The sequence below is a fragment of the Paenibacillus sp. FSL L8-0340 genome, assembly GCF_038593145.1.
GTDB lineage: Bacteria > Bacillota > Bacilli > Paenibacillales > Paenibacillaceae > Paenibacillus_AQ.
Window position 1 is genome coordinate 5,238,195 of record NZ_CP151967.1, and the last position, 57,671, is coordinate 5,295,865.

Below are 57,671 nucleotides of genomic sequence, written 5' to 3' on the forward strand. Positions count from 1 at the left end.
GACTGTTAACGAGGTTTTGGCCCAATCGTTCCCTGACACCAGAGTGCAGGAGCTGCTGGAGCAGTTGCTGCGTCTGAAACAGCAATGATGGCGCAATCCTGGCTTCCTGAATGACCCGCTGCCTCATCCCAGAGGCGGCGGTTTTTTTTTGCGTGAAAAGAACCCATTCCGCCCGCGGCGCATACAACGTACAAAAAGAACTGTGAGGTGCTCTCATGCTCTTTTCGCTTATGCAGCTGATCGGCGGTGTCATTCTTTCCCTCGGCTGGCTTCCGCAAATCATCCAAATTCTCAAGACAAAATCGGTTGCGGACTTAAACCTGAAATCCTACTTATTGATGCTGCTGGGGATTGGTTTAATGGAGGCTTATGCTGTCAGCTTGGTGTTGACGGGCGTGGGACTTGCTTTTTTTATCACAAACACCATGTCTTTAACCGTAGTATCGGTTGTCGTTATTCTGATCCTGCGGTTTCAGCCCCGGCTCAGAAAATAATCCGCACTGCCGTACCCTTGCCCACCTCAGAGGAAATTTCCACCTCATGCCCCAGCTTGCTGCAGATCTGCTTCACCAAATAGAGGCCCATCCCCGTGGATTCCTGAAAGCTGCGGCCGTTCACACCAGTAAAATGAGCATCGAAGACGCGCGGTAAATCCCCCGGCGGGATGCCGACTCCTTCGTCGCGGACTTCTAGTACCGCCCTGCCCTTCTCCTGAAGATATCCGCGAAAATGAACTACACGCCCCTCCTCTACCGTATAGCGCAAGGCATTGGTTATCAGCTGTGTCAGTACAAACGTCAGCCATTTCTCGTCAGAGGTGATGGTTATGCCGCTGTCCATCGCTATCGCCGGAAACACCCGTTTGCGGATGAACAGCCGTTTTTGTTCTGAAGTCACACCGCGCACGACGTCCGCCAGCTCCAGCTGCTCTACATAGAAATCATGCTCGAACGTATCCAGTCTTGCGGTATAGAGCACCGTATCCAGCCCTTTTTTCAGCCGGTCCAGCTCATCGCCAATGGCCGTAAACGGGGGACCGTCTCTATCCTGAATAATCAAGTGGATCACCGAGAGCGGAGTCTTCATAGCGTGCACCCACTGGTTGATGAAATGAATATGCTCCTCCAGCTTGTGGCGGTAGCTGTGCAAATCATTCTGGTAGAGCCGGAACTGCTGTGCCAGGAGCTTGCGCAGGCTTTCCGCGAGCGGAGAGCCCTGCGCGGGCCCTCCCGATTCATCCAGCGATGAAGGCAGGCTCTCCAGCCGCTCATAGAATGACCGGTTGGAGAAATAACGGTACGCCAGATAGGCCAGCAGCAAAAAGGTGCTGAGCAGCCCGGCGTACAGACTGACATTCACACCGCTTCCTCCGTCCAGCCGGTACACCAGAGTAATGATCATCAGCTGGGCAAGGTAGATCACGATTAACGGCGTCTGTTCCCGCAAAAATAGCTTCACGTCACTTCCCCCCAGTTGTCGCTTAACCGGTATCCTTGCCCGCGTACGGTCTGCAGCCCGTCTTGAATACCCATCGCTGCCAGCTTTTTGCGCACACGGGTGACATAGACATTCAGCGTATTATCATCAACAAACGCCTGGTCATCCCAGATTTTCTCCAGCAGCCGGTCGCGGGTGACGATGGTGCCTGTTTTTTTCATCAGCTCGTCGAGAATTTTCGCTTCCGTATGGCTGAGGTCGACTTTGGCATTGCCGCGCGACAGCACCAGACGTTCCACATCCAGTGTCAGCCCTGACACCGCCAGACTGCGCTCGTTCGCTCCCACAGCATAGGAGCCGTAGGCACGGCGCAGATGGCTTTTGATTTTGGCCATGGCTATTTCATAATCAAACGGCTTCGTAATGTAATCATCCGCTCCGTTCTCCAGCGCCATCACCTGATCCATTTTGCCGTCGCGTGCAGAGATGAAGAGAATCGGACAGGTCGAGATTCCGCGGATCTGGCGGCACCAGTAATAACCGTCAAACTTAGGCAGATTAACATCCAGCAGTACGAGATGCGGTGCATATTGCTCAAACTCGGTCCGTACCGCTTCAAAATCGTTCACCGCCTGTGTTTCATAGCCGAACCTATGTAAATATTCCTGGAGCAGCGCCACCAGCCCCCGGTCATCCTCAATGATAAATATTTTGAACATATCAGGCCTCCGGTTTACGCCCTAGTGAAGCTAAGGGGTTTGCCCAATAATATATACAGTCACTGCAGGCTAGTCAAATATAGGTTATAATTTTCAGTCAAAGGAGCTGATGAGTGGCATGATAGATTATGGTCAGGATCTTTTCAAAGGATCGGCAGGTTATTACGCGAAGTATCGCCCGCTCTATCCTTCCGGGCTCGTGAGATTCCTTGTGAACCGCTTTGGGCTGGACGGGGAAGGCGAACTGCTGGATTTGGGCTGTGGAACCGGGCAGCTTGCCTTACGTTTTGCCGATTGGGTTCAGCGCGTGACCGGACTCGATTACGAACAGGAAATGATCCATGAGGCGGTGCGGATCAGCAAGGAAATGAGAGCGCTTAATACGGAATGGGTTGCGGGAAAAGCGGAAGAATATTTGGCTCTGTCCACCATTCCCGTCTACCGTCTAGTCACTATAGCCAAAGCTTTTCACTGGATGGACAGGGACCTGGTGCTCGGACTGCTCTACAACCGGGTTGCTCCGGGAGGCGGAGTCGCTATTGTGGATCAATACAAGCCCGATCAAGCGCCCCTGCCTTGGCAGAAAGAAGTTGACCGGATCGTACGCAAATGGTATGGCGAGGAGCGGAAGGCTGGCAATACAACCTATTCTCATCCGGTCAAAAGTCACACGGATATCGTAGCCGGATCCAGCTTCCGCCTTGAAACTCACCGGCTGCCAATGTATGAATATCAGTGGACTATAGAAGCCATACTGGGGAATCTGTATTCCACCTCCTTTGGCTCGAAGCGGTTTCTCGGCGACCAGGCACCTCTATTCGAGAGAGAGCTGAAAGAGAGATTATTGCTTCTGGACCCCAAAGGAGTCTTTACTGAAGGAATACATACTAATATTATTCTGGCCGTAAAATAACACAAAGGACTCAGCTAAACAAACAGCCGCCTTCCCGGTAATCCGGTGAAGACGGCTGTTTCTCTAATCACGCTGTACCCGCAAGGTAAAAAAGCGGCAATTCTGATTCTTGTCTCTGGCGATCCTATCTGCCATCCAGCAGATTGCCAAGGCCGCCTAGGATGCTTCCTTCTTCCTTGCGGCCGGTGTTGCCGGCAGCCGATAGAATGCGGTCCGCCATCCGGCTGAACGGCAGCGACTGTACCCATACCTTGCCCGGCCCGCGCAAGGTAGCAAAGAACAATCCTTCCCCGCCAAACAACGCGGTCTTCACACCTTTGACAAATTCGATATCATAATCTACAGACGAAGTCATGGCCACAAGACAGCCGGTGTCGATCTTGATTGTCTCTCCAGGCTGCAGCGTCCGTTCCAGCACATAGCCCCCGGAATGCACGAAGGAGAGGCCGTCGCCCTCCAGCTTTTGCATAATAAATCCCTCACCGCCGAAGAAGCCTGCGCCCAGCTTGCGCTGGAATTCAATGCCCACCGACACGCCTTTGGCAGCGCAGAGAAAGGAGTCCTTCTGACAGATGATTTTGCCGTGGTATTGCTGGAGATCAAGCGGGATGATTTTGCCCGGATACGGGGCGGCAAAGGTGACACTCTTCCGGCCATAGGCCCCGCTGTGCGTGAAGATCGTCATAAACAAGCTTTCTCCGGTCAGCAGGCGTTTACCTGCACCCATCAGCTTGCCTACCAGACCATTTGTCCGTCCAGATCCTGATCCGTCGCCAAAGATCGTCTCCATCGTTATCTCCGGGTCCATCATCATGAAGCTTCCCGCTTCTGCGATCACACTCTCCCCCGGATCAAGCTGCACCTCCACACACTGTATTTCCTCGCCCATAATGACATAATCAATTTCGTGAGCACTCATCCTTGTTATCCCCCTAAAGTTTCGTTTTTGAATGAGATATATACGCGCTCCCTCCTGCAGCGGTTTCAGCATTATGTTAAATATTGCAGGGCATGGACAGCAGACGGTCGCGCGTCTCCATATAAGCATGGTCCCAGCCCATTTTTGCGTAAAACCTCATGGCGTCCAGCCCTTTAAAATAGTGGGCACCTGTTAAGCGCTCCTCAAAATGGGCAACCGGTGTCCCCAGCTCTTCATAATGCCTGAGGAAAACCTGTGACATATCCACACCAGGTATCATTGCATGCATTGAGGCCACATCAATCATGAAATCCCCATAAATGCTGTTGCTGTCGATAATTCCGGTAATCCGGCGGCCGTCTGTGAGTATGTTCCACTCATGGCAATCATTATGGACAAAATGGCGGTGTGGCGCATTATATTTGCTGTATGCAAGCAACCGGGAGTAGCACTCGTCAAACACATCCTTTTCCAGACAGCTGCTGGTGAACAGCTCATACCAATTCTCCCAGAAGCCTTCCTGCTGCTCCTGCCCGTAAAAAGAGCGGATGAACCCCTCCCAGCTGGCATAGATGCTATTGCCTTCCTTGTTCAAGAAACCATACCCTGAAGAGCTGCTGTCCAGCTTCACCCCGTTCATCCCGGTAATGACTTGAACCAGCTCGGGAAGCAGTGCTGCCCTCTGCTCTGCTTGCAAGTCTGCCAGATTATGCCCTGCCACGCGCTCCGAGATACAATAACTGTAAGCCTTATGTAGCCCCAGCCCCAATACTCTCGGAAAAGGTACTCCCTGTGAGGCGAGCAGATTTGCAACATAGGACTCGGTTTGGAAGTCATCCTCCATTGCACTGAACCTAATAACATACTCGCGTTCCTCAGCCTTGAATGAAAAGACAGTGCTGAGATTCCCGCCTTCCATTGCCCTGATATTCTCGGCCTCCATTCCCCGGTCATTTCTGACAATCCTTCCGATTTCCTTTGCAGTGACGTTTGGTTTAACTCCGTTCATTACTCATCATCTCCCTTTAAATTGGTAAAATAAAGCCCGGTCTGCCTCCTCCAGGGCACAGCAAAAAGCCGTGAATGTTCATCCACGGCTGTACGCAAACGTTGACCGGCAATAGAGAGACCTCTATCGGGTAATGGATACGGCAGCTTGAGACTAGACTATAGTTCAACATAAGAAACATGGGCTGAGCCATGCGGACTAATCCCTCATTACTCCGGGAATACCTGTGCCTGGTCAGTTCATGCGTTATTCAGTTAATGGATTAACCGATTTCTTTTGTCAGGAATATAATCATCATCAAAGCACTGATCCCACCGTTCTTTTATTTGTTTCCATTATATAACACAATGCCCCGGCATCAACTTTTTTAATTGTTTTTTACCGGAAGGTGGTTCACTTCGCCATACAAACAAGAGGCCAGCCGGGTAAGTTCCCGTTGGCCTCTCATAATGATCCCCATGACATGGGGCTAACTTTGCCCTATTCACATTACCGTACCATCCTGCGGTTTCACGCGTGCAGGCTGGATCTTCGGCGCCTTGCTCAGCTTCGGTCTGCCCAAGGACGTGGTAAAGGTGATCACATAACCGGCTACAACCACGGCCATCACCGTATACAAGGTTTCCTTGAGAGGCATATAGAAGAGTGACAACGCCAAAACAATAACATCCATCAGGATGAATACCGTACCTACTTTAATTCCTTTCCATTCACTGATCAGCAGGGACAAAATATCGTCTCCACCGCTCGCCCCGCCGCCGCGCAGGACCATTCCCGCTCCTAGACCTGTCAGTACACCGGACAACAACGCCGCAAGCGGCAAGTTATCCTGCAAGTCGATGACCCATCCGGAATAGCGTTCCATCAGTCCATAGAATGCCGTGAAGGCCCCTACCGAGATGAAGGTGTTCACCACGAACGATTTCCCTTTGAATATCAATGCGATCAAGAGTACTGGAATGTCTAAGATTAGCGTAGATAGTGATGGTGAAATTCCTAATACGTATTTGCCGAGCAGTGCCAGGCCTACAAACCCGCCCTCGGTCAAATGATTCTGATAATTGATGTGATAATAAGTAAATGCAAGTAAAAATGTTCCGGATAAAATAATAATGAGCCGTAGCGGCAACCTCATGCCACTGTCTTGTTTCTTCATACAGGTCTCCCCTTATCGTAAATGGCGGCTTAGACGTCCCGCCAGCCTCTACGAGGGGTAAAACCAGAAGAGTTCTTCCTTCGCATACAATACTCCCTTCCCACGCAGAGGCGGCTTCGTCAATTAACAACGGTTCGCGCACATTCTACAGGGAAGCTAAGTATAAGACAGATCATAACGTTTCCAAATCGTCCTTTGGGGAATCGTCCTTCGGGGACACATGGTATCCTGATCCTTTCTTTAGTTTGATATGTTCTGTTTAGATTATACCACGCAAAGGAGTCACTCTAAACAGTTTTCCAATAAAAAGCATGAATTAGCCCTGATTTCGCAGCAGACGGTTCACCGTCTCCCGCCGGACGCCGATCAATTGCCCAATTTCTTCCTGTGTCAGCAGGTCTGTCAGCTGTGCTCCATATGAGTACTCATTCAGCCAGCGGGTCAGCAGCTCCATCCGCTCCCCCGGCGATCCGACAGTAAGGTGGTCAATGCGTGTCTGCATAAAACGAACCTTCTCCTGGAGCAGCAGAGCGATTTCCATCACTTTATCCGGCTCCTCACGCAGCTCGCGGTACCATTCCGCAGCCGGAATGACCTCCACCTCGCTCCTCATCATCGCCACCGCCGTTCCATGCGCCTCCTTTGGCGAAATGAGGGAATGATGGGGAACGGTCTCACCGGGATACAACAGGTTGAACAGCACCATGTTCCCGTTCTCATGCAGCCTTGTCACCTTAAACAGCCCGCTCTTTACCTTGTACAGATTTTGGCAGCTGTCTCCCTGGCGGAACAAAGCCTCCCCTTTGTGCAGAATCATCTCGCTCGCTCCTTTATCTTCTCGTTATATATATTAGTAATTATACAGAAATACGCCTGCAAAATGCAGTTCGTTCAGGCAAAAAAATACTGCGGGACTCAGAGTTGAATTCTGAATCCCGCAGTACGATTGGTTTACTGTCTTAATTAGCCTTAATCGGCTTCTTCCAAAGTCCCAGCGTCAGGCCGGAGATAACAGCTCCGATAAGAACAGCCAGAATGAACAGCAGCGCGTTGCTGGACAGCGCGGCCACAAAAATTCCGCCGTGCGGAGCCGGGACGTTGATGTTCCACAGCTGTGTAAGTCCGCCAGCTACAGCTGAACCAATAATACAGCTGGTCAGGACACGCAGCGGATCGGCTGCGGCAAAGGGAATAGCTCCTTCGGTAATGAATGACAAGCCGAGCACATAATTCGTTACACCTGACTTGCGTTCCGTTTCTGTGAACTTGTTCTTAAAGAATGTCGTTGCTAACGCAATGGCCAGCGGAGGAACCATTCCTCCCGCCATGACAGCCGCCATCATCAATCCGTTGGTATTACCGCTGGATGTAAATACACCGATGGCAAAAGTGTAGGCTGCTTTATTGAAGGGACCGCCCATATCAATCGCCATCATTCCACCGAGAATAATTCCCAAAATGATCATATTGCTGGTGCCCAGACTGTTGAGACCATCGATAAGTCCTTCATTGATCCAGCTGAATACCGGATCAAACAGGTAGAACATAATGCCGCCGGTAATGAGCAGACTGAATACCGGATAGAGCAGTATCGGCTTCAAGCCGTCCAGGGTTTTGGGCAGACCGGCGAACACCTTGCGAAGCAGGATGACCACATACCCTGCCAGGAAACCTGCAGCAAGTCCGCCAAGGAATCCGGCATTGGAGTTCAAGGCCATATAACCGCCGACCATCCCGGGCATGAGTGCCGGGCGGTCGCCGATGCTTAGCGCGATAAATCCGGCGAGAATCGGAATCAGGAAATGGAAGGCGCCGTCTCCCCCGCCGATCGTCTGCAGCAGCTTCACAAACGGATTATCTACACCTGCCACCTGTTCGAACAGGAAGGAGATCGCCAGCAGAATCCCCCCGCCGACTACGAATGGCAGCATATGTGAAATGCCGTTCATCAGGTCCTTGTAGATCTTGCCTCCGATGCTGGAGGAGTTCGCTGCTGGGGCATCCCCGCTACCGCGGCCTTCACTGCGGTATATCGGCGCATCTCCATTCATTGCTTTGGTGATCAGCTCTTCGGGTTTGCGGATGCCGTCGCTTACCGGTCTTTGCAGCACCGGCTTGCCGGAGAACCGGGCCATCTCCACATTTTTGTCGGCAGCGATGATAACACCGCTGGCCCGGCGGATTTCGTCCTCGGTCAGCACATTCTGTGCCCCTTCAGAACCGTTTGTCTCCACACGGATGTTGACACCCATTTCCAGGGCCTTTTTCTTTAATGCATCCTCAGCCATAAAGGTATGGGCGATTCCTGTAGGACACGCCGTGACCGCAACGACGAAGCTTGAAGAAGCGGGGTTGCCTGTAATTACGCGTTCAGGAGCCTGCTTTGTGCTGCTTCCGGATTCATTGTCCTTTTCCTTGGCCTCTTGCTCTGCCTGCTTGGCATCGAACAAAGCGGATACTTCCTCCGGGGTAGAAGCTTTCATCAACGCCTCGATGAACTCGCTTTCAATGAGCAACCTGGACAATGAAGCCAGTGTACGCAGGTGCATATTTCCAGCACCCTCCGGCGCGGCAATCATAAAGAACAGCTGTGCCGGTTCCTCATCGAGTGAGGCAAAATCAACGCCCGCTGCGCTTTTGGCAAATACAACCGTTGCCTCGTTGACAGCCCGGGTTTTGGCGTGTGGCATTGCAATGCCTCCGCCAATGCCAGTGCTGGACTGGGCTTCCCGAAGCAGGATCATTTCCTTGAACTGCACGGGATCATTAATGCGCCCGCTGCCTGCAAGACTGGCGATCAGTTCGTCGATCGCCGCTTCCTTGGTCGTGGCCTTGAGGTCCATAATCATCGTTTCTTTTATCATCAAGTCCGTAATTCTCATATATTTCAACTCCCCTTTTTTCTTGAACTGCTTGTTTACAACTGTGAAATTTCGATCAAGGGCTTGAGCTGCTCAATAAGTTCTCTGTCCGCCAGATCATCGGAGAATGCGGTTGCGCTGCCGGAAGCTACTCCTGCACGGAATGCCTGCAGTACATCTCCTGTCAGGGACAATGTGCCGACAAAACCAGCAATCATAGAGTCCCCCGCACCTACCGAATTCTTCACCTTGCCTGCCGGAGCGTTGGCGCGGAACAGGCTATTCTCTGATATGAACAGAGCCCCCTCTCCGGCCATGGAGACCAGCACATGCTTTGCCCCGAGCTCCAGCAGCTTGCGCCCGTAGGTGATAAGATCGTCCTTGCTGCTGATTTGAACCCCGAACAGCTCAGCCAGCTCATGATGATTCGGCTTAACAAGCAGCGGTCCCAAAGGCAATGCCTGTTGCAATGCATGTCCGGTCGTATCAATAACAAATTCGGCCCCGTGCTGCTTGCATACGCCAATCAGCCTGTTATAGAAATCCTCACCCAGCGAAGGAGGAATGCTTCCGGACATTATAACGATGTCACCCGCCTGCAAAGTAGCAAGCTTCTGAAGCAGCGCTTCGGCTTCGTTATCCCGGATCACCGGGCCCACTCCGTTAATCTCCGTCTCCTCTCCGGCTTTGAGTTTGATGTTAATCCGGGTATCATCCGAGACGGATACGAAATCACTCGCAATGCCTTCTTCATGCAGCCAATCTTCAATATAACGGCCGGTAAAGCCCCCAAGAAAGCCAATTGCCTTGTTCTGGACGTTCAACTGGTTCAGAACACGCGAGACGTTGATCCCTTTACCGCCCGGCAGCTTCAAATCACGTTTCATCCGGTTCAGGCTGCCTAGCTTTACCTGGTCAACTTCCACGATATAGTCAATGGAAGGGTTAAGTGTCACTGTATATATCATGATTATCCCTCATTATTATGGTTTTCTAATGTTCAAACTAATGTATAGTCCATATCCATCATTTCAAGCTCGCGGATAAAGCTCTCCGGCGTTTCCGAATCCATAATGCAATGATCAATTTCCTGCAGATCCGCAACCTTGCAGAAGGATACCTGCCCAACCTTGCTATGATCAGCCAGCAGGATGACCTGCTTGGCAACGGAGATCATTTTACGTTTGGTGGCGGCTTCCAGCATATTCGGTGTGGTAATGCCTTCGTGCACATCCAGCCCGTTCGTACCGAGAAACGCCTTATCCACCCGCACCATCTCCAGTGACCGCTCCGTCATCGGTCCCACAAAAGCAAGTGTATCCGGACGAAGCATACCGCCTGTGATAGATACTTCGATATTCCGGCACTCCTTCAGCTCGTTTAACGCCATGATAGAGTTAGTGATGACCTTAAGATTGGAGAAGGATTTCAGCTCCCTGGCAATCTGCAGGGTTGTTGTTCCTCCGTCAAGCAGGATTGCATCACCGTCCTGGATCATCTCCACCGCTTTGCGGGCGATCCGCAGCTTCTCCTCCAGGAACCGGTCTTCCTTGTCCTGAAATACTGCTTCAAAGTTGACGCTCTGCAGGGAGACTGCCCCGCCATGTGTCCTTTTCAGCAGCCGTGCTTCCTCCAGCTCTTTAAGATCACGGCGGACTGTCGATTCGGATACGCCAAGCTGTTGGCTAAGCTCCTGCACCGAGCCCCTCGTATGCTTCTCGACAAACTGCACGATGCTACGCTTTCTTTCCTCTTCAAACAGCATGACGGTTCACTCCTTAACGGAACAGCGTTACCTTCCGGCTTCTTTAGGATCTGAAATAACAATAATCCTTATACTCCATATTTTGATCGAATAGAATCAACTGCTCGATTTTGATTGAATATGACCATTTGTGATTACTTCTGCTCACTTATGATAATAACAGCGTTTTCATCATCTGTAAAGCTCCTTTTTCTTGAGCAGATCTGCTCAAAGCCGGCTGTCTGAAATATCCTCCTGAACGCCTATTTCATCTGCCCGGGGTGTTACATATTTTATAATACATATGGGGAAAAGCGGGTGAACAGGAAATGGCCAATTACAAAAACAACTTTGGAAATCGCAACCGCATAGGCAACAGCAATCTGAATAATAATCCCGGTGCCAGCAATCCGGTAGAATCCGCGGAGCTAAGCGCTGAAGATTATGAAATTATCGCTGCCGGTCTAGCCGCTTTGGGAGAAGTGTTCGCATTTTTGGCCCTCGTCAAAGCGAAGCAAGTGACCAAGGAAACCGGAGGCCAGGTAGATATCGACCCGCTTTTATTCATACAATCCAGAAAAAAAAAAGCGGCCCGACGGAAATCCCGTCCACCGCGTTAAAGCTTAATCTATGGCAATAAATTCTTTCGCATTAGGCAGACGCAAGAGGTATGGCCTGATGCTTTTCAAATATGGCGTTTATCTTCCAGCGAGGTTCTTCATCTTTAAGTGTGACAATCACAATAATATGCTCGAGGTCAGCATGTTTGGCATAGGCCTCCGCATCGTCCTTGGGGATTCCGATGCTAATCAGGCTGACGGCAAGACCGTCGATATCGAGATCAGCCCCAGCCAGCTTCTTCGCTGCAGGCCCCGCTGCCACCGCCGTATCAGACAACATATCCAGCCCTACCCCCAGTCCTCTCGCTGTTCCGAACAAGCCTGCATTGCCTTCCCCGGCTTCGGGCTTGCCAATCCCTGTATCGTGGCTGATGACCTCCAGCGTATTTTTCTCCTTCGTCACAACCGATATCTGCTTCGCTTTGACTCCGAGCTCCTGCACCGCCTCTATCGCCAGTATCGCATCGCTCCGGTGCCCGAATATTCCTACAAGCAGCATAGTCATATGACATCCCTCCTGTTAAAGCGATATTAACCGCCACCTTTGCGGCTTGAACCGGCCGGCCGGTTGTCCTGGTTCCGGATAAACTTGAATCAAACTCTCGTATATCGGTTATAAAGATAGAATCGGGTTTAGATTTACCGCGATTTTAATGTACTATTAGTATATTGGTAGATCTACCAATGATCCTGATGCTGATACATACGGGCATTATTTTGAATGAAGGGGAGGCTGCTATGCTACAAAGCAAGTATTTTCGAACATGCCTAGCCATTATCGCCTTTCTGACGATTCTGTATCTTGGCTCCAAAGTTATTTTTCTGTTCACTCCTGTGGTGGCGATCCTGAATCTGCTGCTTGTGCCGATGATGCTGTCCGGATTCATGTATTATCTGCTGCGGCCGCTGGTCTCATTTCTGGAGCGCCATAAACTGGGACGCGGATTATCCATCCTGCTGATCTATCTTGTCGCTGTGGGACTGTTCATCCTGTTCTGGGTGCTGGTCTGGCCGACACTTCGTGAACAGATTCAGAACTTTATTGACAACACCCCTTACCTGGTTCAGGGAATGCAGGATCAGTTCAACAAGCTGCAGAATGATCCTTCCTTGTCAAGATTCTTCAAAGGGGATACCGACGTGGCTGCCCGGCTCTCGGAATATTTGAACGCTGGGATTACCTGGGTTACTAACTCGATGACCAATCTTATCGGTGTCGTTTCAAGCATTGTGGTCGTCATCGCCACTTTGCCGATTATTCTTTATTACATGCTGAAGGACGGACACAAGCTGTCCCCTATTCTTCAGAGCCTGATTCCGAAAAAGTACCGCAAGGAAGGTCAGGAAATGCTGAAGGATATCGACAGCGCACTAAGCGGTTTTATCGTGACCCGGGTTCTGCTCAATGTTGTATTGGGAATTATGCTCTATATCGGCTTTCTGATTATTGGATTGCCGTATTCGCTCCTGCTCGCCGTAATTTCCATACCGCTTAATTTCATTCCTTATGTCGGCTCTCTGCTGGCGGCAATCCCGGTAGTCATTGTAGGATTCATTGATTCGCCATCCATGGCGATTTGGTCTTTGGTCATTATTGTGGTTGCCCAGCAAATTCAAGATAATGTGCTTTCTCCTATTATTTACGGCAAGTCGCTGGATGTTCACCCGCTCACGACGGTACTCCTTGTGCTGATCGGCGGAGATTTCTTCGGCATCATCGGTGTGCTGATTGCTCTTCCCGTGTATATGATTATCAAAATCATCTTTCTGCGAATCTATGAAATTATCATCGCGGAACGTATTGAAGAAGTTGAGGTCGTCAAGGAAGAACAGCTATAGCAGCTGTTGGTTAGGCTAACTTCTCATATAGGCCCCTGAAACAAAAAACAGCTGCGCCGTCCTTAATCGGGAGGGTGCAGCCGTTTTTTGTTTTGATTCCTCAGCCACGCAGGGAGCGGACGACAAAGATGTGTGTACCTTTCATCAGATTCTGCCCGTCCACCAGGGTAACCGAACCTTTGGTATGTGAAGCTATGGTTGTATTAAAAGCAATCAGCTGATCACCTTTCCACACGGTTACTGCTGATTTAAAATATACTGCGTTATCGAACTGCTGGCGCTCTCTCATGACATATCCGACGGAATGAAGAACCGGGGGCAAAGCTCTCTCTTTGGGAGCCAGAGCCTTAATGAACACAATGTCACGAAAAGGTACAGCAATTTCCTGATGGCCGATCACGGCCACCGAAGCGGCTGGATCCCATTTGCGCAGAACGCCCTTCATGATGGTGTAAGGCTCTTCCCCGCAATACATAATGACCGGTCTGCCAACCCAATGCTTCATTGCTCCACCCCCTTCGCTGTGTCCGTGCTACCTATACATTCGGTATGGACCAATCTATTCCTTTAAGGCCATGTGACTCCAGATACTGATTGGCTCTGGAGAAGGGGCGGCTGCCCAGAAAGCCACGATGTGCCGAGAACGGACTCGGATGCGGTGACTGAATCACCATATGCCGGTCCCGGTCGATATAAGCCCCTTTTTGCTGAGCATGGCTTCCCCACAGAATAAATACCATCGGCTCCGTCCGTTCATTTAGCTTCTCCATGATGGCGTCAGTAAATGTCTCCCAGCCTAGTCCCTTATGTGAATTGGGCTGGCCTTCACGCACAGTCAGCACTGCGTTCAGCATGAGGACACCCTCTTCGGCCCAGTGCAGCAGTGAGCCGTGGTTCGGAACCGGCAGCCCGGTATCCGTATGGAGCTCCGCATAAATATTGCGCAGTGAAGGCGGAATACGCACCCCGGGCTTCACTGAGAAGCTTAACCCGTGAGCTTGTCCCGCACCATGATAAGGGTCCTGTCCCAGAATAACCACCCGGGTCTTGCTGTATGGCGTCAGCTTGAGCGCCGAGAACAACAGCTCTTTAGGCGGATAAACTGTATGTTGTTTATATTCACTCGCAAGCGTGTAGCGCAGTTCCTGAAAATAGGACTTTGTTGTTTCCTCCTGCAATACCTCATCCCAATCGTTGCCGAACATCCCCGTTCTCCTTCCGATCTTTCACGTAATCATTATTCATTACCTGTTAATACACATAATATAAGGCTGGGTTGCCAGGGCTATTTCCGCCCGTAATCCGCTTTGATCTCGCCCCACTCTTTGGTCTGCCATTTCAGCAGCTTGTTGTCATATGTATTGCTCTGCAGCCACCGCTCGGCGCGGTCAATCAGTATCCAAATCTCCTCCGTAGAGGCATCTCTAGGCAGAGTCGTGGCCACCTTTTTCTGCTTGACCCATTTCATCGCGTTCAGGGAATCACTGTAAACCGTCCTGTTGCTGCCCTCCTTCTTCAGCAGGGCCAGCGCATGAACAATTGCCAGAAATTCACCCAGATTATTAGTGCCTTTCTTAATGGGTCCGCAGCTGAATATAATGTCGCCTGTCTGAGTGTCCACACCCTTGTATTCTACCGGTCCCGGATTGCCCCGTGTGCCGACATCAACGGATATGCTGTCATAATCAATCTCTGCCGAGGTTTCTACACTAGCGCTCCGTCCCCGTGAGGCAGCCGGTTTCCCCTTTGAGCCACCGGAAGCGGATGAGGATGCCCCCGTTCCCCAATTCCCCTTCCAGCCAGCCTTGTACGCTGCGTCTGCGGCAGCTCTGGATTCATAGGACTTGTATTTAGCTCCGGTGTAATGATCCGTCTGGGCCTGACATTCTGCCCAAGTACCGTACACTCCCGGCTGTTTGCCTTCCCATACTACATAAAATTTCTGCTTAGCCATGGAACAGACCTTCCTTCGCGTAAAAATTCATCAGAAGAATATTGTAATCCAAACTGCGGCCATATTGAAGTCAAATTATAATCAGAGCCTGTTGCCGCTCAAAAATCTGCGGATATTTGGACAGACACTAGCTCATACTATACGAGAAGTTTAATCGAGCACCACAAGCGTAGTATCTATAATCCCTTGTAGTTTATCTACATCCCTGGTTGTTTTGACCATTACCCTCAGTCCCACCAGGGCGTTGTGCAGATATGCCGCCAGATCCGCCGCCGGACGGCGTCTGGAAATTTCTCCGCTTGCCTGGCCCTCCAGCAGCAATCTTTCAATAAGCTGTTCTGTATCCAAGAACGCTTCGTTCACGCTGGCTGCTGCCTCGGGATCATGATAGGACAGCTCAACCGCAGTGTTCACAAGCAGGCAGCCCTTCGGGTCGATTTCTGCCATCTGGAGAATCAGTTCAAACAGTTGACGAATTGCCTCTTTTGCTGAGGCCGCTTCCTTCATTTGTTCTTCCATCTTGGCTGAGGTATTCTGCACATACCGGTCTACAGCTTTCATATATAAAGTATGCTTGTCGCCAAAAGTATCATACATGCTGCGCTTATGAATTCCCATTCCGGTCACCAGGTCCTGCATAGAGGTTTTTTCATAGCCCTGCTGCCAAAAAACATTCATCGCTTTACCGAGTACATTATCGATATCGAATTCTTTGCTTCTTGCCATCATCATGCTCCTCTCTGGATCGATTTTACCATTTATAGAACGATCGGTAAATATAATGAAGGAAATGTGAATTCCACCGCAATATTTCAGCACTAATCATTCTACATTAATTTTGAAAGAACATATCACAAAGTCACACCTACCCTAAGGAGGTTCTTTAGATGAGAAAGAGTGCAGGCCTGGCCGCAGTATTCGCTTTTACCCTACTCGTAGGATGCGGTAACTCGAGCAACAATAATGCGGCAAATCCAGATACGTCAGCAAACGGCAATACCAATGTAACGGAAACCACTGACGCTGTTACCTCAGCATCCGTAGTTAACAATGGAGAGGATTTCAAAAAAGCGATCAGTAAAGACGGCACCTGGATTGCCGCAACCTTAAATGACCTTACGTTCACCGAAGATCTCGTTGTGGACGGCCAGTTCATCAACAAGGAAGAACCGGCTCGCAAAATCGCCCTCTATACTCAGGATGCGGAGCACAATATCACTAACTCGTTCATACTGACTGCTCCCAAAATCACCATTAGGAGTGAAAATGCCCGGATTCAGGGCGGTACTTTTGTCGGGGACGTTTATGTGGAGGCGGACGGCTTCAGCGTTGTGAATGCCACCATCAATGGCAACGTCTATTTCGCGAATGCTCAATATCAATCCACCTTCGACTCATCAGATCAGGGCATTGTATCCGGCGTCACAGAAGTGAAGAAATAAACCGAAGGACTTGATTGCCGGCAATCTCGATATCCGCAGCCTTGCTGAATACTCTCTCTGGCGGACTGCGGAGTTCATGTCCTGGGAATGGCCGGGCGTGAACTGAGGGTTAACCAGTAACTGCAGGTGACACTGCCGGAGCGTTAATGTTTAAGGACAGCGGATTGCGTTCAAGTCAGGGCAGAGCAGAGTTATTATGCAGAAGTTCTAAGGAGGATGACGATTCAATGTTCAAACGACAACTCTCGTTTTTGGAGCAGGATTAACGCGATCACTTAGATGGACGCCCCTTCGCTCACTCAGTCATATCCGCCCACCGCTTCAGGCAGCTCCAGATATTCCGCTTTTGTCTTGACGAGTTCAAAGATATAGCTTCTTATTTCCTTCAGCTTTTTGGCATCTTCGGTGACCTCGCATTTTTCCTCGGACCATTCCAGTGTTTGCTCTTCTCCATTCAGCCTTATCTGCCAATGCTCTTCATCATAGGGTGTCTGGTTGCAGTTTTGCCTCGCCGGTTCCAGCTTCAGCTCACCCATTACATCAATATCCCGCAGGCGGGTATAGATGTCTGCCATTTCGCTCTCGGTAAACGTCAGCTCCGCAGTTGCCTCACCTTGGGTCACCAAATCCTTGGTTACGGTACCTTCAAAGGTATTGATTTCATTCTTCCCGGTAATTCCGAAACGGACAGAGAAGGCAAAATCCTCCGGCATCACTTCAGGCATAAGGTGGTCAGGCCTCTGCAGTGGAGCTGCAGACTGTATAGTGCTTCCGTTTCCTCCATCCGTGCTTTCACACCCTGCTAGCAGCAGAATCAGCAGCAGCGGCAGACAGGCCAGCAGCTTAGACATCTTCATTTCCTCCTTTGGCGGTTTCCCGCGCTTGCTCCATTTCTTTCTAAACGATGATAACACTCCAATATGTTGCAGATAGGCTGCCGAAAACTAGAAAAAGATACCATCCGCGTGGGATCGTATCTTTGAAATTGCTGTACTCAGAGAACACTTGCTCATTTTACGATGGAATATACATTTGTGTCATGCGGCTTGCCATCCTGGACCATATAGTTTCTTAATAGCCCCTCTTGCTGAAACCCCTGTTTAACCAGCAACGCTTTAGAGGCTTCATTTCCAGTGAATACTACAGCGCCGATCCGGGTCAGCTCCATTCTTTCGAAGCCATAAACTAGAACCCTGGACACCGCTTCCCCAGCATAACCTTTGCGCCAAAAATCGGGATTGAGCTCATAGCCAATTTCGGCCCGTTGGTGCTTTGGTGACCAGGCGTTAAACCCGATCGTCCCGATAAGCCCTTTGCTGCCCTTAAGCTCAATGCCCCACCGGATACCTCGCTTGTCCCGGAAGCTGTCTGCGAAGAAATCAACATATTCTCCCGCCTGTGCAAGTGTCGTAAGCGGCCCCTGCCCGTAGTAGCGCATGACCTCGCTGCTGGAAAAGCAGGCAAAGATCCCCTCGGCATCCTCTGCTGTAATTTCTCTTAATCTAAGCCTGTCCGTCTCCAATACAGGAAATTCAAACATTCACTTTATTCCCCCCTATAAAAATTGAATCAATAATTCTTCTAATTTGGATTGGCCGTGACTACAGAGAATGTTTGGACTTCCGGCCGCTACCGCTCCTCCAGTTCCAAAATTGCCCTCCGCCACTTTTCCCTACATGTAATTCTTAAGTTCAATCTATATAGTAGTCACTCCTCTCTTACCAGTAACTCACGATTCATAGCAGAGGGAGGCTGACGATTTCAGTACGCCCGCAATGTAACCGGACACCTCAAGATGATAAGGATGCACCAGATAAGCCTCCATGTCCGCCATTGATGCATACTGAACGATTAGCATAAGATCATATGAGCCGCTTCGGACCTCAATCTCTACTTTCAGATCGCGGATATACTCTATTCTCTCGCGCATACCAAGCAATACCTCTCTTGTCTTGGCTATACTGCCCGGACTGCTGTCGTTCAGCTTGATTAATAAGTTGTTGATAATCACAGCCTGATATCCCCCTTCTCCTGCTTCTCCAGTTGCAGCATGGCTGTAGCAGCTTCGCGTCCGTTCACCAGCAGCATTATCCGGTGTTCTCCCGGATAATGGCGCCGGGTCGTCAAATCACCCCAGCGGTGTGTCCGTGTGGCCTTTAAAGTACTGCCGCCGGGCACTGTTTTATCAGACAGGAGAAATAATTTGCGTGATGTCTTTCCTCCGGCTTTCACAAAATCAATGCCGTATTCAATCCGGATTCGCACGGGGCCGCCTTGAGCAATATGAAGGCTGTATCGCAGTTCGCAGCTTCCCCCAATCTGCACGATAGCCGGATCGACAGAAAGCGAGGCATCTGCAACAAGCGGTGTGTCCTCCGCTTCAGCCGCATATCCAAACAGCGCCATAATTTCCGGGACCGCCTTGCGGATCAGCGAACGGCAGGCATGCCGCACAATCCAGTCCGTGTACTCATTCTCACCTTTCCAGCGCTGGGCAATCCCGATGACAACATCAGGATGATCCTTCGCGATATCGTTCAAATTATTGGCCACACTCTTGCGTACATACAGCGACGGGTCAGCCTTCAGCCGTTCCAGCACCGGCAGCACCGGAGCCGGATCACGCTTGAACATCGGCAGCGCCTGCCCCCACGGCAGACGGGGCCGGCTACCCTCACTGGCCAGCCGCCGCACATGCTCGCTGGAATGGCCGGACCAGCGCAGCATCTGCGCCATCATCCGCTGCGGATCGCGCAGCAGGAAGGGACGAACGGCAAATTCCGCCGACGATCCTCTTGTGAATCGCTCCAGTGCCGCCATCGACCGTTCCCAGTGTTCCTCCGCCTGCCCGTACACCTCGACAAAGTCAGGGAAGATCAGGTAGGGAAACCCTACACATTGAGCATCTATTGCATACAGAATATCCAAGGCGTCCTCATATCCCGGGGGCAAAAAAGCCCCAAGCGTCTCTGTAATGCGCCGCATCCGTCCCTTAAGCTCCAGTTCCTCCCAAGGCGCCTTCATCGCCGACTGGACGAAGCCTTCCAGATCGAACAGCCCGTATACGGCTTTAATCTTTCCGCCGAAGCCGCGCAGAAATTCCTCGTTGTACATTACTTTTAATGGTTCAGCCATACGTTAGTCTCCTCCTGCTGTTTCATTCCGACTCTCTGTCAGGAAAGCGTAGCATAACGAACCAGACAACCTTATGTCATATTCATTTAAGGGTGCTGGTGTAAAGCCGAATTTGGGATAATGGGAGGGATGGCCGATGACCATCTCATTCTCCACAGCCACAATGGAAAGCTCAGGAATGAAGTCTGCCGACTCTCTTATTCTTTCAATCAGCCTCGATTCATCCTTGCGGTTTCCAAAAGCACGGTAATTTAGATCAAATACCGTTGCTTGCTTTAATTGATCAGCACTTCTATCTCTTCTATGCTTTTTTTCGCTCTGCTGTTCAGCCCGCGCTTATCTTTAAGTCCAAGCGGCTGCAGTTCATGTCCGGGATCTATGACCAGCGGCTCTGCAATCACAGACTCAAGCAATTGAACCGTTGTGCGGCAAGCGCTGAACAAAAGCCCGCGGGGAATGACCCCTTTGTTCGAGCGGAGGATTCCCACCAGACTTTCGGCATACATCAGCCGGACGATGCTGTCGGCGCTGAGCAGGTTGCGGGCAGCGAAGGAAGCTGTATTTTCTACGATAACAGGATCCTGGAACTGTCTGGAAAGTGCACCCAGTGCGGACACCGCCTCCCAATCACGGATAGACAATTGCTGCAAATAACCGGTTACCATCTCCTGCAACCATTGCAGCTCCATTTCCCTTGGGATTTCATATTGCTTGTACTGCTCCAGCACACCTTCACGGTGCATTTGCACAAAGCTGCCCAAATAACGGGCAAAACATTCTTTTGCTTGCTGTGTCAGGTCATTCATGAGGGTTCCACCTTGTTCTGTAGATTGTATTTAATAAGGATTATAGGGCTCAATATGCTTAAGACTGGACTCGCGGATTCCCGACTTCCGGCCTTTAAGACTGATCTCATGGCTGAACTGCATTACTTCATCATGGGCAAAATAAGTATACTCCACTTCAGGCTCATCGCTAAAACTCACTACGGCATAAAAAGGCGGTGCTTTGATTCCCCAAACTCCTTTTACCGAAGATATCGCATCATCGCTATACCCCTTCTCTTCGATCAGATAGGCCTTTACCCTGTGAGCAAAGATGAATTTGTTGACTTGCACGTATACCTCAGGAGTCAAAATAACTAGCAGAATCAGCACAACAAGTAGGTTATAAGCGAATTTCCTCATAGGCCTCACTAGAAAGCCACCTGCCTCCCTGCATAACCACAGTTTTATTTTCGCAAATATTACAAATTAAATCCTATTTTCAAAAGTCACAGCCTGTCGTAAAATGATTGAAATGACTTTATGGAACGATTAAAATTCGAGCTGATAAACGGAGGAACGGGATATGCCGCAAACACTTGTTAAAAATGCCGATTTTTTTGTTGCTGCCTTGTCGCAGACCTTTGTGTCCGCACTGCAGCTTGACCCCGATGGAATGTACTCCCAGGTAGGCTTCGGGATTGTTGAGAAATTCTCCGAAGAGTATGTACGCTTAAAAAGATTCGACGGCTCCATCTCGCACTATGACAGGGATATTACGAAGTTTCAGCATAATAAGGCCTAACGCACCGCACATAAGCTTTATTTTAATTTCCCCTTTCAGGGCAATTCCCCTGCTTTTTCTAGTAAAACAATAGCTATCCGGATTTAAAGATGACCCCAACGCAAAAAAGCGGACACTTGAATTGACACGGTGTCCACTTTTTTATGCCCTTGCAGCGGGCTATGTTATCCCTGCATTTAAACAAATGTTCAAAATCGGGCAGGGAATTACACTTTCCAAAAATCCGTACCGGCAAAAACCTGCTCTTTGCCCGGCGCAGCTTCCCCCATGTCCGGCAAAATAGCCCAGCTTACACGCTGTTTTCTCAAAGGGTCACCCTTCGCCAAACCATATTCGCGGTAACGGACGGTCTCTTCATTGGCCGGATCCTCCCAGTTATTCCAACCGCTTGGATGAATATGCCCGCCCATACGGCAATTCACCATCTCGGTCTTGGCGTAGCCGCGCCAGGGACGGCCCAAATACACTTCATCCACATTCGGGTCAGCTGTCAGATAACAATCCTTGAACAGGTAGCCGTAAGGCTGGCCCGGCGGTGTGGAGCCTGCCGTAATGTAGCCAGGACCATCATTGTAGTGCCGCAGGCTGCGGATTTCGCAATGCTCGAAATAAGCCGTCGCACCGCCAAAAATAAAATCCACCGTACCTTCTATGTAGCAATGGGTATACAGCTGGCGGTAATGGTTATGCCGCTCTTTGAGGGGGATTCCTCTGAAAGCTCCCCCCTGTTTGTTCGCCGGAGGCAGCGGACCGGTAAACAGGGTATCCTGGTGCCCCTTTAAGATACAGTTGCGGAAGACCGTTTCGTCGCAATGTGCATATACTGCAAGTGCTTGCCCGATTTCACTGCCTTGCCCGGCCGTGTTGGATAGGGTCAGGTTTTCCAGCACCAGCCTGCTCCCACCCAGAAACAAGGTAGGAGTGGCAAAGGTGCCCTGTTCCTCTCCAGTCTCATCTTTCTGCCTTGCGTAACGGTTGTTGGTAATCTCAACTTGTCCGATGCCCCTGATCCTCAGGTCCGAACGATAGATCCGCACAGCCTCATCATAAATACCAGCCAGAATATACAACGTCTCCGTTTTACCTGAAGGCAGCCGTTCAAGCGCATCCACCGCCTCCTGGATCGAATGAAAATCGCAAAAGCCCTCTTTGCCCACCAGCATTTCATTTTCCTCCTCTTCCGTCCGCATGCAAATAAATTATAGCGCCCGGCAGCGTGTTCTGCCAGTATAAATTTTAACGTGTGCATTTCATAAATCGCTTGACTTGATCCCGTTCAGGAACTACACTGGAATCGTTAACAATTCTATTTCCCGGAGAGATATTATGATTACTATCAAAGATATTGCACGAGTTGCCGGCGTTTCCCATACCACCGTTTCCAGAGCACTAAACGGCAGCCCGCTAATCAAGAAAGTAACCCGGGACAAGATCGAGAAAATCGCCGCGGAAATGAATTATGTGCCGAACTACAGCGCCAAAAGTCTGGTTACCAAACGGTCCTTTACCATCGGGCTGTTCTTCTCCAGTATTGATCAGGGAACATCGACCAGCTTTCTGGTTGACGTCATTAAAGGGATCAGCCATGTACTGGATGAGAACTTTAACCTGACTGTAAACGGAATTGACGGCGTTCACAATTACGCCAACATTCAGCCGCAGCGCTTTGACGGTATTCTGGTCATGAGCCAGAGCGACGAGGATAACGCTTTTATCTACCATGTCAAAACAATGGGCATCCCGCTTGTGGTACTGAACCGCCAATTGGAGGATCCCGGCATTATGAACGTTGTAGCCAATGACCGCGAAGGTGTGAAGGAAGCGATCGACTATGCCGTAACACAAGGGCATCAGCGTTTTGCAATTATTGAAGGCAAACCCGGCTTCAAGTCCTCAACCGAACGCAAACAGGGCTTCATAGATAGCCTGATCGCCCGCCAGCTTCAGCTGAATTCAAGTTATTTTGCAGCCGGTGATTACAGCATTGAAAGCGGATATGCCGCAATGACAACACTGCTTGAGTTGCCTGATCCGCCTACGGCCGTCTTTTGCTCCAATGACGATATGGCTATCGGCGCCATGAATGCCTGCTATGCCCGTAAGGTCAGCATTCCGCAACAGATTTCACTCATCGGCTTCGACGATATTATGTTCGCCCGCTACACGAATCCGGCATTGACTACGGTCCGCAAGCCTATTGCCGATATCAGTGAGCTCGGCACCAAGATGCTGATTCAGCTCCTGCAGCAGCCGGAGACCAAACCCCAGCAGTTGTTCGTCAAGACTTCACTGGTCGTACGGGACACGGTCGCAGAAATTTAGGGATGTGGAAGGATCTGCCCGATATTTGCCCTGCCGGTCCAATGCGCTCCGGCAGAGCAAATACCGGGCCCCTGGTATGGTTTAAAAAAGAGCCTCTCTTTTTTAAAATAAAATGTTAACGTGTGCATATAACTATTTGAACTCAAAGGAGATCAAACTAATGTCGACAAACCGTTTATCCCGAAGCACTCATCCCCATCTGCCCCTGCATCCCGAACGGATGATTCAGTTCGGTGAAGGCAACTTTATGCGCGCCTTCGTAGACTGGCAGCTGCAGCAAATGAACAATCAAGGACTGTTTAACGGAAGTGCAGTGTTGGTTCAGCCGATCGAGCAGGGTCTTGGCGGGCTGATGGCCGCCCAGGATAACCTCTACACTGTACTGCTAAACGGAATCATGCAGCAGCAGCCGGTGAATTCACGCGAGATCATCTCCAGCGTCAGCCGGGTAATTAACCCCTATACCGATTATGAAGCTTATCTCGCTCTGGCTGAGGACGATGGGCTGGAATTCATCACTTCCAACACCACTGAAGCCGGGATTGCCTATCATCCGGGTGACCGCGCAGACGGTACGCCGCCGAAGAGTTTCCCGGCTAAGCTGACAGCACTTCTGCACCGGCGTTTTCAACTCGGTAAAAAAGGCTTCGTCATCATCCCTTGTGAGCTGATCGACCGCAACGGCGAGAAATTGCGGCAAATTGTACAGCAGTACGCTGCGGAATGGAACCTGGGTGAAACCTTCCTGCAATGGCTGGAACAGGAGAATACGTTCTGCTGCAGTCTGGTAGACCGGATTGTACCAGGGTATCCCCGCGATAAAGCCGCGGAGCTGGAGGCTGAACTCGGTTATCTCGACAACCTGATGGTGACTGCTGAACCGTTTCTATTCTGGGTCATTGAAGGTCCGGCATGGCTTGCAGAGAAGCTGCCGCTGGCGGAAGCCGGGCTGAATGTCGTGGTAACGGATGACATGACACCTTACCGTGAACGGAAGGTTCATCTGCTGAATGGACCTCATACGGCGATGGTGCCACTGGGCATGATGGCCGGCCTTGAGACGGTTGAGGATGTGATGAATGACGAAACCTTCTCCCGGTTTGTGCGGGAACTGATAGAGGAAGAACTGATCCCGATGCTGGATCTGCCGAAAGAGGAGCTTCTGCCTTATGCTGACGCTGTGCAGGAGCGGTTCAAGAACCCTTTTATCCGTCATGAGCTTACATCCATTTCCCTGAACAGCATCTCCAAATTCAAAACCCGGCTGCTCCCTGTGCTGCTTAAGTACCAGCAGGAGCGCGGCAAGCTGCCGGAGCTGATTACCCTCTCATTTGCCGGCCTGCTGCTCAGCTACCGCGGAGACCTTGTGGCGCGTCAGAACAGTCCGGAGGTGCTGGCCATTTTTGATGAAGCATGGAGCAATCCTGCCAACTTCGTTCAGGCGATATTGAAGGACGAGAGCCTGTGGGGCGAAGATTTGTCGCAGGTGCCGGGGCTGGCCGAGGTGCTTGCGTCCCATCTGCAGAAGCTGGAAAGCTCGGACAGCCGGGCTGCACTGGAGCAGTTTGTAAGCTGAGACTTCTACCCTTGGCAGGTAAATGAACGATAGGCGGACTAATAATCACAGCTTCTTCTAAAGGTTCCAAAGCAAGCTTTAGAAGAAGCTGATCAAGAAAGTTAATGAAATCACCATACTTTTAGGAGGGACAGCATGAAGCGTCTAATGAAAATGAATCCCCGGGATACGGTAGCTGTGGCGCTGCGCCCCATTTCCGCCGGAGAAGAGCTTGTTTTTGAAGGAATGACTCTTAAGGCAGTCCAGGACATCCCGCAGGGTCATAAAATGGCGTTGACCAGCTTTGCGGCGGATGACGTTATTACGAAATATGGTTATCCTATCGGCCACGCGATTGCTACGATTCAAGCGGGAGAATGGATTCACACGCATAACATCAAGACCAATCTGGCAGGTGAAGAAGAATATGAATACGTGCCCGATCTTCATCCGGTCACTTACCCTTCCCGTGATTTGACCTTTCAGGGCTACCGCCGGACAAACGGCAAGGTTGGTATCCGCAACGATCTGTTTATTATTCCCACAGTAGGCTGTGTGAACGGCATCGCTGAGCAAATGCTGCAGGAGTTCAAGGCTGAACATCCGGATATGGGCACCTTCGACAACTTTACCGTGCTTAAGCATCCTTACGGCTGCTCCCAGCTTGGCGATGACCACCGGATGACCCGCAGCATTCTGCTGGATGCCGTGAATCATCCCAACGCCGGGGGTGTGCTCGTCTTCGGACTCGGCTGCGAGAACAACATCGTCTCCGAGTTCCGCAGCATGCTGGGTGATTATGACGAGAAGCGGGTCAAATTCCTCGTCGCCCAGGAGGTGGGTAATGAAGTGGAAGCAGGTCTCACGCTGCTGGAGGAGTTGTATGAAGCAGCTAAGGATGATGCCCGTGAGACGGTTCCGCTCAGCGAGCTGAACATCGGGCTGAAATGCGGCGGCTCTGACGGATTCTCGGGCATTACCGCCAACCCGCTGCTGGGCGCTTTTTCCGATTTCATTATCTCCCAGGGCGGAACCTCGGTATTGACCGAAGTGCCTGAAATGTTCGGAGCAGAGAAAATGCTGATGGCCCGTGCGGAAAGCCGTGAGGTCTATGAAGATATCGTATCCCTGATCAATAACTTCAAGCAATACTTCCTCTCTTACGGGGAACCGGTCTATGAGAACCCTTCTCCCGGCAATAAAGCCGGAGGCATCAGCACGTTGGAAGACAAATCGCTGGGCTGTACCCAGAAGGCAGGAACGTCCCCTGTGGTGGATGTGCTGCAATACGGTGTAAAGCTGCGCAAAAAAGGGCTCAGCCTCCTGCAGGCGCCGGGCAACGATCTGGTGGCCGCATCTGCGCTGGCCGCATCGGACTGCCAGCTGGTATTGTTCACAACAGGCAGAGGAACCCCGTTCGGAAGCTTTGTGCCTACGGTTAAGGTTGCAACCAACAATGAGCTTTTCGCCAAAAAAGGCCATTGGATGGATTTCAACGCTGGTCCGCTGCTGGAGGTTCCGATGGCCGATGTGCTTGAGGAGTTTATCGGCTATATTATCGATGTTGCCAGCGGCCAAAAAACACGGAATGAGCAAAACGAAGTGCGCGAGCTGGCTATTTTCAAAACTGGAGTCACGCTATAATACCCTATTTCCATTCCAAATCCATGCAAAGGGAGCGTCATTATGTTTTTAAACGATGATTTTCTATTAACAACCGATACCGCACGGCTTCTGTTCCATCAACATGCCAAAGCTATGCCCATTATTGATTACCACTGCCATCTCGATCCAAAAGAAATTTATGAAGACCGTGCATTCAGCAACCTGACCGAGGCCTGGCTCTACGGAGATCATTACAAATGGCGGCTGATGCGTGCCAACGGGGTTCCGGAATCGCATATTACCGGAGATGCCTCGGATTATGACAAGTTTCTGGCCTGGGCCCGGACCGTACCGCAAGCCGTAGGCAATCCGCTGTACAGCTGGACTCACCTGGAGCTGCGCCGTTTTTTCGGTATCCATGAATTGCTAAACGAAACGTCTGCCCCGGCCATCTGGGAGGAAGTCAACCGCAAGCTTGCGGAACCGGCCTTCTCGCGCCGTGGACTGATCCGCAGCTCCAGAGTCAAGACCATCTGCACTACCGATGATCCGGCTGATACGCTGGAGTACCACCGGCTGTTAAAAGATTCGGAGACGGCCTTCAAGGTATTCCCTACCTTCCGTCCTGACAAGGCGCTGAACATTGACGCGGAAGGATTCCCGGTCTGGATCAAGCGGCTGGAAGAAGCATCCGGCTTAAGCGTGGTGTCGTATGCTTCGCTGCTGGACGCACTGAGAAACCGGGTAGAATTCTTCCATGAGAACGGCTGCCGCCTGTCCGACCATGCACTGGATGTGTTGCGCTACCGTGCAGGTGAGCCTGCTGATGCCGAAGCCATCTTCGCCAAGCGGCTGGAGGGCGGAATCCTCTCTCCGGACGAAATCACACTCTACCGCACGGAGCTGCTGTCGGCTTTAATCGGGTTCTATCACGATAAAGGCTGGACGATGCAGCTGCATCTGCACGCCTTCCGCAACAATAATACACCAATGTTCCGGAAGCTGGGACCGGATACCGGTTATGACGGCCTGAATGACCTGCCGCTGACCGAAGCGTTGTCTAAGCTGCTCGACCGCGCAGAATGCGGGACCGGCCTGCCGAAGACGATTCTTTATTCACTGAATCCGGGCGATTATCCCGCCCTGCTGGCCTTGATGGGCTGCTATCAAAAGGACACGCCGGGCAAACTCCAGCTTGGTTCCGGCTGGTGGTACAACGACACCCGCAGCGGAATGCGCGAGCAGCTGACACTGCTTGCGGACAACAGCCTGCTGGGCAATTTTGTCGGCATGCTGACAGATTCCCGCAGCTTCCTCTCCTACACCCGCCACGAATATTTCCGCCGTGTGCTGTGCGGGCTGATCGGTGAACTGGCCGAGCGCGGTGAAGCGCCGGATGACGAAATGCTGCTGGGTCAACTGGTGGAGAATATCGCGTATAACAACGCTGCCGGATTCTTCGGTTTTCCAACCGGGGAATAAAGAAAGCAGACGCAATCTACTCTGCAAGAGCTGGCGCAAAAACACTAATATGTAATGAAGGAGAATACTTCATGCCGACACTATTTATCGCCGGTGACTCCACCGCAGCGCAGAAAGGTGCGGACCAGAAGCCGATGACCGGCTGGGGAGAATACCTCCAGGGCCATTTCGGCCCGGAAATCACCGTGGACAACCGCGCAATTAACGGGCGGAGCACCAAATCATATCTCGAGCAAGGACGGCTCGCGGATATTGAACAGGATTTCCAGCCCGGTGATTTTCTGCTGATCCAATTTGGCCACAATGACGAGAAGCAGGAGGATCCGGCCCGCTATACCGATCCCGGCAAGGACTACCGCCTCAATCTGATCACGTTTATTGATTCAGCCCGCAGCCGCGGCGGTTTCCCTGTTCTGCTGACCTCTGTCAGCCGCCGCCGCTTCACTCCGCAGGGCGATCCCGATCCTCTGGCGGTGGGAGCTTACCCGCAGGCGATGCGTGAAGTGGCGAAGCTTACCGGCACACCTCTGCTTGATATCTTCGCTTCTTCCCAGCAGCTCTACCGGAAGCTCGGTATTGAGGGGTCCAGGCATTTATTTATGCATCTGCCCAAGAACGGGCATCCCAATTATCCGGAAGGGATTACGGATGATACCCATTTCTCTAATGAAGGGGCCAAACAAGTAGCAGAGCTGATAGCAGAAGCAATCCGCCATTCTGCAGGCTTGCCCACCCTTATTCAACACATGCAACCATTGCAACAGAACCGGATTTAACTAAGAAAAGGGGATGTACCCTATGTCCGCACCGCTTCATCTTGGCATCCGCGCCCATGATTTTGCCCGGCTTCCTTTGCCGGAGCTGATCGCCAAGCTGGATCAATACCGCTTTAAGCATATTCAGTTTGCGGTACACAAATCTTTTCCCGAAAGCGTCCCCTCTCTGGCGGCATTAAGCCCGGGAACGGCGGCATACTTTGGCGAAGCGTTCCGGCAAGCCGGGGTCCGGATTGCCGTTCTCGGCTGTTATGTGAATATCATTGATCCCGATCCCGGCAAAAGGGCGCAGGCGCTAGATGATTTCAGCACCCACCTTCGCCTGGCACGTGATTTCGGAGCCAGCCTGGTAGGCACAGAAACTGGCAGCGTAGGCAAGGGCTATACAACGGATAACTTTACGGAGGAAGCCTTTCAGGAGGTAGTCGTTTCGGTCAAGGCAATGGTGGCGGAAGCGGAACGTTTCGGCGTAACGGTAGGCATCGAGGCAGGCCAGAATCATCCTCTGCACTCTGCGAAGCTGACGAGGCGGCTGCTGGATCTGATTCCCTCCAATAATCTGCAGATCATTCTGGACTGCGCGAATCTGATGTCGCCCGATAATTACCGGCAGCAGGAAGGTGTCATTACCGAAGCACTTGAGCTGCTTGGGGACAGAATCGCGGTGATTCATCTGAAGGATTTCACGGTCGAAGACGGCAGGATCGTTATTGTTCCTGTCGGTCAGGGGCAGCTGCAGTTTGCCCCCATTCTACATTATATGAAATATAACCGCCCGCATATTCAGGGCCTTCTGGAGAGCACCTCCGAACCCCATCTGCGGGAAAGTGTAGATTTCCTGCAGCGGTTATACAGCGAAGTCTAGCGAAATGCTTCACCTCTTAGGATGATGCAAAACACATTTCAGGACCAGTTTACCGCGTCTAATATGCCGAATGATCCCAGAATATATAATCTGAAATCATCCGGCGCTGCACTTGAATGCCCGGGCTCTCTGGAGTTCCGGGCATTTTTATGTAACGACGCACAGTTCTACTTTAACCATGCTGCTGCGACACCGTCCCCGCCCCGCTGCGCGTAATCTATAACTCATGAAACTGCCGCTTGTTACTGATGGGGAATCATGGGTACAATTACTAGAAACGCGTTATTATAAAAAGGATAGGTGAAACCAATGCATCATTACGGATTCGCGCGGGTGGCTGCCGCTTCCCCGGAACTGCGGGTGGCTGACTGCGAGTTTAATGCAGCACAAATTATTGAGGTGATCAAGCAGGCGGACGAGAAACAGGTAGAGTACCTGGTGCTGCCCGAGCTTTGCATCACCGGTTATACCTGCGCAGATTTATTCCTGCAGCCCGTGCTGCTGGATGCGGCTCTGAAGAGCCTTCATAGCATTGCCGCCGCAAGTACCGGACTTCACATGGTAGTCATTGCCGGGCTGCCCATTGCCATTAAGGGACGGCTGTTCAACTGTGCCGCCGTCATCCAGCAGGGGAATATTTTGGGCATTGTGCCCAAAACCTGTATTCCCGGCTACAGTGAGTTCTATGAACCGCGCTGGTTTGCAGGTGCCGAAGAGCTTGAGATCACAGAGCTGCGTCTCGGGGAAATCACCGTTCCCATCGGCAATGATCTTATTTTCGCATGTGAAGCGAACAGCAATTTGTCCTTTGGCGTTGAAATCTGTGAGGACTTGTGGGTTCCCGTTCCACCGAGCAGTCTGCTGGCTCAAGCCGGCGCTGTGCTGCTGTTTAACCCTTCAGCCAGCAACGAGCTGGTAGGCAAAGCAGACTACCGCCGCCAGCTTGTCTCCAGCCAGTCCGCCTCCTGCGTGGCAGGTTATGTCTACGCCGGCTGCAATGCCGGCGAATCCACAACCGATGTCGTATTCGGCGGCCATTCCCTGATCGCTGAGAATGGTCTGACACTTGCGGAATCGGAGCGTTTTACCCATGAGACCCGGATCATCATCGCCGATATCGACATCCCGAAAATCCAGTATTCCCGCGCGGTCATGGGTACCTTCCGTGCCGGAAAGGGCGGCCGCAATTATCGTGAGGTGCTGTATGCTGAGCCTGCCCTCCTTAACAGTGAACGGAAACTGGTTCGTACCGTCGGCGTTAATCCTTTTGTTCCCGGCAATCCGCTTCAGCGCGACGAACGCTGCCGTGAGATCCTCTCCATCCAGACCTCCGGCCTGATGAAAAGAATCCGCCATATCGGCACCAAGCAGGCCGTTATCGGCATTTCCGGCGGCCTGGACAGCACGCTTGCGCTGCTGGTGGCCGTACGGGCCATGGAGCTGCTCGGCCGCCCGGCAAGCGACGTCCTCGCCGTTACGATGCCGGGCTTCGGCACCACGAACCGGACCTATGATAATGCTGTCGGCCTGATTAAAGCGCTTGGAGCTTCACTTAAGGTTGCCGATATCAAGGCTGCCTGTCTGCAGCACTTCGAGGACATCGGCCATGACAAGGATGTTCATGACTTGACCTATGAAAATGTACAAGCCAGAGAACGGACACAAATCCTGATGGATTTGGCTAACAAAAACGGCGGCATCGTCATCGGCACCGGCGACTTGTCCGAGCTGGCGCTTGGATGGTGTACCTATAACGGGGACCATATGTCGATGTACAGTGTCAACTCAGGCATTCCGAAGACACTGATCCAGTACGTCGTTGCCTGGTACGCGGATCACGAAGCGGACGAGACGGTGAACAAACTGCTCTACAGCGTTATTGAAACGGGGATCAGCCCAGAGCTGCTGCCGCCTTCGAAGACAGGGGAAATTGTCCAATTGACCGAAAATATACTCGGTCCTTATGTTGTGCATGATTTCTTCCTCTATTATATGCTCCGCACCGGCGCTTCCCCCGGCAAAATCCTGTACCTCGCCCAACATGCCTTCGGCGATGGCTATACCCGGGAACAGCTGGTCGGGTGGCTGAAAGTATTCATCACCCGTTTCTTCACCCAACAGTTCAAACGCTCCTGCCTGCCGGACGGCCCGAAGGTCGGGACCGTCAGTCTTTCACCGCGCGGCGACTGGCGGATGCCAAGCGACGCTTCCGCCGCGCTCTGGCTGCGGGAAGTAGAGGAATTGTAGAGATACAGGCTTATGAACAAAAAAGAGCATCCGCTGCGCTGGCGGATGCTCCTTTTGTTCTATTGTCCGGCGAATGCTTCCTTGATCCGGTTGTATTCTTCCTTTGTTATAGCCAGCACAGCCGAAATCCGTATCACCAAGTTCAATCATTCTCTGATCGGACCAGTTCACAAGATCATCCGATTCCCACAAGGAGAGGCAATTATTCCTTTACTTAGAATTTGTAATAATTTGATCATTCATTTCAGATGTCGGCACATGGATAGCGGTTAATTCCCCCCCGCCCGGACGGTCCGTCTTTATGGCATCGCCTGGACGCTGGAGTATGCTTGAAGGGGAAATCACCGTGCAGGCTCTTGTCCTAAACATTGAAACGTCTGAACAATTATTGGCAGTTTACCTCCCGTTCTTTAGTGTCTGCTCTGACGCCAGTATAGCTCTAGACATGTTTTTCGCTAGTCTGTCTTTATAACAGATGTTTGGTAGCTGCTTGTAAAGTAATTAATGACTGTCAGTTACATCCTTCATAGCATTCCGATCATGCTTATATTTAAAACTAACAGAAAAAATAATTGCCAGTACGAGTGTGTATGCCCCAAAAACTAACCATATATTGTGCCAATCCTTTACGCCGTCTACTGTGAAGTAATCTACAACTTTTCCACTTACAATAGCTCCTACAGAGGCTCCTATTCCATCTACCATGGCTAGAAATAAACCTTGTGCGCTTGCACGCATACGAGGATTAACTTCCTTTTCCACGAAAATAGCTCCAGAGACGTTAAAGAAATCAAAGGCACACCCGTACACAATCATGGATAACAGGAGGAGTGTGAAGCCAAATCCAGATGGGCCACCATACGCGAAAAATACAAAACGTAATGTCCAAGCAACCATACTAATGAGCATAACTTTTTTAATTCCAAAGTTCCGCAAGAAGAATGGAATGGCAAGAATAAAAAATACTTCAGAAATCTGTGATATTGATAATAGAATGGATGGATACTGTACCACGAGACTATCTTTAAAAACAGGATTCAACCCGAAATCATGTAAAAATGGGTTGCCGAATGTATTGGTTATTTGCAGTGCAACACCTAGAAGTGTTGAGAATAGAAAAAATATAAGCATTCTTTTCTGTTTGAATAACACAAACGCATCTAAGCCAAAAAGACTAATCCATGACTTGTCTCTTTTCTCATTAGATGTTGGACAATCAGGCAGCGTAAGTGAGTATAGAGCTAGCAAAAGCGAAATACTTGCAGCTATATATAATTGAATGTTGCTTAATTCAAGTCCATTGAGGCTAACTAACCACATTGCAGATATGAAACCAATGGTTCCAAACACCCGAACTGGCGGAAAATCTTTCACTGTATCCAGCCCTGCTTTTTCAAGCGCAACATATGATATAACATTTGTCAAAGCACTGGTAGGCATGTACACTACCGAATTAAAAAATATTACCCAAAACATTGTCGTTGGATCTGAAACTTGTGCTGCGATAAATAAAGAAATCGCTCCTAGACCATGAAAAATTAAATATAGTCTGTAAGCTTTGATCCAGCGATCCGCAATAATCCCGGCCAAGCTTGGCATAATAATGGCCGCTAACCCTTTTGCGCTATAAACTAATCCAACTTGAGCACCTGTAAAATGTAATGTGTTTATCATATAGGAACCTAAGGTAACAAGCCAAGATCCCCAAATAAAGAACTGAAAGAAATTCATAATTCTAAGTCTTGTTTTCATTGTCATTTTAATGTCTCCTTTTGAGCTCAACTTGTTGCTTGTTTTTTTCTTAACCAATGTACTTTGGATTTTTGTAAGGGGTTACACATTCATTCAAGAAATTCTATAAGGGTTTTAATATTAAATCGAGCACGGCTTAAAGCAAAAGTTCTTAATGTATTTACAATAGTTAAACTCCCCCTTGATGCTCCTCAAAGTAATAAAACTATTAGTTTTGATATCCATATTCTATCCGGCAAGACTCACAATGTAAAGAACTAATTTTCATTTATATAAAAAGAATAAAGATATAACTTTATTTCTATTAAATATTCTATAATTTAACTCCATCTTTTTATATAAATATAATATTACTATAATATTTTGAGTAATATGTGCAAACCAAATAGGCCAGCTAGTGTGTACTAGCTAAGCCTTTAAAAAGTAATAGGATCCCGATCGATGAGAAATTAGCAAAGGATATCAAATATGCTACAATTCCTATTGTTTTTTGAGATAAATCAGGCATAAGCTTCACAAAGTCAAGCATAGCTAATAGACCGATATACGTGATTAACATTGCTCCAACTATCAGAGCTGTTTTTCCACCAAGTATAGCTCCGTTGCCTATGGCCTCGAATAAAGACTTTTCCGGAGCCATCTCTTTAACATCGATGTCACATTCCTCTTTACTTTTCCCTGGGCATACAATAGATGATAAAATCAAGCCCTGTGATCTTTGTAAAGTTACATTAGATCCCGAATAAAGCTGCTGCCGTGCTTCGGCATTTTGACTCCGAAATTTTCAGCTACCGAAGCTCCAATATCTGCAAATGTATTGCGAACAGACAGTTCTCTGCCTTCTAAAAACGCCTTGGAATAAATGAGTAACGGGACATACTCGCGAGTGTGATCTGTCCCATGATGAATCGGATCATTGCCATGATCCGCAGTCAAAATAAGCAAATCTTTCTCTGTGAGATTGTCTAACAGTTCTGGCAGCCGAGCATCAAACTCTTCAAGTGCATTACCATAGCCTTCTGGGTCACGTCGGTGACCATAAAGAGCATCGAAGTCAACCAAATTCAAGAAAGACAAACCGGTGAAATCCTTCTTTGCTACTTGAATGAACTTGTCCATCCCGTCCATGTTGGATACGGTCCGAATAGTCTCGGTGACGCCCTCTCCGTCATAAATATCTGAAATTTTCCCTATAGCTATGACATCAAAGTTAGCATCCTTCAACTCATTCATGACTGTCCTGGAAAAAGGCTTCAATGCATAATCATGTCGATTAGCTGTACGTCTAAACGTCCCCATTTCTCCAATAAAAGGTCTAGCTATGATGCGACCAACCATATACTCAGTGCTTTTAGTTAATTCACGTACGATCTCACAGATACGGTATAATTCATCCAATGGTACGATATCTTCGTGGGCAGCAATTTGCAAAACGGAGTCCGCTGATGTATAGACAATCAAAGCTCCTGTTTTCATGTGCTCTTCCCCTAGCTCTTCTAATATTTCAGTGCCGCTTGCAGGTTTATTTCCAATGATTTTTCTACCGGACTCCCTCTCAAGATAATCAATCAATGGAGCAGGAAACCCATTTGGAAATACCTGAAACGGCTTGTCAACAATTAGACCCATAATTTCCCAATGTCCTGTCATCGTATCTTTACCGTTAGATGCTTCCTGCATTTTGGTCCAATAAGCCAATGGATGGTCCGCCTTAGGTACACCTTTTATTTCTTTAATGTTTGATAAACCAAGCGCAGCCAAATTGGGCATATTCAATCCGTTTCTTCTTTCTGCAATATGTCCTAATGTGTCTGCGCCCTCGTCCCCAAAGGAAGCTGCATCTGGTGCTTCTCCGATACCAACTGAATCTAGAACAATTATGTGAATTCGTTGAAATTTATTATTCATATGTCAATCTCACCTTTCCACTCTCAGCCTTGTATTATAGTCAAATTATTAGTAATTAGATTCTAAGCAGGAACACAACACACATAAAAGAGGACAGCTTCACTTTAGAGTGAAGTTGCCCAATGAATTCATAAAGTTCCCATCTTATTAAATATCTTATTTAATGAGAAAATTTGTATCCATCAAATACTTTTAAACCTTCTTCGTTGAGCACTTGTTCTACCAGTTCAGGTCTTTGAGGGCTTTTTTCAAACACTTCATTACAAGCGATCATAATGTTGCTCCCAGCGATTTCAGCTAACTGATCATGTGATACGCTATATACTATTTTGCCCAGGTTAGACCACACCATGGCACCCGAACACATTACACAAGGTTCACAACTTGTATACAAAGTGTATTCGTTTAAATCAAATATATTGTTGTCAGAACAAAATTTCCGGATTAAACCGATTTCTGCATGATGTGTTGGATCACAAAATGTATTAATTTTATTTTCCCCAACCATTACGATCTCCTCTCCTTTGACCAAAATTGCACCAAAAGGCTCATTTCCCTCTTCTCGGGATTGTAGGGCAACTTCAATTGCCTTTTTCATAAAGATTTCATCTTTGTTTATCATTCCAAATTCCTCCCTAATCAATAATTATTAACTTGCTTAAAACGTCTTAACGCTTAAGGTGTCCTTTTTGTTTTTCTTCAGTAATCCAGGTAATGATACTCCAATTAGGATTAGGACGATCCCTACATATTGCGGAACACCAATGTGCTCATTCAGGACGAAGACAGACATTAGTAAGGCTGTTGGAAGCTCCATAGCCCCCAATATTGATGCTATTCCAGATCCCACTAACGGAACACCTTTCGAGAACAGTAGTGTGGAAAGAAAAGGGCCGACAAAAGCTAAAACAAAACCATATTGAACGGCCAGTTGTAATAGAAGCTTTCCGTCTGTCAAAAACGTTGGAGGTAAAATGACCGAACAAACGATCAGACCTCCGGTAGTCATGAAAGCTGTCTTCATAATCGGATTTGCTTGAACGGCGACCTTACCACTAACAAGCATAAAAATGGAATAGGATAATGCTGCAAGCAGACCAAACAAAAAGCCAAGCCAATGAACGGCAGAAATTCCAGTCGAATAAATATTCGTTGCACTTATCGTTCCGATAAGTAAAGGAATAATTGATAGTAGCTTTCCTTTTTCAGGAATTCTTCTATTGAAAATTGCCTCAAGTAACACACCGATCCATGTAAACTGAAAAAGGAGTACGATAGCCAATGAAGCTGAAATATATTGAAGTGAGAGATAATAAAACATTCCTGTAAGTCCCGTTGTAGACCCTACAGTCATTAATAAAAGCAGTTCCCTTTTACTTGGCGTTACAAACCTCTTCTGTTTTGTACTCTCCCTGCCTTTAGTAAAAAACACTCCGCCCCATAATAATATCGATCCTAATAAGAGTTGTATTCCAACAACGTCATTAACGATAAAACCATCTTTGTAGGCTAATTTCACAAAGGTAGATAATAAACCATAACAAATCGCACCTAATATGACATATATATACCCTTTCATAACCCCGCCTTTTTCTTCATCTGATTTTATCATTACTAAACCTTCTCTATAATTCCCTTAACTAAAGCAATGAAACTTTCTCTTACCATAGCGGCTACCTCAATAACTTCGTTATGACTTAGAGGCTGATCTAGAATTCCACAAGCCATGTTGGTTAAACAGGAGATTCCTAGGACCTTCATGTTCGAGTGAACAGCTACGATGGCTTCCGGTACAGTCGACATACCAACGGCATCTGCGCCTAATGTACGAATCATGCGAATTTCAGCTGGTGTTTCATAAGCCGGACCACTCCACCAGGAGTATACGCCTTCACGTAAAGTTGTATTTTGCGCTTTTGCAACTTCCGTAGCAATTTGTCGCAATTCAGCATTGTACACTTGGGAAAGATCAGGAAAACGAGTACCTAAGTCGTTATTATTTGGTCCAATCAATGGATTCGTACCTACCAAATTGAGGTGATCCGTAATCAACATCAACTCACCCGGTTTAAAATTATTATTGACAGCACCGCACGCATTGGTGATAAGAAGGTTTTCAACTCCTAGCGCCTTCATTACACGAACAGGGAAAGTTACTTCGTCCAAAGTAAAACCTTCATAATAATGAAAGCGTCCTTTCATCGCAACCACAGTTTTCCCCTTTAGCTCCCCAATAACTAATTCATTCGCATGCCCTACTGCTTCTGATTTTGCAAAGTAAGGAATTTCACTATAGGGAATTGTGAAAGGGTTTGCAATTTCATCAGCTAATGTACCCAATCCCGATCCCAAAATCATCCCAACTGTTGGACGATACGAGGTCTTACTTAAGATAAAATCTCTAGCTTCCTGAATATTTTTCGTTTTTTGCATGTTGTATTCCTCCTAAATTTATGGTGCTATAAAATGCTTAACGCACATTTCAAATTTCTTACTACAGAACTTTCTGTAGTTAATTCTAATGGCTTATTCTCTATTTGTAAACAACTATTTATCATTTATATAAAAAGTATATTATTTTCAATTGGATATCCTCTATTTAACCCGTCTTTTTTTCAAACTTTAATCATAAAAGTGATTAATGCAATATGCTATTTAAATCAGTTTTATTTAATGGTTGTGATTTTGTAGAATAATAATTAAATGAAGTGGAACTATGATTAAAAAAGTTGGATAATAAACTATATCTGTTTTGATTGGTTTCCTATAGATCACAGATCAAGGAGAAAAAAAATGCTAAATAAATTTGAGGACTTATCCTCACCTAAAGCAAAAAATTTGAAGCTGTTATATAGCTTAGTACGTAGATTGGGTCCTGTAACCATTAATACATTAACTGAACATACTGGGTTTAAACATGTAACTTGTGGTCGTTTACTGGAAGAGCTCGTTGAGGAAGGTCTTATCTATGATAGTGGGATTGGAAAATCAAGTGGTGGACGTAAACCTCTAGCCTATGTTATTAAGCAAGATTCGAATTATTTAGTTGGTGTAGAACTAACAAGTCTATTTACTACGATCTTACTCCTTGATTTAAAGCTTAATATCATAAGCGTTGAAAAATTAAAAATGACGTCTGAATTCACTGGAGAATTTACATTAAACTATATTGCAACATGCGTTGATAGCTTATTGGCTCAGAATCAGATTCCTAAAGAGAATTTATTAGGTATTGGAATTGGAGTGTTGGATTCGTTCAACCCTGACATGGGGGTTATTTCGCACCCTCAGCACTTTCCTGCAGGTGGATGGGATCTGAATATTGTTGACTACTTAAAAAACAAAATGGATATTCCTGTTTTCTTAGAAAACGGAACCAACTTAGCTGCTCTTGCTGAATATCGAATGAACTATTGGAAGGAGACGGACAACTTAGTGTTTGTATCCAGTGATATCGGAATTAGGTGTGGTACGATCTCACAAGGAAAATTAGTCAGTAGTAAACGTGAAGTGGAGGATACCTTTGGGCATATCATTATTGATATCCATGGTCGGCGTTGCTCATGTGGTTCATATGGATGTCTTCAAGCTTACAGTAGTTTACCAGCTATTCGCGAGGAGATGGTTCGGCTCATAAAACGCGGCAAACCTTCCATGCTTTCACATGAAGTAAATGATGTTGAAGATATTGATCTATTTCATATATTGCATGCTTTAGAACAAAACGATGAGCTCTGTTTATCTGTGGTAGAAGATGCTGCTTATTATTTTGGGATTGGCCTTAGTAATCTTATTTTTTTATTGCGTCCTGAAATTGTCGTTTTTGGAGGTACACTAGTGCCGAAACCGCGTTTTTTTGATGTCGCTGCTAAAACTGCACAGGACCGTATAAGTTCTCATCCAAATACTAAAGTCGAAATAATTAAATCAACAGCAGCCTATAACATTGTGGCTCAGGGGGCTGGTTGTATGGTATTGGATTATTTCACTGAAGAAATACCTGTATAAATAAGGATTCAGGTTCCTATCTACGTGATAGGAACCTGAATCCTTTAACATTTCAATTCATATTACCTAGTTTGGAAGAAGTGCATTCACATGATTATTCTTCAGCAGAAAAAGAAGCATGTAAAGAAAATGGGGATCGGTAAGTTGCTCGTCATAAAGGGTACAAACTGTTAGTCATGATTTCAACCTTTCTTCAACCCATTAGATTAGAGAACTTTGGTTTAACCAAGCTGAGTTTTCATAACTGTGTACTCCTGGCGAACAGGACAGAGGAAACACCTTGTAAATGTTAAGCAGCCAGCCACCGAAGTTCGGCGACTGGCTGCTTAGGTTGGACTGAATTCTTGAAGGTAATTGATTACTTGAAGGTTTTTACCAACCGGTGCTTTGTATACAAAAAGACCACCCGACAACACTTTGATCGGTAATTCTAAGTGATTTTGATGAAATGTCCGCAGGCCCTTCGAGAATCCATAACACCATCCACAGTAAGCATCCCACATTGGCAAGATCTTTAGCTCTCGCAATAGAATGAAGGTACACCGAAGAAATTCATGATGACTTGAAGGTGACGATGCCACAGGAACAGCATCAATATAAGCTTTCATCACCGAAGATATGAAAAATTCCAAAAAGGCGTGACGAACACATATTTATCTATGCTTTACCTACAGCAAAGCTATAAGATGCGGACTCCACTAGGGGATGTGCGGTAAAAAAAATTACTTTCCTCCTTTCCCTTCTCTCAAGTTTTTAAGTTCAATCTATATAGCTTGTTGTCTTGACGGGATAAAAAAAGGGTGATATATTGATTCACAGCTTAATAATTTAGTATTTAACTATTTATCAATTAATGATTAAACGCTAAATTAACTTGTCCGCGTTTTTCCATACAGCTTACGGAGGTGAAGTTTTGTCCGATCACAATGATTTTTTTGAAATCTCTACCATGTTCAAAACGTTACTGAAAGGAATGGCTCATGGTTGGAATAAACAAGGCTTTGCCCTTAGCCTGACCCAATTCAAGGCTTTGCATTTTCTGTCCAAGGAAGGCCCGATGATGGTATCCCAGCTGGCCGCTGCGCTTAACATGACCCCTGCGGCAATCACAGGTGTTACAGACTCGCTGCTTGCTGAAGGTTACGTCGGGAAGGAACGGGCGGCTGACGATCGGAGAGTGGTTAATATTACACTGACGAAGGAAGGGGAAGCTGCAATCGAGGAGGCGCATAATAAACAAAAGGAGATCATGGGCTCCTACTTCAGCATCTTGCCTGATGAGGATATCGCACATTTAAGAAGAATTTTTGGAGTATTAATTTCGGAATTAGACAAAAAATAAAAAAACGGTGGGGAAAAAATCAATGGAACATTTATCTGATAAGCGCAAGCTTACCATTATGATCGCCATTATGGCAGCTATGCTGTTTGCCGCGATCAATCAGACGATTACCAGCACGGCTATGCCGCGCATTATCGCGATCCTGGACGGTATGGATTACTATACCTGGACGATCAATATTTACATGCTGACTTCAACAATCGCCACGGTGCTTGTCGGCAAGCTGTCCGACATGTTCGGCCGCAAGCCCTTTCTGCTGGCAGGGATTCTGATATTTATGGTCGGAGCTTTTCTGACCGGTACTTCGGATGATGTGTATCAGTTCATCATCTACCGTGGGATTCAAGGGGTGGGCGCCGGTATTATCCAGTCCACCGCATTCACAGCTGTAGGCGACCTGTTCCCTCCGCGTGAACGCGGCAAATGGATGGGCCTAATGACGGCCGTCTTCGGCTTCTCCAGTGTACTTGGACCGACACTCGGCGGTTATCTTGTTGACCATATGGATTGGCACTGGCTCTTCTGGATCTTCCTGCCGCTCGGCTTTGTTGCTTTTGCGCTGATCCTGGCCCTGTTCCCGAAAGCCAAACGCGGAGAGTCTACAAGCATCGACTATCTCGGCTCACTGTTCCTGACGACGACCATTGTTCCGCTGCTGCTGGCCTTCTCTTGGGCAGGTACAGAATATGATTGGGGTTCATCCCAAATTCTTGGCCTGTTAGCCGGATCCATTGTTTCGTTGCTTATCTTTCTGTTCACCGAAACCCGAGCGAAGAATCCGATTCTGCCGCTTCATTTATTTAAAAACAGTGTAGTTACGATTTCCAACCTGATCGGGTTCATTATGAACTTCAGCATGATGGGCGCGATGATTTATCTCTCGTTCTTCGTGCAGGGTGTGCTCGGTATCTCCGCCACTTACGCCGGTTATGTCACAATGCCGATGTCGATCGTTATGGTGGTTGCCAGTACCTTTACCGGTCAGATGATCGCCAAAAAAGGAAAATACAAACGTTATGCCTTGATCGGCGTACCGGTTATGATTGCCGGCATGGCAATTATGGTATTCATGAACAATGTGCCAATGGCAGTCCTGAGTATGATCGTATTCGGCCTCGGTCTTGGTCTGGGTATGCCTGTATTCTCGCTGGCTACGCAAAATGCAGTTTCCCATACGGAGCTGGGTGCAGTTACCGCTTCGTCTCAGCTGTTCCGTAACCTCGGCGGCACCATCGGTATCGCAGTGATGGGGACTGTTATGTCGAACAATCTTACGAAACATCTCAAGGAAGCCCTGCAGTCTTCCTCGGCAGCGGACTTCTCTCAGCTGGATCCGGCAGTGACCCAGCAAATGACGGCCTTCGCCAATCCGCAGGCACTGATGAACAAGCCGCTGCTTGAGCAGACACAAGCCAGCCTGCCAGCCGATGCCCAGCCGATCTTCGTACAGATGATTGACAGCATCCGTGACGCTCTGGGCCAGACATTGTCCACCGTGTTCCTGACAGGGACCATCGTACTGGTTGTCGCCTTTATTCTGGTCTTCTTCCTGAAGGAGCTGCCTCTCCGCACTTCGAACAAGGCTCCTGCCGAAGGGGAAGCGGAAGGCTTGAATCCTTCCAAGCTTACGGTAGAAAAAGCTTAAGTATAATGGATTAAATCACATTCTAATATTCTAAATAAAGGGCAATCCGGGGTCATTGTGACCATGGATTGCCCTTTTAGTGTAATTAGTTAGGATTGTGCCGTCAGAATCCTGTTTTGGGTATCTCTGCAGGAAGTACATTATAGGGTTCAACAAGGCCGGTCCGCACCGGATACATCTGCTCATGGGCCTGTTTCGCTGCCTGTACAAAATGTTCATACGGCCGGTTGCAGACATCCACCACGCCGATCCCGTAATTCTCCCCGTCAAAACGCCCCAGCACCGGCTGATCATTCCACTGAAAATAATGCACCCCGATCAGCTGCGGAATGGCTGCAGCCTGCTCGACATAATAGCGGTAGGCACTGCCGCGCTCCTCCCGGGTTGCCACTGCGCGTATGCCGTAAGCCAGCATGCCGCCGTCCGCTGCGCCGAAGTGATATTCTCCGATCATGACCGGCTTGCCCAGCCGCTCGCTGATATACATGATCTGTTCCCGGTCAGGAGCGAACTGGTAGCAGTTCAGCGAGAAGACATCAAACCACTCGCAGCCCTCCAGCACATCGTCGCTGCTTACCCAGGCATAACGCATGCCCAGATTGAGATGATTCGGGTCCGCCTGCTTGCATAAGCGTGCCGGAATCTCCACATACCGCCGGATCATCATCCGGTTGAATTGTGCGTAGTCCGCTTCCCTTCCAGAATGATCCGAGGCTGCCGTATCGTGCGGTGTGTACAACTGTTCAAAACTGGCGTAGCTGCTGGCCCACGCCTCATTCAGCTGCTCTACAGTCCCATACTTCTCGCCCAGCCACTGGATGAACCGCTCCTTGCTGACATAACGGACCGGTGATTTCAGCATCAGCTGCGTTAAATTCAGACTGTCCACGAATGCCCAATGCGGCTCATTGCGCATGAAATAGCCGATCATCCGCCGATCTCCGCGCAGCGGAACCAGCTGCTTCGCGAATTCCTCTGCATTCTGCTCATACTCCCGGCTGAACACGTCGGGGAAATCGCGGAAGATCGTCTGCTCCGTCGCCGGAAAATCAGACAGCGGATACACATAGGGAAGCTCCGAGCCTTTGATAAATCCGTCATCGGACCAATTGCCGATCGTATTGAATCCCCACTGTCTCAGCCGGTATTCGGTCAGCTCCGTCCAGGCGGACCGCCACTCCGACCCGAAGGTTGTGATCAGATTGGCGATCCCGAAGCTGAATTCCTGCCCAGCCTGTGACCAGGCCTCATGATAGCTCCCTTCCCGCCCCGGCAGCTGCGGGATCAAATGCTCCATGCCGGTTACGTGCATGGGAGAAGCCGGACCGGCACAGTCCATTCCCGTACTGAACAGGGCATAGCCGTCCGGATCGGCAAACCACCAGTTGCTGCCGTCAAATTCCGTCCGGAAATAGCCGGTCGCCTGAAATGCAAGTCCCTTCCAGCCTCCGTACCGGCCGAGACCGTTCCCGCTAAAATCAGCCGCAGCTGCAAGCTGCCGTTCTAAATGCAGCCCTTCGCTCAACTCCGCCTGATTGGCCGTCTTCCCCTGCCAATCTCTGCCTTTCAGCTGGCCCAGCCCATCAATATAAGGGTGGTAATCGTAGGTGAAATCCGGCTCGGCTCCACTGAGGGACAATCCGCTAATCTCCACACTCCGGCTTGTCGTTGAAGGAATGGTCGCGATGGAGAACCCGGCAATCCGCTTCCGGTCGACCCTCGCATCTCCGCGGAGCACGGTCTGCATCACACCCGGATAACGGTCAAGGAACAGCTTCTCCCCGTTCAGATGCTTCAGCGGCAAACAGATCACCGTTCTGACGCCCGGCAAAATGCCAGTATGATAGGTGATCATACGGCTGTCCTGATCACGGAAACTGAATAGCAGCACCAGTACATCATGTGAATCGTGATACACCTCTGCATTCATAAACTCGTATTCCTGCCATACAGAACTGTCCAGGCTGCCCGGCAGAAGCTCCATCCCCCCGCCCTCGGGCGTAGTGTTCAACCGGAAGCCGCCGGACGGAGTCGCAGATACTCGTGAATCATGTTCAGCTTGAAACCATTCATTGGAGAATGGGATCGTAAGGTTCATAAGTAAATCCTCTTTTCTCAGAAATAAATGATTTCATTAATTTCCCATAATCGGCTTATTTCAGGCCCATATTGGACATTACATCGACTTTGCTGGCATTAGTGTACCAATCGTTCACTTCTTCTGTAATTTGCGTGCCGCCTTTGTCATGCCATTGCTTAACAAAGGTGTCGTAAGCTTCAAGCGGTTCTTTGCTGTAAATGATCTTTGTGAAGGTTTCCTTCTCCATGGTGTTCAGCTGTTCCCACGAAGTTTGCATCGTTTTGGTCGGCGGTCCGTTGAAGGCGTTAGGAAGCAGCACATCTCTGTTCTCATAAGAAATAACATATCCGTCTTTGGCGGTTGCATCATTGGCTGCCGATCTCATCAGAACCCCATTATCCGGCTTCGCACCTTGCGCAAGATCATAGAACGATTTGCCCGGGCCGTCAACGCTTGGCGTATTCTTGGTAAAGGACATCTTGCCTACACCTTGGGCAGCATCCATGGGCGTGTTGAATTTCTTGGAATCAAAGACTACTTCGCCGTTTACGGTATCATAATCATAACCTTCGGCATATCCGTACTTGAAGTCACCCGTGCCAAATGCCGCATCGTACAGCTTGTCGTAGTACAGGAAGAAAGCTTCCATATTGTTAAAATCCTTATTGAACATGAACACTCCGTCATTCTGTTGACCGGATTGATAGGTCTTATCTCCGCTGACACCGCTGATCGTGGGATAAGCACTGATTTTGGCACCTTGAACGTTGGTTTCAACATCCTTTACACTGCCGTACAGCCAAGGCCGGCCAATAATAATGCCTGCTTTGCCTTCGGTAAAGTCAGCCAGTGCATCCCATGCGCCCTGTGTAGCCAATTCCTTGTTCAGATACCCTTTCGAATACCAGTCGCGGAGTTTGGCAAGCGCATCCTTGGTTCCTTCGGCAACCGACCCGTAAGTGAGCTTACCGTCCTCGCTATACCATTGGCCCGGAAGATGCTTGCCGGTGTAGGCGCTGAAGATCATCACGGAGTCACTGACCCAGCCTGTGTTGTAAGAATCCTTACCGGAGAAATCAAATCCGTAGGTATCCTGTTTGCCATTGCCGTCGGGATCATCATTCGTAAAGGCAGCAATCACTTTTTCAAACTCATCGAGGGTTGTCGGTGCCTTTAAGTTCAGCTTATCCAGCCAGTCCTGACGGATGAGCATCACTTGGCCTTCCGTCAAATTAGGTGCAATCGGCATGCCGTACACCTTGCCGTCCTGTATGACCGGATTGAAGGCCGTCGGGTATTCCTTATAAATCTCTTTCAGCCGCTCAGGCATATATTTGCTGATGTCCTCTGTAATATCTTTGACCAGCCCGGACTGAATCAGGTCATTCTCAAGCGAGGTGTCATAGACAGGCAGAACATCCGGGAGTTTCTCGGAGCCGGTGAGCGCGAGCCGCAGCTTGGTGTTATACTGGGTCGCATCGCCGCCGAGCAGCGTAGTCTCGATCTGGATGCCGAGATGCTCTTTACCCCAGCGGGTCAGGACATTGTCATTCAGGCTTTCGCCGTTGATGTATTTTCCGGCATTTTCATCCTGCTGCTTCGCAATGCTGATCGTAATCGGAGGATCATATTTCCCGTCCTTAAGCGTTGCTTCCGCAGCGGAGCTTGATCCCTTATTATCCGAGCCGCAGCCCGCCAGCAATCCAGTCATCAGTAAAGCGGCGGAGAGTAAAACACCTGTTTTTTTCATTGAGTAGGCTCCTTTATAGTGGGTTATTCTTTGACTGCACCTAACACGATGCCTTTCACAAAATACTTTTGCAGGAAGGGATAGACCAGAATGATCGGCAAGGTGCTGATAAAAATCTGGGCTGCCTTGATGCTCTGCTCCGACATCGCTGCCGCTTCCGATTGGCTGAGCGCCATACTCTGGGCAGAGCCTTGGACGACGACCGTCTGCAGGAACGATGCCAGCGGGTAGTTCTCAGTATTCGACATATACAGGATACCGTCAAACCAGGCGTTCCAGTGCCCGACCATGATGAACAATCCCACAGTGGCCAAGCCGGGAAGCGACAGCGGCAGGTAGATTTTGCGGAAAATCACGAAGAACGAAGCTCCGTCGATAAACGCGGCTTCTTCCAGCGCCTTCGGAATGGTCTTGAAGAAATTCATGATCAGAATCAAATTGTACGCGCCAAAGGCACCCGGAAGCACCAAGGACCAGATCGTATCTTTTAATCCAAGCTTCGTGACCAGGATATAGGACGGAATTAATCCCCCGGAGAACAGCATGGTGAAGATGAAAACCCACATCAAGGCATTGCGTCCGCGGAAATCCTTGGATAAGGCATAACCCGCAGTCGTAATAATAAACATGCTGATTAAGGTTCCCAGTACGGTTCTGAACACGGATACCTGCATGGAACCGGTGAAGTTGGAGTTTTTAAAGGTTTTGACATAGGCGTCCGCATTGAAATCCACCGGCCAAAAGGAGACCAGATTGCCGTTTATCGCGGCCTTGCTGCTAAGAGATTGCGCGAGCAGATGGAGCATAGGCAAGAAGCATGATAATGCAATCAGAATCAGAAATATATAATTGAAGAACGAAAAGATCTTATATCCCTTGGACTTATGATACACTCTCCATGCTCCTTTCTAGAATATCTTGTAGTTGGCAACCTTATAGGCAATCCGGTATGAAATGACGATCAATATAAAACTGATGCCTGATTTGAACAACCCGACGGCAGTACCGAACCCGTATTGTCCATTCAATAAGGAAGACCGGTACACGTACGTATCGATAATATCTCCTGTGCTATAGACAAGCGGATTGTAAAGGTTAAAGATTTGATCAAAGCCCGCATCGAGGATATTCCCCAGGCTCAGTGTAGCAATGACGATGATCATCGGCATCATGCTCGGCAAAGTAACATGCCTGATTTGCTGCCAGCGTGAAGCGCCGTCGATCTCTGCAGCCTCATAATAGGAAGGGTCGATCCCGGTGATGACCGCCAGGTAGACAATCATGCCGAAGCCGAAATTTTTCCACAGGTCACTGATAATAACCGTCGGCCTGAACAGGACCGGATCACCCAGGAAGAAGATCGGTTTCGATCCAAACAGATTGGATAGAAAGTGATTGATGCCGCCGTCCAGTCCCAGAATATCAATCATAATTCCGGCAACGGTTACCCATGATAAGAAATGGGGCAAATACACCAAGGTCTGGATACTTTTCTTGACTCCCACATTTCTGATTTCACTTAAGAGGATTGCCATGAAGATTGGAACGATAATGCCGACAATAATTTTGATTACAGCAATGATGAGCGTGTTGGTAATGGCCTGTGTCGCTTCTTTATACTGGAAGATTCTCGCGAAGTTGTCCCAGCCGATCCACGTTGAGCCGGTAAGTCCCAGCCAGGGCTTGTAATCCTGAAAAGCCATCACCAGGCCGACCATCGGTCCGTACGCAAAGATAAGAACAAATACGAGTGCCGGGATACAGAGCACATACAGCGGCCAGTTTTTCCTGATCTCCTTGTTCCAGGGATTTTTGCTGCTTTTTTTCCTGTCATCTGTCTTTAACGTCCCCGCTTGGGTATTTATAACCTGAGCTATTTGTGTTACCCCCTTTTATCATGCCAAGAAGTTTTTCTTTCAGGTTTAATGTTAGCAAAAGCGCTTTCATCCTAAAATGTCTTAATCTAAAGATCATAACCAATCCCTAAACATGTTTGATAAGCGCTTTCATTTTGCGGCTGAATAATCTTTTTCTTTTGAATTTAATCAATTATGATAGATTTATACGGAAGGACACGAATCCGGCAACCGCCAGTATTGGGAACGAGGAAGTGAATATGATTAAAAAAGTGAATATGAAACGGTTCATCTACTTTTTCGTTTTTTTTCTGCTGCTTACGCTGGGACTGTTTTTTATCATGAATACGTTGGGTTCAAGAACGATTCAGGACAGTTTGATCAACTCCTCCAAAAATCAGCTGGCTTATGCGGAGAGCATTATGGATGGTGTCATCTCCGAGGCAAGCATGTACGGTATCCAGTATACCGCCGACAATGATGTGCGGTTCTATCAGAACCGGAAACAGGATTTAAGCAACTATGATGGACAGATGAATAAGAATGAAATCTCGGAGCGGTTATCGGATCAGCTCTTTTCGAGTCTGGCGGTAGAATCCATCGGGATTTACTGGAAGCCGGATGGCACCTTTATTCAGACCGGCCATGATTCGCTGGCTAAGCTTCCCTTCGAACAGGTCACTGAGCGCGGCTGGCAGACCTATAATAACAGCCTGTATTATTTTTCAGTCTACCCCTACATCCATCAGCCCAAAAACCCGGCAAATATTCAATACATCGTGGGCGTGAAGCTCAAGAAGGAATATCTGGTCAGCCTGCTGGGCAAAGCGGTTAACGGCGACAGCTCCAATGCTTTTTTCCTTGTGAACAACAACCTGGTGATTAGCGGCAAACCTGTAGACAGTCGTATCGTGCAAAAAGCCAAGGAGACGATCACACCGGATACGCAGCGAATCCTGAAATTTGACTATCATACCGGCGAAGACGACTATTATGTGTTGTCTAAATATATCGAGCCTATTGACACATATCTTGTGACATATACAAGGATGAGTGATTTCCTGAATCCGCTGGACCGGAATCAGCAGGTATTCGTGGGCAGTATCCTGGTCATTCTGATTATTGGGCTGATCGTCATTCTGATGTTCTACCGGAATTTCTACCGGAATGTTCATTTGCTGGGCAAGAAATTTTATCAGGTGGAGCAAGGGAATTACAGCACACGGATCAGCGAGAATCCCGTTAATGAATTTTTTAATCTGTTCAAAAGCTTTAACCACATGGTGCTCAAAACCCAGAATCTGTTTGCGTCCCTGAAGATTGAAACAGAGCTGCGGAGAGATGCCGAGGTGAAGCAGCTGCAGGCGCAGATCAATCCGCATTTTCTGTATAACAGCCTCTTCTTCATTATGTCGATGGCGAAGACGTCTCCGGAGGCTGTCATGCAGATGAGCAAACATCTGGCTGAATATTACCGCTATCTGACGAAGCTGGACCGCCATGACGCCACTCTGGCCTCTGAGCTGCAGCTTGCGGATCATTTTTTATCCATCATGTCCCTATGCAAAGAGATTCATTATGAAATCAAGCTGCCCCCGGAGCTGGGAGAACATCGTATTATGCCGCTCATTATCCAGCCGATCGTAGAGAACGCCATCCAGCATGGCATTGAAGAGCGGCAAGGCGCCCATCGGGTCTCCATAGAGTTAAAAGCTCTTGATGACGGTGCGCTGATCATCATTGCGGATGACGGCAAGGGGCTTGCGCCGGAGCAAATCGTTCTGCTGGCAGCAAGGGTCGAAAGCGAATCCCCTCCGCCAGGCTCCAGTGGAATCGGTCTGTGGAATATACATCAGCGTCTTAAAAATGCTTACGGCGAATTAAGCGGCCTGCGTTTCTTCACCAATGACTGGGGCGGCTTGTCCGTGATGGCCTACATTGATTTCTCGCTGGATGAAGGAGGAGAACATGCGATTACTGATTGTGGATGACGGACATTACATTGTTGAATACTTAAAACATCTGCTGGATTGGAAGAAATTCGGCATACACCAGATTGTGACCTCAACTAATTCGGTTGAAGCCAAGCAATTATTGAACCAGAATCAGATTGATATTCTGATTACGGATATCCGCATGCCCGAGGTGTCCGGCATTGATTTGCTGGAGCATATTAATGAGAACATGCTTAAGACCAAAGTGGTTTTTCTCTCGGGCTACTCTCAATTTGATTATGCGCAGAAAGCGATCCGGCTGGGCGCTCTGGATTATTTGCTGAAGCCCGTGGATAAAGAGGATATGGAGAAAGCGATGAAGCAAGTGCTCAAAAGCATTGATGAGCAGCAGCTGAAGCCCCAGATTACGTGGGAGAAATTTGACGGGCTGGGTTATCTGCTGTCCGTTATTGGCGGACCCTCCCCCGCAGGCACTGATTTCAGTGCTTATGATACCGTACTGCTGAAGGAGACCTTTTGCTTCTTTCAGGTTCCAGATGCAGAGGGAGCAGATGAAATCACCTTAAGAGACAACAGCCGGGAGCTGGATCAATTGATTTGGACGACAGGCCCGGGGCTGGCAGGATTAATCCTGGAATCCGACGCTCAGAAGCTCGCGCACAGCATCAGCAATATTTCCTTTTCGGAGAAATTTGAATTTAGCCGGAAGAATGCCGTCCGGCAAATCTTCTGCCAGTTTTATTACCAGGAGGAAGTTCACGCGGGTGACTGTACCCTGCTGCAGGACTGTACTGCTCATCCTAAGTGGGAGCCTGGAGAATGGGAGCTGACCAGAAAGAACATTCTCAAGACCTTCGCCCAGCTTGGTTCCAGAAAGCAGAAAATTCTCTATCTGCTCGACTTTATTCAGCGGGTGTATTTCTCTGTCAGCCGGCTGCAGCAGGTTGAGGTCGCAGGTTGGATCTTCAGTCAACTGGCAGAGCCGGACGCTGCACTTGAGTCCATTCTGCTCTGCATCACCCAATTCGAGCGAAGCGCAAAATTGTCTAACAGCCATATTGTCCAAACCATACAATCTCATATTGCCGGTCATATCGGCGATGGTTTGAGCCTGGACGATCTGGGTAAAATTGTTCATCTTCATCCTGTCTATCTGTCTAAAGTGTATAAGCAGGAAACCGGTGAGAATCTATCGAACTTCATTGCAGCCAAACGATTGGAAAAAGCCTCCCAGCTATTGATAGAGTCCAATTTGCATGTAATCGATATTTCTCATATGGTCGGTTACAAGAAGCCGCAGTATTTCATCAAGCTGTTCAAGGATCAGTATGGAATCACACCTTATCAATACCGCAGACAACAGATTCAATAATAAACAAGGCGGTCCCCATCCTCTAAGTGAGAGAATGGGGACCGCCCTGTATTTATATCATTTAACGGGAATACACAAGTGCTCTTCCTTACTTCTGCAGCTCCAGATCCTTCTGTTTCAGCAGATCTGTGTATTCTGATTTATACTGCTCCAGCTTAAGCTTCAATTCAGCATTATTGGCATCTGTCTTCAGCAGGCTGCTGGTCACCAGAATGTTATCGACAACAGTATCAATTTTTTCGTCAATTTGCTTGATTTTATTTTTGGTGACCGCCGGCAAAGGGTCCGGTGTTGCGGTCGGCCGCGGTCCCAGGACGGCATTGGTATTTTTATCATTGGCCAATGCGCCCGCTCCGCTACCTTTCTCATCCAGGTTAATATTCTTGCCGGATATCGAAACCTTATAGCCAGCCAGTTCTCCGATTGCGCGCACCGGGGCGTAGCTTTTCCCATCAATGATTATGGCTGGATCTACCAGCTTCTTGCCGTATACGTTGACTGTATATTCCGCTTGGATTTTCTTTCCTACCAGAGTAGAGGTAGCCCCGAGCGCCTGCGCACTAACCATCAGTATTGCCCCGGCAAGAAATCCGGCAGCAATCTTTTTCATAAGAAATTCACTCCCCGTTAAATAATGTACTACTATCTTAGCATTTTACAGCTCCTGATAGAAATCGTTGGCCGACAATTTTCGCCTTCTGCTGCGGCCGCAAAGAAAAAAGGCGTATTTCCACAAGGAAAATACACCTTAGAAGCGGTTAATTATACGTTTTATGATTTGCTGTACATATTCTGATCCTGCAGCCGGATCAGCACCTTGCCGAAACGTCCGCCCTGCTGAACCGTTACCTTCTTCTCCTGATACGTGCTGCGTATATAATCCGTAACAATATTCCGGGAAACTTCGTGGGCAGGCAGATGATGCATCTTCAACAGTTGCAAGACCTCTTCAATTGCCGCCTCTACGGAAATTTCGGTGCTTTTCATTTCTCGTGTCACAATGGACTCATAGGCATAGCCTTTCAAGTAAAGCAGCTGGTTCAAATACGCCATATCTGAGGAATCCGGGTGCATCTTCCTACCGGTCAGCAGCGGCATCACCTCATTAATAAGACTATGCTGTCTGCTCCCAGCTGAAGTACTGATATAACAATATTGACGGGCACAGCTCAGCACTCTCTCTACGCTATCCCAGTCAATGATCACCGGACACATGGAGACGAATACCAGATCAAACCCTTTCTCCCAGCCCATTGCAGTTATGTCAAGGTCCTCGAAAGCTTCCCGCACTAAGGTTATCTTTTCTTTTCCGGGGCTGACACGGGCTGTATTGGCTTCAAATAAATCAGCCAGCGGTACGTTGGGCTCAACAGCGGTAACCTTGGCCCCGCGCTCGGCAAAAGGTACACTGAAGCCCCCTGAAGCCGCACCGATATCCAGCACGCTGAGTCCGGCAAAATCCACTCCCTGCCCTTCCATCCAGCCGATGATCCGCTCGCTTCTGCGTCTTCCGCCTTCACTGAATACCTCTTCATCAAACACCTTGGCCTTGTGATCGAACCCATGCGTGGGATCAATTCCAGCACGCTTCATCTGGTTGGCCGTGGATGAGGGGTCCTCCTTCCACGCCTGCTCCCACAATTGAATATCAAATAAATCTGTTGCCATCTTTGCTCATCCCTTTCTTGAATATCATTTAGCCTGCATTTAATAGACTTAACAGACTTATTATATCTATAATTTAATTGCAAAAATAACGGCGGTTATAAAGCCACCGTTATCTGTGCAGCAAGCTCGGAGATTTTTTTTTTCCGCAAATAATCTTCCATCCGCCGTTCAGCTTCCACCATTTCCTGCTGAATCAGACACTCGCTGGGATGATTTAGCGTGCAATCAAACAACGAGGCCGTGCCTTCAATGGCATGAATGATGTCGAGAAATGAAATGTCTTCCTTCTTACGTTTGAGCCGATAACCGCCATTCGCACCCGATGCAGACTCGATCAGTCCAGCTTTCACAAGTTTGGTCAATATCTTGGACAGATACGTAGGGGAAACCTCCTGCCGCTCTGCCAGCTGCTGTACGCCTACCGGCTTGTCGGACGCAGCCACCACCAAAAAGAGCATCGTATGCAGCGCATAATTTGTTGCCTTTGAATATTTCATCTTCCACCTCAATCAAAGACTTTATTAGTCTATAATAACTTTTATTCGCTCGGATTGCAAGCTGCTGTTGCTGTTATGTAGCACATTTGCATAAATTTCCAATTATAACATGCTGAGAATACTAATAGGTTTCTTATTGGTGTCTGTATAAACTTCGGCAAGGCCAAATCAGGCGCAGGCTTCCAGCCTCCCCTTTGCGTGCTCCCGCAAAATTCATGCGGCTGATCCGCGCCCGCTGCCCGCTTCTACGGATTTCAGGCTGATGCAGTTATGATAGGATAAGGGCTCAACCTGATCAAAGGAGCACATTTATGAGAAAAATTATACTTGTTGTTATGGCCTTCTTGATGTTCCCCCTCTCTGCATTTGCCGCCGGTCCGCCAGGCTCACCCTCTGCGGTTACGCTCAACATGGAGGACGCGAAGCGGTTTGGCGATGATTTTTTTAAGCAGCCAGAGATACAGGAGCAGCTGGCTGGAGCTGTTCTAGTCATCGTAAAGGATGGAAAAATTCTGCTGAACCAGGGCTATGGGTATGCCAATATTGCTGCCAAACAGCCGGTTGATGCGGAGAAGACCTTGTTTCGCCTGGCTTCCGTATCCAAGCTGTTTACTGCAGCAGGCGTGATGCAGCTGAGCGAATCAGGCAAGGTTGATCTGGACACAGACGTGCAGAGTTATCTGACGGGTCTGCACATTAACAACACAAGCGGATTCCCGCTTACCCTCAAACATCTAATGACCCATACTACCGGTTTCGACAACGGAGATGTCCTTGAATCCGGGACCCCTTCCACACTGGAGAAATTCGTGAAGGAGAAGATGCCTACCATCGTCCGCAAGCCGGGTGAGGTCTACCGCTATGACAACTTCGGCTTCTCCCTGCAAGGTTACATCATTCAACAAGTCTCCCGGATGCCCTTTGAGAATTACATGGCCGAAAAGCTATTTAAACCGCTAGGAATGGGCAACACCAGCTTCATTTTTGATGATAAGGTGATCAAGCGGATGGCCACCCCTTATGATAATCAGCTGCAGCCGACCGGGCAGATTCCCAACGACCCGCTTAGTGCTCCTGAAGGCGGCATGACTTCTACCGGGAAGGATATGGCCCAGTTCATGCTTGCGATGCTGAACGGCGGGAAGAAGGGGGAGAACCGGATTCTCCAACCAGAATCCATACAGGCCATGGAGCACAGCAGCGTAACGATCCATCCTAAGGTCCCAGGAAACGGTTATGCCTTCGAGTCTACCTACTCGCAGGACTACAACGGATATAAGGTTGCAGAGAAAGGCGGCGATTTATCCGGCTTTCATTCTAATCTATGGCTGCTGCCTGAACAGAACACGGGAATCTTTCTCGCACTGAACAGCGATAAAGGTAATCTGCGCCAGCCCATGTTCCATCAGTTCATGAACCGTTATTTCCCTGAGACAAGCAAGGCACCCGCTTCCATCGAGCCTGCAGCTACCCAAGAGCAGCTGCAGCGTTTCGCAGGCTTGTACCGCCACCTGCGAACACCAGCCTTAACTTCGGAGGTCACCGCAATAGACGGCGCACTGCTGGTTAAGGATGTGTTCGGCGAGCATAAGCTGCGGCAGACTGAGGAACTGCTGTTTTATGATGAAGAAGACAAGCCGGCCGGCTTCAAGCTGGATGCCGACGGCAAGGTGCTGTACTTCTATTACAACCAGCCCGACAGCTGGCTTGAAAAGCTGCCTGAGCCCCAGCACTTCAGCGACGTAGGCTCTGATCATCCCTATGCCAAATACATCTATAATCTTGTTCAGCTGGGCGCCATTCCTGAAAGCACTGGACCCTTCCAGCCGGATCGTCCAGTTACACGCGGACAATTCATTGCCCAGTTGATACCTCTTGCCGGATTTCAATCATCGGCCCGGCCCAGCGCATTCAAAGACACCAAGGGCAGCCCTTATGAGACTGCCATTCAGACTGCGCTTGATTACGGTGTCGTTCAAGGACTGCCGGGCAGTTATTTCGGCCCCGACCTGCCTCTGACACGTGAACAGGCTGCAACCTTTGTCTGGCGGATTGCCCATATTGGTCTGGGAGCCGCCCCGGTGAAGGCTGCTGTGCAGAAGCCCTTCTCGGACTGGGCCGCTGAGGGTGTCCAGTATGTGGTTGGCCGCGGCCTTTATGGTCCTGACGCAGAATTGTCAGACGGGCAAGTAAATTACAGAGCACAGGATCCAATGCTGAATCAGGAGGCCGCAGCTTTAATCTACCGGCTGCTGCAAAACCTGCTATAACAACAAGGCAGCCGAACAGGCGATTCGAGACGAATCGCCTGTTTTATCATATACTTTTAAGAAAAGAGGATAAAGGATTGTGAACCATGTTCAGCTTTCTTCAACGCCCCCGTGTCAGCCGTAGGATCATCTACATCTTCATGGGACTTGTTGTGCTCGCCACAACCTATATACAGATTCAATTATTCACCAATCCCTACTCAGGCATCAGCGTGGAACCGAATTCCAGCGGCGGATGGATCATCTCCAGAATCGATAGGGACAGCCCCGGTTCGAGAACAAACCTCAAACCAGGTGATCGTATTCTCGCTTTCGATGGGGAGCCGGAACCGGAAGTATTTATCGTTGACAGAAGGCGATTGCTTACTGGAACCCATAGTCTGAAGGTTGAAAGCAAGGAAGGGCAGCCGTATACCCTTCAGCTTAAAGCTGGCAGTAAAGACAAACTGGAGAATGGCTTTGCCTTCGTCATGGAAATCTTTTTGGTGGGTGTAGGCACTTATGCCCTGTGCAGGAATCCTGAATCGCTGCTGATCCGCAGATTTCTGCTGATGAATCTGTTGTTTGCATTCGTCATAGTGGCGCTGTTCTCGGATGAGCTTATGCTCTCCGGCTACCTGTTCACTTTCTGTGCAATCTGGATGCCTTATGCGATAATTTCCTTCTATCTGCTGTTTGCCTTCCGTCCTATTTATTCAAAATTCCGTGCCTTACTGCGGGGGTATCAGGTCTACTCGCTGATGTTCTCGGTCTTTGCTGTAGGCTTTATGCTGCAGCGTCATGTATATGACTGGGTAACCAATGTTCTGAATGTAGCCTTGCTTGCCACACTGCTGCTGATGGCTGCCATAACGGTCTGGCACTGGAGCAAATTCGACCGGATTGAGAAGAATCAGCTCTACATTCTGTTTACAGGAATAACCGTGAGTCTGCTTCCTTATGTATGGCTGTATGCCCTGCCCTATCTGTTATGGGACCGGTACTGGATCACGGCAGAATATGCGTTGGTCGGTCTGGTGCCGATTTCTGCAACGTTCACTTATCTGCTCGTCCAGCGTCAGGTTCTGGACATGAGATTTTATATTCCCAGATTGGCCGCGCACAGCCTGTACTTCAGCCTGACACTAGTGCTATTTCTATTGACAACCGTCTGGGGTTCGATAGGATACGCGGTACTCTTGTTCATTCTGCTGGCGCTGCTGACCGGCGGCTATCGTCTGCTGCTGCGGCGGCTGCGGCATGGGGAAAAGCGCAAAAAAGACTGGCTGGAGCAACAGAAGCTGCTTCTCTCGCTACAGCTGGCCGGAAACAAGAATATCCGCGATATCCTCAAGCTGTTTGCTGAGCTTCTGCAGGATATGATTGAAGTTGAAGGTCTTACACTGGTCTATTTCGATGA

General features: G+C 48.8%; 55 protein-coding genes (2 of these 55 cut by a window edge). 21 read left to right on the forward strand and 34 right to left on the reverse strand.

Annotated elements, in window-relative coordinates; all coding sequences use genetic code 11:
• Together NST07_RS23965 and NST07_RS23970 are read left to right on the forward strand one after the other, a co-directional pair.
• A protein-coding gene (locus NST07_RS23965; RefSeq protein ID WP_341379227.1) for a MarR family transcriptional regulator crosses the window boundary here: on the forward strand, positions 1–88 show its 3' portion. The gene continues 287 nt to the left of window position 1, outside the view; the window shows 88 of its 375 coding nt (coding positions 288–375); its start codon lies beyond the left edge, outside the window; it ends in the stop codon at positions 86–88.
• Between the two features lie 127 nt (positions 89–215).
• On the forward strand, positions 216–494 hold the full coding sequence (locus NST07_RS23970) for a PQ-loop domain-containing transporter (protein ID WP_341094855.1): 279 nt from the start codon (positions 216–218) through the stop codon (positions 492–494).
• Here the strand turns inward: NST07_RS23970 and NST07_RS23975 are convergent.
• Together NST07_RS23975 and NST07_RS23980 are read right to left on the reverse strand one after the other, a co-directional pair.
• Positions 484–1,458, reverse strand: coding sequence for a sensor histidine kinase (locus NST07_RS23975; protein WP_342480278.1), 975 nt, complete (start codon positions 1,456–1,458; stop codon positions 484–486). The genes NST07_RS23970 and NST07_RS23975 overlap by 11 nt on opposite strands.
• On the reverse strand, positions 1,455–2,156 hold the full coding sequence (locus NST07_RS23980) for a response regulator transcription factor (RefSeq protein ID WP_076108831.1): 702 nt from the start codon (positions 2,154–2,156) through the stop codon (positions 1,455–1,457). Before NST07_RS23980 ends, NST07_RS23975 begins: the two co-directional genes overlap by 4 nt.
• Before the next feature lie 118 nt (positions 2,157–2,274).
• Here NST07_RS23980 and NST07_RS23985 point away from each other — a divergent pair, with 118 nt between their 5' ends.
• Entirely contained in the window at positions 2,275–3,069 is a 795-nt protein-coding gene (locus tag NST07_RS23985) for a methyltransferase domain-containing protein (protein ID WP_341094857.1), read from the forward strand.
• 124 nt (positions 3,070–3,193) lie between these two features.
• On the opposite strand, the gene NST07_RS23990 is transcribed toward NST07_RS23985, so the two are convergent.
• The 7 genes from NST07_RS23990 to NST07_RS24020 all read right to left on the reverse strand — a co-directional run bounded on the left by NST07_RS23990 (position 3,194) and on the right by NST07_RS24020 (position 10,779).
• Positions 3,194–3,988 carry a TIGR00266 family protein gene (locus tag NST07_RS23990; protein ID WP_076108828.1) on the reverse strand — a complete coding sequence of 265 codons (795 nt, stop codon included), beginning with the start codon at positions 3,986–3,988 and terminating at the stop codon, positions 3,194–3,196.
• A 76-nt stretch (positions 3,989–4,064) separates the two neighbouring features.
• Positions 4,065–4,997: an aminoglycoside phosphotransferase family protein gene (locus NST07_RS23995; RefSeq protein ID WP_341379229.1), complete on the reverse strand. Its 933-nt coding sequence runs from the start codon at positions 4,995–4,997 to the stop codon at positions 4,065–4,067.
• A gap of 484 nt (positions 4,998–5,481) precedes the next feature.
• Complete coding sequence (locus tag NST07_RS24000) at positions 5,482–6,153, reverse strand: YitT family protein (RefSeq protein WP_341094860.1); 672 nt, start codon at positions 6,151–6,153, stop codon at positions 5,482–5,484.
• Positions 6,154–6,469: 316 nt separating this feature from the next.
• Positions 6,470–6,970 (reverse strand): Crp/Fnr family transcriptional regulator, encoded by a 501-nt coding sequence (locus NST07_RS24005; protein ID WP_341094862.1) that lies wholly within the window; start codon positions 6,968–6,970, stop codon positions 6,470–6,472.
• A gap of 142 nt (positions 6,971–7,112) precedes the next feature.
• Positions 7,113–9,035, reverse strand: coding sequence for a fructose-specific PTS transporter subunit EIIC (locus NST07_RS24010; protein WP_342480279.1), 1,923 nt, complete (start codon positions 9,033–9,035; stop codon positions 7,113–7,115).
• 35 nt (positions 9,036–9,070) lie between these two features.
• Entirely contained in the window at positions 9,071–9,982 is a 912-nt protein-coding gene (gene pfkB / locus NST07_RS24015; RefSeq protein ID WP_342480280.1) for a 1-phosphofructokinase, read from the reverse strand.
• A gap of 32 nt (positions 9,983–10,014) precedes the next feature.
• Complete coding sequence (locus tag NST07_RS24020; protein ID WP_342480281.1) at positions 10,015–10,779, reverse strand: DeoR/GlpR family DNA-binding transcription regulator; 765 nt, start codon at positions 10,777–10,779, stop codon at positions 10,015–10,017.
• A 308-nt stretch (positions 10,780–11,087) separates the two neighbouring features.
• Here NST07_RS24020 and NST07_RS24025 point away from each other — a divergent pair, with 308 nt between their 5' ends.
• On the forward strand, positions 11,088–11,378 hold the full coding sequence (locus tag NST07_RS24025; RefSeq protein WP_341094870.1) for a hypothetical protein: 291 nt from the start codon (positions 11,088–11,090) through the stop codon (positions 11,376–11,378).
• 31 nt (positions 11,379–11,409) lie between these two features.
• On the opposite strand, the gene NST07_RS24030 is transcribed toward NST07_RS24025, so the two are convergent.
• On the reverse strand, positions 11,410–11,883 hold the full coding sequence (locus tag NST07_RS24030; protein WP_342480282.1) for a hypothetical protein: 474 nt from the start codon (positions 11,881–11,883) through the stop codon (positions 11,410–11,412).
• A gap of 233 nt (positions 11,884–12,116) precedes the next feature.
• Here NST07_RS24030 and NST07_RS24035 point away from each other — a divergent pair, with 233 nt between their 5' ends.
• Positions 12,117–13,217: an AI-2E family transporter gene (locus NST07_RS24035; RefSeq protein WP_341094873.1), complete on the forward strand. Its 1,101-nt coding sequence runs from the start codon at positions 12,117–12,119 to the stop codon at positions 13,215–13,217.
• Positions 13,218–13,317: 100 nt separating this feature from the next.
• Here NST07_RS24035 and NST07_RS24040 read toward each other — a convergent pair whose 3' ends face one another.
• From NST07_RS24040 to NST07_RS24055, 4 genes are all read right to left on the reverse strand, one after another.
• Complete coding sequence (locus tag NST07_RS24040) at positions 13,318–13,722, reverse strand: hypothetical protein (RefSeq protein WP_038595039.1); 405 nt, start codon at positions 13,720–13,722, stop codon at positions 13,318–13,320.
• A gap of 31 nt (positions 13,723–13,753) precedes the next feature.
• Positions 13,754–14,422, reverse strand: a complete 669-nt coding sequence (locus tag NST07_RS24045) for a uracil-DNA glycosylase (RefSeq protein ID WP_342480283.1) — start codon at positions 14,420–14,422, stop codon at positions 13,754–13,756.
• Positions 14,423–14,502: 80 nt separating this feature from the next.
• Positions 14,503–15,171, reverse strand: coding sequence for a ribonuclease H family protein (locus tag NST07_RS24050; protein ID WP_341094877.1), 669 nt, complete (start codon positions 15,169–15,171; stop codon positions 14,503–14,505).
• A gap of 150 nt (positions 15,172–15,321) precedes the next feature.
• Positions 15,322–15,897, reverse strand: a complete 576-nt coding sequence (locus NST07_RS24055) for a TetR/AcrR family transcriptional regulator (RefSeq protein WP_341094879.1) — start codon at positions 15,895–15,897, stop codon at positions 15,322–15,324.
• Between the two features lie 161 nt (positions 15,898–16,058).
• On the opposite strand from NST07_RS24055, the gene NST07_RS24060 reads away from it, so the two are divergent.
• The gene (locus NST07_RS24060; RefSeq protein WP_341094881.1) at positions 16,059–16,613 is read left to right on the forward strand and encodes a hypothetical protein; all 555 of its coding nucleotides are present in this window, start codon (positions 16,059–16,061) and stop codon (positions 16,611–16,613) included.
• Between the two features lie 299 nt (positions 16,614–16,912).
• Here NST07_RS24060 and NST07_RS24065 read toward each other — a convergent pair whose 3' ends face one another.
• From NST07_RS24065 to NST07_RS24090, 6 genes are all read right to left on the reverse strand, one after another.
• The gene (locus NST07_RS24065; protein ID WP_341379236.1) at positions 16,913–17,464 is read right to left on the reverse strand and encodes a hypothetical protein; all 552 of its coding nucleotides are present in this window, start codon (positions 17,462–17,464) and stop codon (positions 16,913–16,915) included.
• 158 nt (positions 17,465–17,622) lie between these two features.
• Positions 17,623–18,153 (reverse strand): GNAT family N-acetyltransferase, encoded by a 531-nt coding sequence (locus NST07_RS24070; protein WP_341379238.1) that lies wholly within the window; start codon positions 18,151–18,153, stop codon positions 17,623–17,625.
• A 189-nt stretch (positions 18,154–18,342) separates the two neighbouring features.
• Positions 18,343–18,624 carry a Dabb family protein gene (locus tag NST07_RS24075; protein WP_341094886.1) on the reverse strand — a complete coding sequence of 94 codons (282 nt, stop codon included), beginning with the start codon at positions 18,622–18,624 and terminating at the stop codon, positions 18,343–18,345.
• A complete protein-coding gene (locus tag NST07_RS24080) occupies positions 18,621–19,748 on the reverse strand; it encodes a hypothetical protein (protein ID WP_342480284.1) in 1,128 nt (375 codons plus the stop codon). The genes NST07_RS24075 and NST07_RS24080 overlap by 4 nt, the downstream gene beginning before the upstream one ends.
• A gap of 275 nt (positions 19,749–20,023) precedes the next feature.
• Positions 20,024–20,554 carry a hypothetical protein gene (locus tag NST07_RS24085; RefSeq protein ID WP_341094888.1) on the reverse strand — a complete coding sequence of 177 codons (531 nt, stop codon included), beginning with the start codon at positions 20,552–20,554 and terminating at the stop codon, positions 20,024–20,026.
• A gap of 30 nt (positions 20,555–20,584) precedes the next feature.
• Positions 20,585–20,935, reverse strand: coding sequence for a DUF3139 domain-containing protein (locus NST07_RS24090; RefSeq protein ID WP_341097736.1), 351 nt, complete (start codon positions 20,933–20,935; stop codon positions 20,585–20,587).
• Between the two features lie 163 nt (positions 20,936–21,098).
• Between NST07_RS24090 and NST07_RS24095 the strand changes: the two genes are divergently transcribed.
• Positions 21,099–21,317: a hypothetical protein gene (locus NST07_RS24095; RefSeq protein WP_038595062.1), complete on the forward strand. Its 219-nt coding sequence runs from the start codon at positions 21,099–21,101 to the stop codon at positions 21,315–21,317.
• Between the two features lie 206 nt (positions 21,318–21,523).
• Here NST07_RS24095 and NST07_RS24100 read toward each other — a convergent pair whose 3' ends face one another.
• Complete coding sequence (locus NST07_RS24100) at positions 21,524–22,480, reverse strand: pectinesterase family protein (protein WP_341379242.1); 957 nt, start codon at positions 22,478–22,480, stop codon at positions 21,524–21,526.
• Positions 22,481–22,643: 163 nt separating this feature from the next.
• Here NST07_RS24100 and NST07_RS24105 point away from each other — a divergent pair, with 163 nt between their 5' ends.
• The 7 genes from NST07_RS24105 to NST07_RS24135 all read left to right on the forward strand — a co-directional run bounded on the left by NST07_RS24105 (position 22,644) and on the right by NST07_RS24135 (position 32,169).
• Positions 22,644–23,639 carry a LacI family DNA-binding transcriptional regulator gene (locus NST07_RS24105; protein WP_342480285.1) on the forward strand — a complete coding sequence of 332 codons (996 nt, stop codon included), beginning with the start codon at positions 22,644–22,646 and terminating at the stop codon, positions 23,637–23,639.
• Positions 23,640–23,799: 160 nt separating this feature from the next.
• Positions 23,800–25,215: a tagaturonate reductase gene (locus NST07_RS24110; protein ID WP_342480286.1), complete on the forward strand. Its 1,416-nt coding sequence runs from the start codon at positions 23,800–23,802 to the stop codon at positions 25,213–25,215.
• A 135-nt stretch (positions 25,216–25,350) separates the two neighbouring features.
• Complete coding sequence (locus NST07_RS24115; RefSeq protein WP_341094897.1) at positions 25,351–26,838, forward strand: altronate dehydratase family protein; 1,488 nt, start codon at positions 25,351–25,353, stop codon at positions 26,836–26,838.
• Between the two features lie 42 nt (positions 26,839–26,880).
• Positions 26,881–28,281 (forward strand): glucuronate isomerase, encoded by a 1,401-nt coding sequence (uxaC, locus tag NST07_RS24120; protein ID WP_342480287.1) that lies wholly within the window; start codon positions 26,881–26,883, stop codon positions 28,279–28,281.
• A 71-nt stretch (positions 28,282–28,352) separates the two neighbouring features.
• Positions 28,353–29,057 (forward strand): rhamnogalacturonan acetylesterase, encoded by a 705-nt coding sequence (locus NST07_RS24125; protein WP_341379246.1) that lies wholly within the window; start codon positions 28,353–28,355, stop codon positions 29,055–29,057.
• A 22-nt stretch (positions 29,058–29,079) separates the two neighbouring features.
• A complete protein-coding gene (locus NST07_RS24130; RefSeq protein WP_341379247.1) occupies positions 29,080–29,922 on the forward strand; it encodes a sugar phosphate isomerase/epimerase in 843 nt (280 codons plus the stop codon).
• A 309-nt stretch (positions 29,923–30,231) separates the two neighbouring features.
• The gene (locus NST07_RS24135) at positions 30,232–32,169 is read left to right on the forward strand and encodes an NAD(+) synthase (RefSeq protein WP_342480288.1); all 1,938 of its coding nucleotides are present in this window, start codon (positions 30,232–30,234) and stop codon (positions 32,167–32,169) included.
• Between the two features lie 501 nt (positions 32,170–32,670).
• Here NST07_RS24135 and NST07_RS24140 read toward each other — a convergent pair.
• From NST07_RS24140 to NST07_RS24165, 6 genes are all read right to left on the reverse strand, one after another.
• Positions 32,671–33,927 (reverse strand): nucleoside permease, encoded by a 1,257-nt coding sequence (locus NST07_RS24140; RefSeq protein ID WP_342480289.1) that lies wholly within the window; start codon positions 33,925–33,927, stop codon positions 32,671–32,673.
• Positions 33,928–34,315: 388 nt separating this feature from the next.
• Positions 34,316–34,627, reverse strand: coding sequence for a nucleoside transporter C-terminal domain-containing protein (locus NST07_RS24145; RefSeq protein WP_342480290.1), 312 nt, complete (start codon positions 34,625–34,627; stop codon positions 34,316–34,318).
• Positions 34,628–34,647: 20 nt separating this feature from the next.
• Positions 34,648–35,829 carry a phosphopentomutase gene (deoB, locus tag NST07_RS24150; RefSeq protein ID WP_342480291.1) on the reverse strand — a complete coding sequence of 394 codons (1,182 nt, stop codon included), beginning with the start codon at positions 35,827–35,829 and terminating at the stop codon, positions 34,648–34,650.
• Between the two features lie 160 nt (positions 35,830–35,989).
• Positions 35,990–36,451 (reverse strand): nucleoside deaminase, encoded by a 462-nt coding sequence (locus tag NST07_RS24155; protein ID WP_341094911.1) that lies wholly within the window; start codon positions 36,449–36,451, stop codon positions 35,990–35,992.
• 36 nt (positions 36,452–36,487) lie between these two features.
• Entirely contained in the window at positions 36,488–37,441 is a 954-nt protein-coding gene (locus NST07_RS24160; RefSeq protein WP_341094913.1) for a DMT family transporter, read from the reverse strand.
• Between the two features lie 2 nt (positions 37,442–37,443).
• Complete coding sequence (locus NST07_RS24165) at positions 37,444–38,262, reverse strand: purine-nucleoside phosphorylase (protein ID WP_341094915.1); 819 nt, start codon at positions 38,260–38,262, stop codon at positions 37,444–37,446.
• Between the two features lie 360 nt (positions 38,263–38,622).
• On the opposite strand from NST07_RS24165, the gene NST07_RS24170 reads away from it, so the two are divergent.
• The 3 genes from NST07_RS24170 to NST07_RS24180 all read left to right on the forward strand — a co-directional run bounded on the left by NST07_RS24170 (position 38,623) and on the right by NST07_RS24180 (position 42,824).
• Positions 38,623–39,837 (forward strand): ROK family protein, encoded by a 1,215-nt coding sequence (locus NST07_RS24170; RefSeq protein ID WP_341094918.1) that lies wholly within the window; start codon positions 38,623–38,625, stop codon positions 39,835–39,837.
• A 913-nt stretch (positions 39,838–40,750) separates the two neighbouring features.
• Entirely contained in the window at positions 40,751–41,179 is a 429-nt protein-coding gene (locus NST07_RS24175) for a MarR family transcriptional regulator (RefSeq protein ID WP_341094920.1), read from the forward strand.
• A gap of 22 nt (positions 41,180–41,201) precedes the next feature.
• Positions 41,202–42,824: an MDR family MFS transporter gene (locus NST07_RS24180; protein WP_342480292.1), complete on the forward strand. Its 1,623-nt coding sequence runs from the start codon at positions 41,202–41,204 to the stop codon at positions 42,822–42,824.
• 103 nt (positions 42,825–42,927) lie between these two features.
• On the opposite strand, the gene NST07_RS24185 is transcribed toward NST07_RS24180, so the two are convergent.
• The 4 genes from NST07_RS24185 to NST07_RS24200 are packed head-to-tail and all read right to left on the reverse strand — an operon-like array spanning position 42,928 to position 48,447.
• A complete protein-coding gene (locus NST07_RS24185) occupies positions 42,928–44,922 on the reverse strand; it encodes a beta-galactosidase (protein WP_342480293.1) in 1,995 nt (664 codons plus the stop codon).
• Between the two features lie 55 nt (positions 44,923–44,977).
• Positions 44,978–46,654, reverse strand: coding sequence for a hypothetical protein (locus tag NST07_RS24190; RefSeq protein WP_341094926.1), 1,677 nt, complete (start codon positions 46,652–46,654; stop codon positions 44,978–44,980).
• A 23-nt stretch (positions 46,655–46,677) separates the two neighbouring features.
• Positions 46,678–47,547: a carbohydrate ABC transporter permease gene (locus NST07_RS24195; RefSeq protein ID WP_038595090.1), complete on the reverse strand. Its 870-nt coding sequence runs from the start codon at positions 47,545–47,547 to the stop codon at positions 46,678–46,680.
• Between the two features lie 15 nt (positions 47,548–47,562).
• Positions 47,563–48,447: an ABC transporter permease subunit gene (locus NST07_RS24200; RefSeq protein ID WP_341097737.1), complete on the reverse strand. Its 885-nt coding sequence runs from the start codon at positions 48,445–48,447 to the stop codon at positions 47,563–47,565.
• 323 nt (positions 48,448–48,770) lie between these two features.
• On the opposite strand from NST07_RS24200, the gene NST07_RS24205 reads away from it, so the two are divergent.
• Complete coding sequence (locus NST07_RS24205) at positions 48,771–50,501, forward strand: histidine kinase (RefSeq protein WP_342480294.1); 1,731 nt, start codon at positions 48,771–48,773, stop codon at positions 50,499–50,501.
• Positions 50,479–51,837, forward strand: coding sequence for a response regulator (locus tag NST07_RS24210; RefSeq protein ID WP_342480295.1), 1,359 nt, complete (start codon positions 50,479–50,481; stop codon positions 51,835–51,837). Before NST07_RS24205 ends, NST07_RS24210 begins: the two co-directional genes overlap by 23 nt.
• 88 nt (positions 51,838–51,925) lie before the next feature.
• On the opposite strand, the gene NST07_RS24215 is transcribed toward NST07_RS24210, so the two are convergent.
• The 3 genes from NST07_RS24215 to NST07_RS24225 all read right to left on the reverse strand — a co-directional run bounded on the left by NST07_RS24215 (position 51,926) and on the right by NST07_RS24225 (position 54,002).
• On the reverse strand, positions 51,926–52,447 hold the full coding sequence (locus NST07_RS24215; RefSeq protein ID WP_342480296.1) for a hypothetical protein: 522 nt from the start codon (positions 52,445–52,447) through the stop codon (positions 51,926–51,928).
• 161 nt (positions 52,448–52,608) lie between these two features.
• The gene (locus NST07_RS24220; RefSeq protein ID WP_341094933.1) at positions 52,609–53,505 is read right to left on the reverse strand and encodes a methyltransferase domain-containing protein; all 897 of its coding nucleotides are present in this window, start codon (positions 53,503–53,505) and stop codon (positions 52,609–52,611) included.
• A gap of 95 nt (positions 53,506–53,600) precedes the next feature.
• Positions 53,601–54,002, reverse strand: coding sequence for an RrF2 family transcriptional regulator (locus NST07_RS24225; RefSeq protein ID WP_342480297.1), 402 nt, complete (start codon positions 54,000–54,002; stop codon positions 53,601–53,603).
• Between the two features lie 311 nt (positions 54,003–54,313).
• On the opposite strand from NST07_RS24225, the gene NST07_RS24230 reads away from it, so the two are divergent.
• Both NST07_RS24230 and NST07_RS24235 read left to right on the forward strand, forming a co-directional pair.
• On the forward strand, positions 54,314–56,272 hold the full coding sequence (locus NST07_RS24230; RefSeq protein WP_341094935.1) for a serine hydrolase: 1,959 nt from the start codon (positions 54,314–54,316) through the stop codon (positions 56,270–56,272).
• Positions 56,273–56,358: 86 nt separating this feature from the next.
• Positions 56,359–57,671: the 5' portion of an ATP-binding protein gene (locus tag NST07_RS24235; RefSeq protein ID WP_342480298.1), read on the forward strand. Its footprint extends 1,012 nt past the window's final position; the window shows 1,313 of its 2,325 coding nt (coding positions 1–1,313); it begins with the start codon at positions 56,359–56,361; the stop codon falls past the right edge of the window.

What these genes read in the sequence shown, in the direction of transcription:
- NST07_RS23970 (WP_341094855.1), top strand. Translation starts at nt 216, where the DNA reads ATGCTCTTTTCGCTTATGCAGCTGATCGGCGGTGTCATTCTTTCCCTC.
- NST07_RS23980 (WP_076108831.1), bottom strand. Translation starts at nt 2,156, where the DNA reads ATGTTCAAAATATTTATCATTGAGGATGACCGGGGGCTGGTGGCGCTG.
- NST07_RS23985 (WP_341094857.1), top strand. Translation starts at nt 2,275, where the DNA reads ATGATAGATTATGGTCAGGATCTTTTCAAAGGATCGGCAGGTTATTAC.
- NST07_RS23990 (WP_076108828.1), bottom strand. Translation starts at nt 3,988, where the DNA reads ATGAGTGCTCACGAAATTGATTATGTCATTATGGGCGAGGAAATACAG.
- NST07_RS23995 (WP_341379229.1), bottom strand. Translation starts at nt 4,997, where the DNA reads ATGAACGGAGTTAAACCAAACGTCACTGCAAAGGAAATCGGAAGGATT.
- NST07_RS24000 (WP_341094860.1), bottom strand. Translation starts at nt 6,153, where the DNA reads ATGAAGAAACAAGACAGTGGCATGAGGTTGCCGCTACGGCTCATTATT.
- NST07_RS24005 (WP_341094862.1), bottom strand. Translation starts at nt 6,970, where the DNA reads ATGATTCTGCACAAAGGGGAGGCTTTGTTCCGCCAGGGAGACAGCTGC.
- NST07_RS24010 (WP_342480279.1), bottom strand. Translation starts at nt 9,035, where the DNA reads ATGAGAATTACGGACTTGATGATAAAAGAAACGATGATTATGGACCTC.
- pfkB (WP_342480280.1), bottom strand. Translation starts at nt 9,982, where the DNA reads ATGATATATACAGTGACACTTAACCCTTCCATTGACTATATCGTGGAA.
- NST07_RS24020 (WP_342480281.1), bottom strand. Translation starts at nt 10,779, where the DNA reads ATGCTGTTTGAAGAGGAAAGAAAGCGTAGCATCGTGCAGTTTGTCGAG.
- NST07_RS24025 (WP_341094870.1), top strand. Translation starts at nt 11,088, where the DNA reads ATGGCCAATTACAAAAACAACTTTGGAAATCGCAACCGCATAGGCAAC.
- NST07_RS24030 (WP_342480282.1), bottom strand. Translation starts at nt 11,883, where the DNA reads ATGACTATGCTGCTTGTAGGAATATTCGGGCACCGGAGCGATGCGATA.
- NST07_RS24035 (WP_341094873.1), top strand. Translation starts at nt 12,117, where the DNA reads ATGCTACAAAGCAAGTATTTTCGAACATGCCTAGCCATTATCGCCTTT.
- NST07_RS24040 (WP_038595039.1), bottom strand. Translation starts at nt 13,722, where the DNA reads ATGAAGCATTGGGTTGGCAGACCGGTCATTATGTATTGCGGGGAAGAG.
- NST07_RS24045 (WP_342480283.1), bottom strand. Translation starts at nt 14,422, where the DNA reads ATGTTCGGCAACGATTGGGATGAGGTATTGCAGGAGGAAACAACAAAG.
- NST07_RS24050 (WP_341094877.1), bottom strand. Translation starts at nt 15,171, where the DNA reads ATGGCTAAGCAGAAATTTTATGTAGTATGGGAAGGCAAACAGCCGGGA.
- NST07_RS24055 (WP_341094879.1), bottom strand. Translation starts at nt 15,897, where the DNA reads ATGGCAAGAAGCAAAGAATTCGATATCGATAATGTACTCGGTAAAGCG.
- NST07_RS24060 (WP_341094881.1), top strand. Translation starts at nt 16,059, where the DNA reads ATGAGAAAGAGTGCAGGCCTGGCCGCAGTATTCGCTTTTACCCTACTC.
- NST07_RS24065 (WP_341379236.1), bottom strand. Translation starts at nt 17,464, where the DNA reads ATGTCTAAGCTGCTGGCCTGTCTGCCGCTGCTGCTGATTCTGCTGCTA.
- NST07_RS24070 (WP_341379238.1), bottom strand. Translation starts at nt 18,153, where the DNA reads ATGTTTGAATTTCCTGTATTGGAGACGGACAGGCTTAGATTAAGAGAA.
- NST07_RS24080 (WP_342480284.1), bottom strand. Translation starts at nt 19,748, where the DNA reads ATGGCTGAACCATTAAAAGTAATGTACAACGAGGAATTTCTGCGCGGC.
- NST07_RS24085 (WP_341094888.1), bottom strand. Translation starts at nt 20,554, where the DNA reads ATGAATGACCTGACACAGCAAGCAAAAGAATGTTTTGCCCGTTATTTG.
- NST07_RS24090 (WP_341097736.1), bottom strand. Translation starts at nt 20,935, where the DNA reads ATGAGGAAATTCGCTTATAACCTACTTGTTGTGCTGATTCTGCTAGTT.
- NST07_RS24095 (WP_038595062.1), top strand. Translation starts at nt 21,099, where the DNA reads ATGCCGCAAACACTTGTTAAAAATGCCGATTTTTTTGTTGCTGCCTTG.
- NST07_RS24100 (WP_341379242.1), bottom strand. Translation starts at nt 22,480, where the DNA reads ATGCTGGTGGGCAAAGAGGGCTTTTGCGATTTTCATTCGATCCAGGAG.
- NST07_RS24105 (WP_342480285.1), top strand. Translation starts at nt 22,644, where the DNA reads ATGATTACTATCAAAGATATTGCACGAGTTGCCGGCGTTTCCCATACC.
- NST07_RS24110 (WP_342480286.1), top strand. Translation starts at nt 23,800, where the DNA reads ATGTCGACAAACCGTTTATCCCGAAGCACTCATCCCCATCTGCCCCTG.
- NST07_RS24115 (WP_341094897.1), top strand. Translation starts at nt 25,351, where the DNA reads ATGAAGCGTCTAATGAAAATGAATCCCCGGGATACGGTAGCTGTGGCG.
- uxaC (WP_342480287.1), top strand. Translation starts at nt 26,881, where the DNA reads ATGTTTTTAAACGATGATTTTCTATTAACAACCGATACCGCACGGCTT.
- NST07_RS24125 (WP_341379246.1), top strand. Translation starts at nt 28,353, where the DNA reads ATGCCGACACTATTTATCGCCGGTGACTCCACCGCAGCGCAGAAAGGT.
- NST07_RS24130 (WP_341379247.1), top strand. Translation starts at nt 29,080, where the DNA reads ATGTCCGCACCGCTTCATCTTGGCATCCGCGCCCATGATTTTGCCCGG.
- NST07_RS24135 (WP_342480288.1), top strand. Translation starts at nt 30,232, where the DNA reads ATGCATCATTACGGATTCGCGCGGGTGGCTGCCGCTTCCCCGGAACTG.
- NST07_RS24140 (WP_342480289.1), bottom strand. Translation starts at nt 33,927, where the DNA reads ATGACAATGAAAACAAGACTTAGAATTATGAATTTCTTTCAGTTCTTT.
- deoB (WP_342480291.1), bottom strand. Translation starts at nt 35,829, where the DNA reads ATGAATAATAAATTTCAACGAATTCACATAATTGTTCTAGATTCAGTT.
- NST07_RS24155 (WP_341094911.1), bottom strand. Translation starts at nt 36,451, where the DNA reads ATGATAAACAAAGATGAAATCTTTATGAAAAAGGCAATTGAAGTTGCC.
- NST07_RS24160 (WP_341094913.1), bottom strand. Translation starts at nt 37,441, where the DNA reads ATGATAAAATCAGATGAAGAAAAAGGCGGGGTTATGAAAGGGTATATA.
- NST07_RS24165 (WP_341094915.1), bottom strand. Translation starts at nt 38,262, where the DNA reads ATGCAAAAAACGAAAAATATTCAGGAAGCTAGAGATTTTATCTTAAGT.
- NST07_RS24170 (WP_341094918.1), top strand. Translation starts at nt 38,623, where the DNA reads ATGCTAAATAAATTTGAGGACTTATCCTCACCTAAAGCAAAAAATTTG.
- NST07_RS24180 (WP_342480292.1), top strand. Translation starts at nt 41,202, where the DNA reads ATGGAACATTTATCTGATAAGCGCAAGCTTACCATTATGATCGCCATT.
- NST07_RS24185 (WP_342480293.1), bottom strand. Translation starts at nt 44,922, where the DNA reads ATGAACCTTACGATCCCATTCTCCAATGAATGGTTTCAAGCTGAACAT.
- NST07_RS24190 (WP_341094926.1), bottom strand. Translation starts at nt 46,654, where the DNA reads ATGAAAAAAACAGGTGTTTTACTCTCCGCCGCTTTACTGATGACTGGA.
- NST07_RS24205 (WP_342480294.1), top strand. Translation starts at nt 48,771, where the DNA reads ATGATTAAAAAAGTGAATATGAAACGGTTCATCTACTTTTTCGTTTTT.
- NST07_RS24210 (WP_342480295.1), top strand. Translation starts at nt 50,479, where the DNA reads ATGCGATTACTGATTGTGGATGACGGACATTACATTGTTGAATACTTA.
- NST07_RS24215 (WP_342480296.1), bottom strand. Translation starts at nt 52,447, where the DNA reads ATGAAAAAGATTGCTGCCGGATTTCTTGCCGGGGCAATACTGATGGTT.
- NST07_RS24220 (WP_341094933.1), bottom strand. Translation starts at nt 53,505, where the DNA reads ATGGCAACAGATTTATTTGATATTCAATTGTGGGAGCAGGCGTGGAAG.
- NST07_RS24225 (WP_342480297.1), bottom strand. Translation starts at nt 54,002, where the DNA reads ATGAAATATTCAAAGGCAACAAATTATGCGCTGCATACGATGCTCTTT.
- NST07_RS24230 (WP_341094935.1), top strand. Translation starts at nt 54,314, where the DNA reads ATGAGAAAAATTATACTTGTTGTTATGGCCTTCTTGATGTTCCCCCTC.